The following is a 57,671-nucleotide window of genomic DNA, read 5'->3' as shown; positions in this document are numbered from 1 at the left end:
CTATTCAGGCTGGAAGATCTGGTAAGCGTGTAGTATTAATTGAATGTCAAAGTCAATTAGGGGGTACCACCACAACGGCAGGAGTGGCATATCCCGGGATTTTCTTTGCCTGGGGAGAACAGATTATCAGTGGGGTCGGTTGGGAAGTGGTTCAAGAAGCAGTTACCCTCAATGGAGATTCACTTCCCAATTTTTCTATTCCCCATGGAAGGGAACATTGGAGACATCAAGTACGATTAAATGCATCCTTGTATGCAATTCTATTGGAGCAAAAATGCTTGGAGGCGGGAGTTCAGATTCGATATTATGAAACCCCTACCAGTCTAAAATTTGAAAAAGGCCGTTGGTTAGTTGAAACTTATGGAAAAGGAATTCACTCAAGAATCCAATGCAAACAGGTGATAGATTGTAGCGGAAATGCATTGGCAGCCCAGATTGCTGGCTTTAAAGTTTTAAAAGAAAAAGAATCTCAGCCAGGAACATTGATGTTTACCATTGGGGGTTATGATTTTGAAAAGCTAGATCTGGAGAAAATCAAAGTTGCCTATGAAACAGCAATTGAAAAAGGCGAACTCAATAGAGCTGAATTCAGAGGCAACATTATTGGTCTATTAAAAACTAAAGGAGACAATATCCAGCATATTGCGGGGGCGGACTCCACCACTTCAGAAAGTCACAGCCTTGCCAATATTCATGGCAGGACTTCTCTTCTAAAGCATTTGAAATTTCTTCGCAGACAAGAAGGTTGTGAAAACACCAAGATAGTAGAAATGAGAACCGAGGCGGGGGTTCGTGAAACCTACAGAATAGAAGGTCTTTATCAAGTATCACATGAGGATTATGTCACGGGAAAAGTATTTGAGGATGGTCTTTCCTATTCCTATTATCCTATTGATCTACATATCATAGAACATGGGGTAACCCCTAAACACCTTTCAGAAGGAGTGGTGGCAACGGTTCCATTGAGGGCATTGATCCCAAATGGAAGCCAGAACTTCTTGGTAGCAGGTAGATGCCTTAGCAGTGATCGCCTAGCCAATTCTGCATTACGGGTTCAGGCGTCCTGTATGGGAATGGGCCAGGCGGCTGCTTCGGCAGCTGCTTTAGCTATCGATCAAAATACAACTCCGGCAGAAGTCAACCTAGATGAGCTGAAGAGATTAATCCAAAGCCAAGGGGGAATCGTTCCAAATTTCTCTTGATATGATAAAGACCTGGATTTCTAAGCTTTGTTTTTCTATCATGATGACCATGGCATTCCCTTTGGAAACCTGGATAAACAGCAATCCTATAGCCTATGAGACCAGCAGGACAATTTCATTAACTGTAGAAAAAAAGTTGTTCAAAATAAGTCCGGTCAAAGAAGAGTATATGCCTGCAGATACGATCGAGCAGCACTTGTCCAAGGATAACATACCTGTCTTTTATTCAAAAAATATTCGAACAAGTGTTTGTTTCGACAATCAATGCAGGCTTTTGGTAGCCACAGTATATTGGAATCCTACGGGGAGGTATTTGGGATACAGTCTTCCAAATGGAGAATTTCTCAGCAAAAAAGACCATGATCCATTTATTACGGCTGAATACAAGCGATTACATTCCTTGCTTTCAGACCCAAACTTACCCTTAGGCACTATTTCTTATAATGAATTGGTAGTGAATTCAAAACCAAGTTTAGCTGGTGTTGATGGCGTGAGTGGAGCAACCAATAAAGATCTATTAAAATATACTGTTGAAGGGGCTGCCTATACCACTTATAAGCTTTATACAATAATTTATGGAGAAGATCAGGAATTGGTAAGAAGCTGGAGTAGAAATCAATTTTCAGAGTCTTTTTTAAAGTTGGGTTTGAGTTCTATAGATCTCACAGATCGATTATGGTTTTTAAATGAATTAAAAGGAGAATTTTCAAAATACCCAGGCATCAAAGACGTAGTAATGGAATTAGTTTCCAGTGAAGATTTTTCTATTTCAGAGAAGGCCATTCAAGTTTTCTCCCCAAAAGACCTCAGGAGTATGGAAATTCAGGAACGTCTCCTTCTCAACTACCCAAGGATGGATTTAGGAAGAAAAAACAGAATTCTTGATTTGCTTTATGAAACCGAAAAACTTAGCCCAAAAGTCATTAAAAATTTCAGTGCTGGTTTACTGAGTATGGAAATGGTTCAACAAATAAGAATTTTAGAATTGTTTTCAAAACATCATATAAATGATCCTCTTGTAATTAAAAAAGTAACAGAATTATCAAAATCAACCAATGGATATCTAGCACAAAAAGCAATGGCTTATTTAAAGGATTTTGAAAACTGAATGTAGATGTTAGTCTTGAAAGTATAAAGAGGAAGATAGGATGTTGGGTGTTGAAAGGGACTGAAGACGGAAGACGGGAGAGAAGTCAGAAAGCTAAAGTCAGAAGTCTGAAAGAAAAGAGAGTTTAAAGTGGAGATTTTAAAGTTTAAAGAGGAAGGAAGTGGCATGTCCGATGTCAGATGTTGGATGTCCGGTGTCGGAGACGGAACCAATCCCCCTTGTAGACAATTTTTGATAGGATAAAAATCGTAATAAAAGGGGGCTAGGGGGATTTTTAACGAATCGAAGTAGGCAGTCGCAGTTTGCAGTTTTAAAAGTTTTAAGTGAAGAGTTTAAAGTTTAAAGAGTAAAGAAGTGGGATGTCCGATGGCGGATGTTGGATGTCCGGTGTAGGAGACGGGGCCAATCTCCCTTGTAGATGATTGTTGTATTTATTGAAAAGTTAAACACCCGATAAGGAAATCTGACCGGGTTTTCTTGAGTTGAATTAAATCCTAATTTTATTTTACCGGAGCCAACAGCTTCTCTTCCAGTCGGTCCTCATCAACTGTGAGTTGGGCGATGGAGACCAAGACTGTACCTGCTGTGATTGCATAACCTGCATAAGTTAGCAATACTGCGGGAACTACACCCGGTGCAGTGATGACGGCTTGACCTATTGCTGCGATGATTAATCCGATCTTCTTTACTTGATGGAAAAACTGGGGTGTTGGAGCTGAGGCTCTTTGTTTTATATCTGCTAGTATATTCATTTTTGTTTGAGTTTTTACTGATACTTTTGAAGGCCCCTCCACCTGCGGACAAGCAAATGTATCCCTGCCTTCCGGTAGGCAGGTAAAAGCCACTGCCAGAGGCTATGCTTCAAATCGGAATTCGCTTTAGGTAAAGGAAAATCCCTTCACCCGATTTGATTTTTGAAGTTTGTCCTCACCTAAAAATCGGCGGATCTCGATCGTACCTCTCGAGCTAGCCGATTTTCTTAACGGCTCAGACTTCACTCCAAAAACCGCATATCCTCAATGGCAAATGGTACAATTGAAGCTTTAGGAATTAATCCATAGCGACTGATCACTCGCTAGCACTACAACCCCACCCTCCTCCAATAAACGTTTCGATTGCATTCCGTTTTTATTTATCCACCGGCTGCTTCCACCGCCGATTTGTCCAAGTGAGTTCAAATCCAGAAACCTGTATATCAAAATGACACTTTTTTTTAGGGTAAGGGAGGATTTTTGATTTAGGCTTCTTTAGAAAAGTCAATACCCATCACCTTTCAATTTCAAAAGACAAAACTTAATAAGGCGAGATAACTAGTTTAAGTTTCAGGAAAAAAATGATTGATATTCCAAACTAGATGGATTTTATGAGTAATAAAACCATCAAACAATTATATATTAGATTCAACCACAGGTCTTATCGTAGTTATGAAATTAAAGTCCATATCGTTACACGAACTTTTAACAGATCTTAATATCGACCAAAATGTCATAGATGAGATCGTCAAACCTCCGTTTGCAAATCACCAGTTAACCTTCGCAGAATCGATTGTTGTTTATGAAGGCATCAAAACCGGAGAAGCTGACTGCCGAATTTCAGCCAAAGAAAAAGAACTTAAACAAATTGAGGACTATCATCAATATGTTTGTGCTGAACTTCTGGAAAGATTACTAATGCCTCAAATTGCTGCAAAGATCTTCACAAAAACCAAGCTCACTATACAAGGTGTCGGAATCTATAGGCTTGCCGATCTGGTCAGGGTAAGAGAAGGTAAGATCATAAAAGAAAATCATGCATTGAACTTGCATGATACAATTATAAATATAGATCTGACCTTTAAAGATTGTACTTTTGTCGGAGGTATAAATCTTCAGGGTGCGACCACCCGCAATCTCATATTTGAAAGACCCAGATTCCACACCGCTATTAACACTTTAAATAATGAACTGGAAAGCTTCATTGGAATTAACTTGTACGTGCGTGGAAGTTTGATTTTTACGATGAAAAATACGGAGAGTCATAATGCAGATAAATCCCACCCGATGATTGATCTGAGTCGTAAAGCGCGCCGAGACGAAGAAAAGACAAATAATTTTTGGGGGTTCAAGGAAGACAAAAATTTTTGGGAAATCAAGGATGACAAACAAAATGAATCTGAGAATTTGATTGATTTTCAATTTAAGGGAAGTGTGAATTTGCAGCATGCCAAAATCGACGACAAATTGGAGTTTTATAGCGTAAATATAAATGGCCATTTGAAGTGTGATTATGCGCAAATCAATCGTTTAATTTTTAATGCGGATGAGTTTTCAGATTATGAAAATGTTTCCCGGCCAGAAGAATGTATAATTAAGGGTAATATAAATATTAACGAAGCCTCTTTCCAGCAGGGAATTCACCTTCAAGTTCTTAAAGTGACCGGATCAATAAGTGGCTATCATTTACGATCTGGACAGTTCTTCATTTACTCGGCGACCATCAACGGCAAACTAGATTTGACATTTGCAGAAATTGAACATCTACTTTCGTTGCAGGAAAGTAAGATCGTAGGAGTAATCGATGCTATGTCAGACTCTCAGGAATACTCCATTCAGGCCTCTGGACTTATCGCAGGAAACATTTTCATGCGCTCTGGATTAAAGATTGCAAATGGCATTAGACTATACAGGTGTGTTGTTAAAGACAGCATTGATTTTTCTGGTTCATTGGTTATGGCAGCTTATCCCGACAACGAGGCTATAAATTTAATTGGAGGTAAAATTGGGAATGACATTCAATTCTCTTCCGGCACTGTAATAATTGGAACCCTATTTCTCGAAGATGCTAGCGTTGGCCGCAATATTTATTTTTCAGGATGTAAGCTGCTAAATAAATATCCTGAAAATTATAAAAAAGGCGACACGGTCAATAAATCGGTCAGCGCAAAAAATGCTTACATAGGAAAATCAATTTTTTTCTCCCCGATGTCAAAGAATCTTAATAAGACAGTTTTTAGACGTCTTCAAATAGAGGGCGAAAGAACAAAGGACATAATAGATAAAAAAGTACCGTTTCCTGATCAGTTTAGGTCAGTAGCAGTAGAGATGAAAAAACAACTTATTAGTAACAGTAAAAACAAATTAACTAGAACCGTCAAAAGTTACGGTCCCCGCCATTTAAGAAGCGAAGCGATAAATGAGTATATAAACAGCAAGTGCAACATTTTTTTTGACAGCATCGATAATCATGAATTTTTTTTAAGTGACGCTATGAGATGTTATGAAAATGCAATAAAATATTTAAAGATCACTACCGAGATAGAGAACGGAATTGAATTATCTGATATTGAACTTGCTGAATTGTTGCTGGAGACCACCATATCCGTAGGAAACATATCATTTACGGGAATTCATGTATCCGGTCAGATTGATCTTTCGAGCGCTTTGTTATATACCCTAGCCGGAGTTCAGGAAATCCCTGATCATAAAAACAGAATTCGATTGATTCGATTTATAAAAAAGCTGACGGAAAAGCGGGTCTATAAAAAAAGTACTGATTACCCCAATGCACTAACTATGAAATTCTCCAATATAAATGGAGAACTATTTTTGAACGAAGGAATAGAATCAAACCTTGAAAGGATGGGTCGTATAGCATCCTTCCCTTTTAGAGCATGTGGAGAGGTAAATCTGCATTCATCTAAAATTGGCCAATTTTTCATATCGCCGAGACGGGGATGTGCAGAAAATTCCAAATGGAAGGTTATAGGTGTAAAGTACAGTTACATCTATAGTAACGAACCAGCCGCACGTATCTCATTGCTTGAACGGTGTGATTGGTTCTACAATTACGGAGAAGAAAATAATAGGCAGCCATACGAGGAACTAGCCGCTGCTTACTTGCGAGCAGGTGATGATACAAAAGCGAGAAAGGTCTTGCTTAGGGTTATTCCGCGTAATGGATATGAACAATTGACCCTTTGGATATTACGAGGAGTATCCTGGCTTGGGATTCCTCACTATAAGTCATTATTATGGCTGGTGGGACTTTTTTTTGCTGGATGGATAGTATTTACACAGAGTGGTAATACAGGAGGCATCATCCCTATTTCAAAGACGGCATCGGTGGAGATCAATAAGTCCGAGCCTGCGGCTACGATTTTTTTCTCTGGTGGGGCTTATTCATTTCAACATATGATGCCATTTCTCAGTTTAGGTCAAAAAGAAGCATTTGCTACAACGATCTATAGTGGTCGAAATTTTTTTCCAGATTGGATCCCTTTATATGCCGATTCTGGTGTATTTACTTCTACATATCTTTTTTTTCACGTGACGCTTAGTTTATTATTTTTATCCATGTTCATCATTGGTATAACAAGGATAATTAAACGTTCTTAAATTATGAAGATCAGAAACAGCTTTTATAATTGGCAAAAAGTGGATCCAGAAAAAGAATTCACCACCGAGGATTTTTTATATTTTAATGAGGGCTCTTCCAAGATCCAATTCAGTCCAAGCGATCAGATGGAAATCAAAAAAGCTCTCAATTTTGATATCTACCAAGAGGAAGGGAAGGGATATACATTATATGAAATTAAAAATACTTCCCCCTACAGACCGTTTACATCTACGATTTTATATAATAAAGTAAATACTGGCATCAAGATATTACTTGGCGAAAACAAGCCTATTTATGAGTTGAATGCAGAGATCGATTTGCTCAAAAACGAAGAGTTCAATAAGTTTCAAGAAGAAAAGGACAAAAAGACAGATGACCCTGCATTTGATAAAATTAGAAAATATATTCGTTTTTTCTTTGATAATGTATCAGGTAGGCACGGATTTTTCTATTTCTGTGAGACGTTTGAAGAGATGAAAGAGGCTCTGTCTTTTCATTATAATAAGATTGAGAATAAAGAAGAACTTGAAAATCAAAAAGAAAAAATCCAAAGGTTGAAAAAAGAAAACAAATTGGCAAAATTTCGCATGGTAGTAGAAAAGCATCTCGTTCTGCCTTCAAAACAAGGTAAGTTCAAAATGGCCATTGTTAAAAATCAGGATCCAGAAAGATTTATTTGTACAGTCCGGGCTTTTATGATCTTCAGAGGATCACTTTTCGAAGCACTTGTTCATATTGAGAAAACAAAGGAAAGGGTCTTAAGTATATCCAATGAACAAATCGGGATCCGAGATACTCAGATTTTTGGAAATGGTGCAAAAAATGCGTTCAGTGAGGTTGGATATGAAGATAGTTTGCCCCCTTTTGAACTTTTTTGAAAACTTATTTCACAAACATAAAATCTAATAAAATGAAAGAATTTTTTCCTTTTTCAGTGCATTCGCAATACATTAACGAATTTAGCTTCATCAATCCTGAAGGCTATTTGTCATTAAACATAACTAAACCTCCGGTAGTTTCAGTTGATGTTAATATCGAAGCACACCCTCTTAAAGCTGAGAACTATTACACAGTTACTTTGACTGTAAAATTTAACGCGACCAATATTAACAATAACACAGAAGATGATATAGAAGAGGAGTTTGTTGCTTTTACAGGTTATATTTCCTACGTTGCTTTCGTCCATATTGACGTTCCGGTTGAAGATGCATTGATTGATGATGTGGCAGCTGAGATCAATCCTGAAAAAGTTAAGGAGAAAGACATGAAAATTCAATTTACTTTGATGGTTGAGGTGGCTCAGCTCCTGTTTCCTTTCGTGAGGAATTTGATAGCTAACGTTACCCGTGAAGGGGGATTTCCGCCTTTGCTGGTCAACCCGATAGATTTTGAAGGAATGTACAGGGCAAACGTACTCGACAGACTACCAGAAGAAGATTAGTGTCATGTCAAGATAAAATTGTCGGATAAAGGTGTTTGAGTTGTATACCTTCGACCAACTCCCCCGCTAGGTGTAGTTAAATTATCATCGGGACAAGGTGGGGTTTAAAATTCAACCCTAATATTCTTATGAATTTGTAATTGGCTTTTTCTACCTCACTCCACTCCTTATACCGCAATTCTGCAGGACAGGCTTTCGAGGAGAGGGATCTTGAGGTAGGCATGGAGAAGATCGTCACCTGTCTCTTCATAACGGCAGGTAGACCGCAGTATAATGGTCCGGGTTTAGTGAAAAACACCTTTCTATTCGACTTTGCTGAGGCAGAAACGGAGGTAATGAAATGGTAATAATAGAAAACAAAGGAAACCAACTAACAGAAAATCAATAATTTATCTATATAAATATGTCTTTAATTTTTAACAATTTTAAGAACTAACAACTTTGTACCAAACTCGTAAACTGATATATTAGTCATTCAAAAAAGCCTTCTGATTATGTGGTTAGTAATAAAATTTTTAGGAACTGTTTTTATCAGCTTTATCGCTATGATCAGGGCATTAGGAGCAGAAAATCCTTTTCCGCTTTTTGCTGTTGCTTGGGGGATATGGATAAAATAATTATCCGCAATGGTGGCAGTAGTTAAAGATTGAATTTTGAAAGTCGCGGATAATCGACCACTGACGACAGACCATTGTCCACAGCACTTCGAAAGATACTTCAAACCCTTTTTTACTTTGCTACTTGAAAGAAAGCGGATATACAAAACTAAAAAAAAGGAATGGACATAGTTTTAGTCCAGCTTCTGGAGAAGCAGGACAACGGGAAAGTTGAACGATAATCTTGGGTGAATATAGCTATTTGCTCTATTTTTTTTTATACTTCATTTTCATTCAAACCAATTAACAGACCCAATGAAACAGTACCAAAACCCACAAGACCGAGCCTATACCAAAGAATTACTGGAATCTGCACCTAAGGAGTCCGCTGCATTTATGAACTTAAAGCATACTTCGGAGCGAACAGATGGACTGATACCGATCAAGTACCGTGAACTCATGTCTATCGCAGTTGCATTGACCACACAGTGTGCCTACTGCATGGAATCACATATTCAAAATGCCAAAAAAGCCGGTGCCACCAAAGAGGAAATTGCAGAGACGGTATTCATTGCTTCAGCCATCCGTGCAGGGGGAGCTGTCGGTAATGGTCTTCTGGCAATGCGGCTATTTGATGAGGTTTAGTAATTTTAGCGTTTTTGGAATTCCAATATGCCAAAACACCCGATTAGGAAACCAGATCGGGTGTTTTTGTATTCAAATCATTTCAATTTTATTTCACTGAAGCAAACAGCTTCTCCTCCAATTGCTCCTCATCAACTGTGAGTTGGGCGATGGAGACCAGGACTGTACCTGCTGTGATTGCATAACCTGCATAGGTTAGCAATACTGCGGGAACGACGCCTGGTGCAGTGAGTACTGCGGTGCCAATGGCTGCGATGATCAATCCGATTTTCTTTACTTTTTGGAAGAAAATTGGTGTTGGGGCGGATGCCCGTGTTTTTATTTCATTTAGTATGTTCATGGTTGGAATGTTAAGTGTTAAAATGTGAAAGTTTAATTAGACAGTTGGCGGATGGCGGTTGTCCACTGCTAACCGACCGAGGCCGTTTTCACTTACGTCATTTCGACGACCGGAGGAAGGAGAAATCTCTTGCCATTTAAGGAGATTTCTCAGTCGTACCTCCTTCGAAATGACTAGACCAGAAAAACCGTCAAATGACTATTCAGGGGGACTGCGAGTCCTTTGCATCATATTCTTCAGAAAAGCCTGTTCAATCTCGAGTCTATAAAACAGATCTTTCAGTTTGGCCAATTCTCCCTTTAACTGTCGGGTATCATCGATCAACAGCTTCAGAAAGTAAGCGATCACGGAAAGCAGCAACATGGTCACTGCTCCGGCAAGGCTTAGGAGTAGCTCTGCTGTAGACATGATTCCAATTGATAAGGAATTCCTTCTGAAACAATCTGCAATTCCACCACTTCTCCCCGCTCCCATTCCCTCTCCAGCCTTTCTATCAGTTTGAGAAGTGCTAGTTTGGTAAATAGTGGGGTACCGTCAGCTCTATATGAAGTGACTGGATAAATGGAACAGGATTCTAGCTTTTCATCTCTTTCCTTAATCTCATCTTTCGGTCTATGGGTACCTGCCTTCCCGGCAGGCAGGCAAAGACCGAGGCTTCGGATTTTTCCCTTTTCCCCTATTCCTATCTCCCAACCCTTTTCCTCTGAGTGAATGGGTTCCAGTTCATAAACTCCTTCCTCCAGACAGTTGGTTTCTGTACCAAAGCAAGCCTTGGGAGGCTCCCGGGTAAAGCAGAGTTGCTGCTTGCCCAGAAACAATCTCCCAAGGGTAATCCCTGCCCGGTACTTTCTATGAAGTACCAGTCTCATCTTAGACTTGTTCTACCCCAATGATCTTGGCGGCATTGTGAGCTCCATTGTTAATGGAGTATTCACTTCCATTGACCATCTGAACAAACTCTACACTAAGCGCAAAGGCCCTATGGGTTCCAGAAAGTGGAGCCTTCGGAACAGAAAGGCTGATCGGCAGACTCGGATCAATCACCGGTAGCAGATCCGAACTGACAGTTTGGACTGATCGACCAGATGTTTCAAAGTCCAATCCAATGCCTGTAGCTGTAATCCGAAGGTGTGTGGCCCCCTTTGGAACTGCCACAAAATCCTGTGGAATAAAGGCTGGGATACTTGCATCCCAAGACGTCGGGGAGTCAGCATAAGTGATCTCTAGAAAAAGAGTGCTTCCCAAGGAACTGGCAGCATTCAGTTCTAGGTCTTTCAACAGATTCCAGTCTCCAGCTCTTACCATTCGTTCACCACGATTATTTACCAGGTCAGATTTAAGAACTTTCATCATCACCTGGGTAATACGGAGAGCCAGCCTGCTATCTCCGATTTTGGCTATGACTGGTCTGAGAGCATCACGGAATAACTTTGCCGAACTGGCATTGTCCGCAAATTCCTTCAGGTTCTCTCTGGTTCGGGCAAAGCGTGCATCATTCATGATCCTGCTTTTGCTCACTCCTCCTTTTTCTCTGGCGAGGTAGCCGTCTTTGGTTTTGTAAAAAGACAATCTTCCTACTTTTCCATTAAGTGTAATTACTCCTGCTTGTTTTGCCATATATAAATGGGTTTTAGGTTAAACATGCAGGAAAATTGAGCCTTATTAAACTGGCTATCAATTGAATATGCAGTATTTGCCGGAATCTGCTATCTCTTCAGGAATTTGCTGTTATTTAATCATTAGCGAGAAAAAAAAAATCCCAGATATCTGGGATAAATGAAAGTTTTGAAGCAGTTAGTGGGACCAAATGATAAATCAATATCAGAAATTGTAGTTAGGAAAATTGAACTTATTCCATCAGACCTAAACAAAATGAATCTGAAAACTCCGGGCTCTTTCCTTTAAATAATCTATAGAATGAAACATAAACATAGGCTCCCACTGGATCGATATTTGAATTCAAGGAAAATTGGATAAATCCTCTTTTCCGATAAATTCCATTATCTATCAATTGATATCTTTTACTGATGGGATTATAAATAAGCATCCAAAAAAAATCAGAATTTTTTGCTCTTCCATGTTCATCGGCATTCCAGATAACGGTATAAGAGTTTTCTTCATTCTTTATCAATTTCAAACCTGAGGAAAGATTCAGATCCCCGTCGCATACTTTGACCTTTTCCGGGTAGAGCTGAGGAATCCCTTCTTCATTTTCCACTGCATGCTTCAATGCCCAGGACATCGCTAAATGTATTCCTCTTTTACCGCCTGAAGTAAAGCGTTCGAAACCTTTGGACAAAACTGATTCTATGGGAAGGAGGAACTGCTGAACCTTCACAAAAGCTCTGTTTGAATAGATTTGTTTTTTGGAAGGTTGGTATTTACCGGATCTTGTGGCAAGCTGCTTTATAAATGTTTTGCCCTTTTGCTTGTAGATGACTAGGTTTCCGACCTTTCCGGTAACACCGCATAGTAGAGAATCTGTTACTTTTCCCATTGTTCTTACTCGTTAAGTTGTTAATATTTGATGGCTTATGGCAATTCCATAGCAACTTCTCTCTTGTTCCCAATCTACCCCCATGGTGGTCCCTTAGCTACTGGGAGAGTCAAGGGCAGAACAAGGGGGGGTTAAGGGAGAATCAAGGGCGGAAGTATGACTTTGACTAGCAGTATCATTCTATTATCCCAGACTATGGTGAGGATACCAACCCTAATGTGAAGAAATGGAGCACTAGAATAAATATTCTTTTAGCTTTTCTTCCGGTATACCGGAAAAAGCTGAAAATTCCTCCACTGTAACAAACTGCTTTGCACCTTTGTCAAATTCTTCTCGGATTTTACGTAGCACATCATGGCTATACCGTTCGCTTTTGCCAGTTATCCGCTGGATATCTTTTGCAAAAATTACACATCGTTTGATTTGCATAAAAATTTCATTTAAGTCTTATTAATTCCATTAACTGTAGTTCCATACCGAAGTGTATTTTCTTCGGACCAATAGAGGTAGCCCCCCAACAATAGCATCAATTGATCTGTCCATGTTGTCAAGGATTTATTATTATTTGTTAACTCCTGGATCATTTCAATTAAATTTTTAAATAACAGGCTTAAAGAATTCAATGCATGCCTGATGATTTCTGCATCAGAAACTCCTGTATGTAGCTGTCTTAGCACCAATTCATTGTGATTATTCTGAGTTTTGCGATGGAATTGAAATGCTTTCAAATCTGATGAAAGACAAATGATCCTAGCAACTCGCTGCTCTACCCACAGAATTGGGTATTCTTCTGCAGGATAATTGAGTTTAAGAAAATGACTAGCTAAATAGATTCCTGAAGAATACGAACGCTGCATAATAAATAAATTCATTCCTGGGATAATACCTTCCTTTACATTGCAATATTCCCATCTTCTTGCCTGCATATAATCATCTAAGTAAAACCATAATGTGTCCCTCCACTCTTGATCGCTAAAGGTTTCCATTTTCTCCAGTGCATTATCTAAAGCATACCATAAAGAGCTAAATGGACTTTCAAAATCCTGGTAAAAAAGATACTCTTCCCATCTGTGGAAAAACTCCATAGCATCTTCGTAAGTGCAGTCTTCAAGTAATTCATCCAAGGTATACAGGCAAAAGAAAAACTTAGTCACTTCCTCTAAATGGAATTTATCCAAATCCGGCAGAGCATAGCCTGCAAGCCAAAGAACTTTCTCAGATTTTAGGATATGCTCATCGTCCACTATCCCAAAATTCCAACCCCAATCAATAGCTGCTGTTTCAGCTTCCTGCGTATGGATGTTGAGTGATATTGGTATAACAGAGAGGTTCATTTATTTCTTGCTAAGATCTCTTCTCCACCGTGCCACTTTACTGACGCTACAATTAAAAAAACTGGCCAAATCATTTCTTGTCAGGTAGATACCAATACCTGGGAAAACCTTTAATAATTCTTCATATCCAGAACTCAAATCCAAAATTCTTAAACCTGTAACTATTGATCTTCTTTGGATAATAAAATCCATCACTTTATTGGTCAAAATCGCCATTTTGGAATCCTTATCCAGTATTCTTTCTTGGTCTATTTTGCTGATCTCCAAAACAATCGTCTCTGATATACTTTTTAAAAAATAATTTTTTCTTTCTCCAGAGTAGTAAGAATGAAACTCTCTAGCCATATCTTCTTCTCCGAATATATGCTCCAATTTTGCTTCTGTATCAGTTTCTTTGTAAAGACCGATAAAGCCTTTGCATATAAAGCGGGAATGAATATCCAATTCTCCTATTGAAGTAATAATTGCTCCACTTTTGAATTTTTTCTGATGGATGTAAGGAAAAATAGAATTTAACTCACCCTCTGTTACTGGCATCAGCTGGCCTAAAAAATCAACTAGCTGCTTTTTATACTGTAATTCCATAATTGTAGTATTAAATCAAACAATCCTAAAAAAACTAAAATCAGGTTTAGATAAACTAAAATAACAGTATTAAGATAATGTTAAGAAAATCGAATCTCCAAAAAATTTAAAATGAATTATTACTGTAGTTGAGAATTTTGTGCCAGATGACACGATTTTCATACAGGCTTGAATTTTACGTCAAATGACATGCTATCAGTCAGTTAAGTCAAGGTAAATTTCATACATCGATCTTCATAGCGGTAAATACAGCATAAGTTAAACCCTTAGAAATAGGTAAAAGGAATTCGAAAAGAGGCTAACTCAAGCTAGTCCTCGATCTTGAAAAGTTTACTGAATCAATCCTTTTCGGGATTTATCCATCAGCACTGTTACTTTAAGAGAGGGAGCGGATACCTTTTCAATTTGTAGCATTAAATAGTAAAAGCATATCATGGACAAAATAGCTCCAACACTTCTGATTCTCCTCTGGACCTATACAGGATTGGATAAACTGATCCAGTTTGAAGCAAGCAGGAAGGCTTTTCATAACCAGACTTTTACTGGTGAACTGGCAGAGGTGTTAGCTTATGTTATTCCGGTCTCTGAGTTGCTACTCGCCCTGCTCCTACTCTTTTCAATCACCAGATGGTGGGGATATCTAGGTAGCATATTGCTGCTAACTGTATTTACTACCTATGTTGGTTTGATCTGGGTGGGAGCTTTTCCCAGGATCCCCTGTAACTGTGCCGGGATTTTGGAAAGCATGGGTTGGGAAGCACATTTCTGGCTCAACTGCTCTCTGATTGTGATCTGCATCCTTGGTCTGAAAATCAAAAAAGCGGAACCAGGAGGCTCCGCTTGAGGCGTTAAGCAACTAACTAGGCAAAGAGCACCAATTCATTACACTAATATAACTAATTTTTACTTAAACAATACAAAACAACTAAATAAACATTAGTTTACTAAACATATATTAAAACAAATGAAAAAAACGGGGCAGGCAAAAGGCAACCCACCCCAAAAAATTGTCTTTAAAAGCAAGAAAACAGCTGCGTCCATCTTCCATGACTGGGAGTGAAGATGCCGGTCAACACTCGGCGCTGCGGGGAGTGGAACCGACTCCCATACCGGGGCAACCCGGACGGTTCACCCGCTGAACGGGAGTTCTTGGGCGGATTCCTCACGAAGGATGAAGCCCTCGGAAGGAACTCCTGATCAGTGGAACTGAGTACAACCATGTTGAATCGGGAGGCAACTCCCAAAACCGACAAGATTATGAAATCAATAAAAACCCTGCTCCCGGCACTGGGATTAGTGCTCGGAGCAACCATGGCCATGGCCATGAATTTTGCACAACCGGATGTTGAAAAATACCGACCAACAGGTGAACCGGATGAGTGGTACGATCTGACCGAGGTAATTCCTGGGCCAACCACATATCAATGTAATGGTTCAACTCAGGTCTGTACCTTCAGTGAACCAGATGTCAACAGCACAGCTGCCTCTATGGGTATCTTCCAAAAAAACGGAGCACTTCCCATTTTGTAATTCTAATCAGTATTCATCTATATCAGGCGCGGATTTTCCGCGCCTGTTTTGCTATCAATAGCCAGGGTTTTGCTCCAAACTATTTAGGTTGATTTCATCCAATGCAATTGGAAATGCATATTTGAAAGATCCAGGCTCCAATACGTAAGAAGTACCCTCGATCTCTCTGGTCAAAACCTTCTTAAATTCCTCTTCTTGATTCAATCTCCTAAGATCAATCCATCTGATATTTCTGAAAACCAGCTGCTTTCTTCTTTCCTGAAGGATAAAGGTCAATAAATCCATTCCGGAAATCCCTTCCACTGGTTCATACATCCCCACTTTATATCTCTTGGAAAGCAACTGATCCATGGTCTCCATAGCCAACTCCTCATTGCCAAGTCTGGCCTGGCATTCCGCTTTGGTCAGGTACAATTCATCCACCGCATAGCCTGCAAAGCGTTCGTAATTTCCGGTATAATCCCCCTTGAAAAGCATCACAGATTCAGGACTTTCATAAAAGAAAAGTGTTTTCCGTAAATCCGTACTATCATAGCTTTCATAAAGTTCCTGATTCACTCCTATTCCCATGGAGGTCCAGAACTGCCTCACACTGATCGAAACACCATAGATATTCTCCGGTCCAAATTCAGCAAATGGGTAAAATGCTTCCGGATCCAGACTGTTGTAATCAATCAATTCATCCCCGATCGCCAAAGCCATTTCTGCCTGTTCCAAACTTTTCTGAAATGCCCCCTGAATCAAATAAATCCGGGAAAGCAAAGCATGGGCTGCCCATTGGGAAGGTTTCTTTCTGCTTTCTACCCGCTCTGGCAAATAGGCCAGCGACTCCAGCAACAAATCAACAGTCTCCCGATAGGATTCTTCCAGAGTACTTCTCTGGGCACTAATCGTGATATCCGAAGAATTCCGCAAAGGTATTCCCAACATAGATTCCGACTTGGCCGGATCATAAGGAGCGGTATAGGCCTGCAACAAAAAATAATAGGCTTGTGCCTTCACAAATAAGGCATAGCCTTTCACTTGATCCAACTCCAAACCGCTCACTCCTGATTTTTCAAGAGATGCCAAGCCTTCCAGCACCAAATTCGCATTATAGACCTGCTTATATAAAGATGCCCATTCTCCGGAAACCTCCTCCAAAAACGGGTCATACTCCCAGGTACAGGTATTCCTTTCCAACTGGATCAACTGGGCAAATCCGGACTCGGTGATTTCGAAATCATCCGTTGCCAAATTCCCCAACGTATGGTCTTGGTTCATACCAAATGACCGGGCATACAGCAAGCCTTCCAGTTCACTCACCGAAGTAGGGATCACTTGGTTTTTGGATGGTTTCTCGTCCAAAAACCCCTCACATCCCAGTAGCATCAGCCCTGAAAGCAGGATCAATCCCAAGTTTCTAATTTGTCCTATGGTTCTGGAAAACATTGCGTTTCTATATAATCCTAAGGGTCTATAAATTCTTATGTCCCCATAAAATCCGATATTTCTATTTTTTATTATCTGTTTCATTTCTCTCACATTGTTTGATTTATTGATTCACCTGATTTTGATGCAGGATAGGGAAAGGATAAGTCCAATTCCCATCCTGTTGAATCCACATAAGTTGATTCCATTTCAAAGCTTCTTCCATTCCATCCACCTAAAAGGATTTCCGGATTCCAACTGAAATGGATCTCGCAGGTACAGAAGACTGATAATCAGGATCCACCACTGATTTGCTCTTCTTCCAGAGAATCCCCAGGTTATTCACATAGGAATAAAACTCTGTATTGTTGATCCATTTATCCCCTGTAGGAATCCTGTAGGACAATCGGATATCCTGAAGTCGGATATGATCCCCCCTATCCACCAAAGCACCTGATTTTAGGTAAAAATTGGATTGTTGCTGATCCCTGCTTTCCGGCATGGCCGGGATATCTGTCTGTAATTCATCCCCTGGCGACTGCCATCTTTTTGCATAGTCAGCATGGCCATACTCCCCTCCCAATAGGGAATAATAGTTAATCCCCGTTCTTCGGATGTAATAGCCAAGTCGGTAGCTAACATTGACGGATAAGTTGAAATCCTTGTATTGCAGGTCATTTCTGAAAGCACCAAACCAGGTAGGTCTTCCCGAACCATGATAAACCAGATCCTCAGGCATCGTCTGTCCCACAATGGCACTGTAATCCATGCTTCCCTGTCCTTCCAGTTTGCCCACCGGAGCCCCAGTCTGGGCATCCAGTCCAGCCCATTCATAACTGTAAACTCCCTGCAGCGGTCTGCCTTCATAAGGGAATCCATTGGAGGCTCCGATCCCATAATTCAGGTAATCGGATGTCAACCCTTTCCCCTCGTATTTAGAAACTTTCTCATTCAGGTGACTGACAAAAAAGATCGTATTCCAAGTAAAGTCTTTCTGGACAATCCCCACATTCACCGAAAGGTCAAAGCCTTTGGTCAGGGTATTGGCATAATTGCCTCTCAGAGAAGAGAAGCCCAACGAACTTGGGAGGGAATAATCCCCGATGATATCCTGGCCGGATTTGCTAAACCATTCAAATGTCCCGGAAACCCGATCCCCAAAGAGATTGAAATCCATGCCTATATTGGTAATCCCGATCCGTTCCCATCGTAACTGGGGATTCCCTGGTAGATCGATTATGGTATAAGGCAGGTAGGTAAAATAATTTCCTGATCCTGAAAAGAGGCGTCCACTTGGGAAGGCCGACACCCGTTTATCAGTATTGCCATTGTACCCATAAGAAACCCGAAGTCTCAGAAAATCAACCCAGCCCATCTTAAAATACTCCTCTTCACTGATGGTATAGCCCAAACCGGCAGACCAAAGCGGCACAAACTTCTGATTGGTATTCACCCCAAATAAATTGGAGGCATCCCGTCTGATGCTTGCAGTCAGGGAATACTTTTGATCCAAGGTATAACCGGCATTCATATAGCCTGAAAGGTACCTGTCTGTCTGTCCCTGAAAAAAATCATGGTAAGGAATATTGGCTGGAAATCGATCAGGAGCCTTTCTCCATTGGGTCAGGTAATCCACGGGCTCCACCAATCCTGTCTCATCATCATAGCCATAATGTCTTCCCCCCTGACTCTCGGAATTAAAATCCCGCACTTCAAAACCCGCAATGGCATTGACCGCATGACGCCCTTGAAAATTCCTGTCAAATCGCAACAAACCCCGATAGGTATGGCTAAAAGAAGTACTAAAGGAGGCATCCAGAATGTCCGCTCTCGGGATCGGAAAACTCATGACTCCCTGATCATCAAACTGGGTATAGGTATTGATCAGGTTTCTGGCATAAAAACTCTCCATAGGAAACAATTGCCTTGCTTCCCCTTTGTTCTTCCAATACTGATAGGATAGTTCCGCTGAAAGCCCCGGAATAATCTGATAGGCAACCCGTGCATTGAGACGCAGATCCTGTGAATTGTTCCTATCAGGAGCCAATCCAATTTCCTCTAGCGGTACATATTGCCAGTTTAAAAACCCATTTTCAGGGGCTGCCAGAATATAGCGGTTGCTCCAGGTAGAATATACCGGCAATGGATTTCCGGATTCGTCCGCCAATTTGGAATAAGGATCCAATCCAGCTGTAGATGGAGATCCGTTTTCATTGTTCTCGAAGCTAAGGTACATTCCGGCCAATACTGAAAGCTTATCGTTCAAAAACTTCCAGTTATTGTTGTTGGACATGGTCAACCGGTTCCGTTGGTTTCCCAATAGTGAGGCAAGATTCTGATCGTATCCCAATCCAAAGCTATGGTTGGAAACCTTCCCTCCTCCAGAGATATTCAGGGAATACTGCTGGTTGACAGCTGGCCTCTGGAGATGCCTGGCAATTTCATTCCTCAGGTCTGTGCTTCGGAACTGCTGCAACTGCTGCTGGGCATCGGCCTCTGAGATCTGCCCGTTGTCCAGTGCATACAAGTTTTCCACTACCGGAGATACCAAGGGGTTTCTGGTGGAATTGTACCTGCTTCGATAGAACCCCTGTTCAAAGAGCATTTCCTCTATATCCACAAAATCAGACACCTCCATTTTCGGATTGACAAATAGATCCGGTTTTTCACTCACAGTCACATTGGCATTGAAGGATACGTTCAACCCCTGACCATAGCCTGCTGATTTGGTGGTGATGACAATTACTCCGTTTCCTGCCCTGGCTCCCCAGATGGAGGCAGCAGCGGCATCCTTCAGCACGGTGATGGACTCCACATCATTGGGATTGATATTTTCGATCTTTCCATCGTAAGGAAAATTATCAATAATGATCAGCGGCTCGCTATCCGCGAAGATGGTGCTGGTACCCCGGATACTGATGCTGTTTTCGTCATTTTTGTCTTTGTTGAAAATCAATCCCGGTGTGATATTATCCAGTCTCTGGAGCACATCGGTCGTCACACTTCTGTTGACAAGCTCCTGATCGACTTGCACAAAGGAACCGGTCACCCGTTCCTTGGGAAGTTGCTGGTATCCTGTGGACACCACTTCCACCGCAGTCAATTCGGTCTCAGAGGGATCCATCTTCACCTCCAGGAATTCTCCCGCTTGCTCTTCTCCATTCCATATCATCTTCACCGGAAGATAGCTGAGGTGAGTGAAAGTCAGCTCCTGTTCCCCTGCCGGCAATACCAGTTCAAATCCCCCCTGATCCGTACTGATCTGGCTGATCCCTGCCGGGATCACCTGGATCAAAATGCCCGGGAGGCTTTCCCCTGATTCCCGATCTGTAATCTTTCCTTTGAGCGTGTATTTGTTCTGAGAATAAATACAAGTGGAATAAAGGAACAGCATCAGAGCCAATGCTATTTTATATGTATAGTGTTGAATATTCATTGCTTTTAATACAGTCATAGCCATTAATCTTTAGATGATACATTGTCATTTCCACCGACAGAAAGTGCAGACTCAATCTGATCACGGATGCTTGCTGCATCCTGACCCAGAAAAAGGATCTCCAGGTTCCTTCCCTTGGGATCCATCATCATCAGCTGTGGAAACATGTGGATGTTATAATGGGATTTCCATCCCTGAGCTTCCGCTCCCATGTAGAGATTGAGCAGTTTGTCAGAGGTATAATTCCCAGAGGAAAGGCCCCTCTTCCAAAGCTCAGCAGTTGGGGAAGCGTTGACAGCAACCAAGGTCACCTGCTCGGAATCCCGGAACTCTTTGGCCAACTCATCAAAAGTCTCTTGGTAAAAATTCTCGCTGGCCCCACAGCCCGTACTCCAGAAATAGAACAGGGTCAACTGATCAGCAAAATCAGCCTTGGAATAAACCTTGCCCTTGCGATCCTCGAACAGAAAATCCTGAATAGGTATGCCGGAAACATATTTAGACCTGTACTCCTCCAATTGGCCTTTCTGGTCAGCAGTCACCATAAAAGGAGCAATCCGCTCCATAAATGAAGATTTGGTTGGGATCTGTTGGAATTTATCCATCAAAAATTTCAGGAGAATATTTGCCATGAGATCCCCCGAATAGGACTCCTGCACCCCTTTGCTAAAAGAAGTATTGGTGATCAAAGCCTTCAGGTATGCCTGCTCATACTGATAGAAAAGCCATCCACTGGAAAAGTCCAACACAGGCGAAAAACTATCGATCTCATACAGATCTTCGAGAAACAACTCTTTCAGTTCCGAAACCAAGAGGCTGTCATGGGAATGCACGGCCCGTCCATACATTTCATTCCTGAATTTGCCCAGCAGGGCAGCCCGGTAATTCCCGATCAGATCCGCCAAGAGGATTTCATAGGCCTCAGGGGATATCCTGTCCCGATAGGACTCCAGCACCTTCCATTCGGGCAGTTTGGCAACTGGAACGTTCCATTGCTCCATCCACTCTTCCAATTCCTCCTTACCATACTCCACCAGTTCCAAGGAGCTACCGAAACTGTTCTTGGCAGTGAGGTACCGATCCCGGTAATTATCTCTGGACAAAAACTTCTCTGCATCATCTGTTATCATCTGGGAAGGCCGGGAGAACCTTCGTTGATCTCCTGCAAGGGCCATCTGGTACTGGCATTCAAAAAGAGCTGCATCAGGACCTGCAAAGCTGATCCGGTGTGCCACATCCTGAATCCGCACCTTGATGGAATCACCAGGAAACAGCAGGTAGTTTTCCAAAATCCCCTCCTCGCCCATCTTCAGACTGAAATAACCCGGCTCCTGATAATCATAGGACTCAAACAAAAACATCTGATCCGACACCGGATTGACCCCTTCCAGAAAACTTCCCTTTCGACCGACCAAAAAATGCTCCTTTTGCCTGAAATTGGGATGCAACCGGGAAACCTGAAAAGGCACCGTCTCAAAAGTCAGCGTATCCAATTCTCCCTTCTTTGCCAGCTCCATATAGATCAACACTGCATTATTGGCAGGAGAGCCAAGACTCCCCTGCCCTAGAGAAATAGAGTTATCAACTAATGCTTCGGCTCCGCTCAGCATGACAGTATTAGAATGACCAGCTACATGATTGTGGCTGACTACTGCTGGAGCATGCCCCCCATCTATATCCTGCGCTGTAACCGAGTAGAAAGTATCGGAACGGGTCTCCCCGCTCCGATGGAACCCTGCTAAGGCAGGAATTCCGGGGTTATCAACCAACTCAATCCCCGGTGGTGAACAAGCAACTTGACTACTTACTTCATTTATACTACTTAATAGTATTGAAAGGATTAAAAAGGTTTTAACGAACCATTTTTGGTTTAGAAAATTAGAGATACACAAGCCTTCGGCTTGCGGGATAAAGTCGCTTCGCTTCTGAGATATGTCAGCTTGTGGCTGACGAAATACAGCTCCTTTGTCCCTGAGATAATTCTTCAAGTGACGTGAGATAGATCGACTTCGTCGATGAAATAAACCGCCTATGGCGGTGAGATAGAGAGATCTAGTACTGTTAATACAGAAGAAATCTATCCACTTTTTGGATTTGCTCCTATTGGGAAAAGGACATAGCAATCCCAGGAAGCATATTTGTAGTTTTTTTAACATGCTTGAAATGTGTTTTATGCTGGGCCCGCCATGGCGGACAGGTGTCCGATGACCGATGTTGGAAAACCGTAGTGTGTCAGGCTGAGCGGAGTCGAAGCCTATTCACGTTACGTTCGATTACCAATATCCCGTGGATTCACCGTCATTGCGAGGCGAGGTACGAGCCGTGGCAGTCTCGAAGAAAGTCAGAAAGCTAAAGTCAGAAGTCTGAAAGCCTTCAAAATCTACTTATAGGTCATTTCCATGCCTTCGGCAGGCAGGCGAAAACGAGGAACGAGGAGGAGAAATCTCTCACCAAACAATGAGATTTCTCAGTCATTCTTCCTTCGAAATGACGTCTCCGAACAAGACATACTCCTCCCCTGCCTACGGCAGGCAGGCACCTTGGTCTATCCGACCAACCAGCATTAATGAATAAATAAGAAATGTATCAGCGCTACCGGCTAAAAAAGCTTGCTGATGTGAGTGTGTAGTAACTGTACTTCTGGGAGCTGCGCAATCTCCGGATATGTTCCTTCCTGGACTAGGAAGAAAGCAAGTACAGCCTTAAAAATGCCTTAATCCTCAAATCGGATTCTTAGGCTTTAGAGGATAGAGGCGATCTACCGCGGTGATGCCGAGTTCCTCTGGTAATAGGTTACAATAAATAGGTAGGGAGCAATTTGGCCCAAGGTAAAATGCAGTCCTTTCCTTAATACAGAAATTCCTTCCCGGGGAGCTTGGTAATCCAGAAAAAATCAAAGTCTGTTCCATGATACTTGGGTTATTACTATAGTCCAAGTTGAGACCAAACCAAAAAAAGAGGCGTGGACTCAAACAAGCTGTCTTAGAGGTACTGGTATACCTGAGGAACAAGCAAGTAAGTAGCCCACGCCAAAGGCGTGAGCATCCTCACTTATTTATCCCGTTCCTCAATTGAAATTACCAGTTTCCTAAGACGAGACTCACAAGTGCAAATGCGTTCAATATGAAAGTTTGCAGATTAAAGATTTCTCTAATCGCAACTAAGTTAATCAAAACTTATAAAAGGACAAATATGTCCTAATAAAAATTTAATTATTTAATGACTATTGTTATGTGGGAAGAAAGCCAAATTACAAAAACCAAGCCTTCATCGATAGAGTAAGCGCAAAAATATTAGAGATAGCCGATGATCAGGAAATTACCCAAGAGAAAATTGCTGAGCTTTTTCAGGCTGATGATAATCGCCAAATTGGAAGAGTATTAAGGGGTGAGACAAATTTTGGAATCAGTGAATTAGAAAGATTTGCCAAAATTTTAAAAGTTCATCCAAAAGCGTTCTTGGATTTCGATTGGGATTAAATAATTCTATTTAAATGAAAATTCTAAAAATTATTGTAAAAATTGTTGGAATATTATGGATGGTGATATTTTCACTTACAACGATTTTTATCTTTAGTACTCAACCCTTTGATTTTTCAACAACTTACGGAATTGGCTATTTTTCAGGGATGCTTATCTTTTTTATATTATTAATTGGAGTGGGATATTTACTTTTCCGTTGGGGAGGGAAGAAATCAGTAGCATAGGCTTATTTTCGTATATGGGCGACGAAGCATTCTTCAAAATCCTAGGAGGATTTATTTCTGTATTTGGAGTTCTATTTCTTATTCTAAAAATTTTGAATCTTTTAAAAGGTAAGGAGAAAAAGAACAGATCAAATCATCTTATATAAGAGATTTGACCTTAGCTATAAGTTTAATCTTTTGGAGGCTACTTTTAGTAGGGTATTTTTAACCTTATCCCCGCCTTCTTCCTGATATCGAATATATTTCCAGAACTACTTCGGTCACAAGATAATTATATCCAGACAGGCAACAGTTTGCATTCAGACAACTATCAAGGATCTATTTTTTTGAGCATACTGAAAATTGTCTCGGACTTCAGCCTTCACTTCTCCGCTCAGCCTGCTGGCAATAGATGGGTTTTACTTTTAGATATACTTTTTTCTTTCTTAAAAATGATTTTCCATTGCTTGATTTTATCTAATGGAACTTGTCTATTATCTTGTTGAGAAGTATATCATAGAGCAAAATTCAATTCACCTAGCAAGCATGGATTCAGGCATTTTTTGTATTTCATTAGACTTCGAACTTCTCTGGGGAATTTTTGATAAAGTAGGAACAAAATACCATCCCAATTATTTTAAATACACCAGGCAAATCGTCCCAGATATGCTGGATGTTTTTGCCAAGAATCAAGTAGAGACAACATGGGCTACAGTGGGGATGCTATTTGCAGAAAATGAAGAGGAATGGGAACAGTACTCTCCAATTCATAAACCCTCTTACCGTGAACCTAAGCTTTCAGCTTATGAATTTGTAAAAAAGACTGGACTAAAACCTGAAGTTCATTTTGCCCCAGAACTTATCCGGCAGATCATAGATACACCTGGTCAAGAACTGGGCTCGCATACTTTTGCTCATTATTATACTCTGATGCGTGGTCAAAGCCCTGATCAGTTTCGTCAGGACCTTCAGGCCACTCAGAAAATATCCCAAGAGAAATTTGGAATTACCTTAAAATCCCTTGTCTTCCCAAGAAACCATATCAACGAACTTTACCTCCCTATCTGTTTAGAAGAAGGCTATACACAAGCCAGAAGTAATCCGAAAAGTTGGTTTTGGCAGGAAACCCAACATGAGGATTTAAGTAAAAAATGGTTTAGATCTGCCGACTGTTTTATGCCAGTCGGTAAAACAACTTCCTTCACAAAAGATGAGATGAGGGTTTATCCTAATGAACCCTTATTGATTCCTGCATCTAGAATATTTAGGCCTATTTCAAAAAATAACAAGGTTTTCAATTCCGTCAGATTATCGAGAATAAAATCTGAAATGAGCTATGCAGCCGAAAACAAAGAGTTTTATCATCTCTGGTGGCATCCCCATAATTTTGCAAATGACCCTATTCAATCCATGATCGAATTGCAGGAATTAATGGTTCATTTCCAGTTTTTAAAATCTGAATATGGAATGGAGAGTAAGAATATGGAGGGAATTGGGAAGATGGTAAGGAATGTGGAGTTGAAAGTTTGAAGGTGGGAAGTGGAAAAAAAGTCAGAAAGCAGAAAGGACGGGAGAAAGAAGACCATAGACGGAAGTGAGAGGTATTTAGAAATTTATAATGAAGAATTAGACATTGGGAATTTAATAGACCCTGTAGGGGGCATAGCTTAATACCTGCCTGCCGATAGGCAGGGCCCAGGCTTTCAAGCCTGGGTTTAAAGGATCGTTATTTGATCAGCGCTGGCCCTATATCGTTATTCTGGGAAAGAACTTAACGCCAGCAAGATGTAAATGAACAGTAAATACACCAGCTACTGGACAGGCAGGTCAATTTGAAACTTCCAAGTAATCTAAATCCTAGCCCTGTAGGGGCGGCAGCTTAATAGCCCAGGGTTTCAACCCTGGGTAAAATGATATCGTATTTTCGCCAGCGCTGGCCCTAGATCGTTATTCTGGGACAGAACGTAACGCCAGCAAGATGTAAATGAACAGTAAATACACCAGCTTCTGGAGAGGCAGGTCAATTTGAATCTTCCAAGTAATCTAAATCCTAGCCCTGTAGGGGCGGCAGCTTAATAGCCCAAGGTTTCAACCCTGGGTAAAATGATATCGTATTTTCCCCAGCGCTGGCCCTGGATCGATATTCTGGGAAAGAACTTAACGCCAGCAAGATGTAGATGAACAGTAACTAGTCCAGCTTCTGGAGAAGCAGGACAACGAGATTTTTCATCCAAATCACAAAAAATCCCCCTGCCCCCTTGTCAAGGGGGAATTGGCGAAGGATGATTAATTATCTTTAGATCAAGTCATTATTGATCTTAGATTTAAACTGGATTTCTAATTTGGAAATTGACTATTGAGATTTTATTACGAGGTAAAAAAAATGGACTGAAACCAGCCTATTCTTTTACATCCCTAAAATAAATCCTCTCCTTCTCTTCAAATTTGAATTTGGAATGATGATTTTTGGGCTTCAAAAGATCATTTCTCAAAACAGCAGAGAATTGCATAAAAAAATCAAAGTACTACACCTTATTAAAAGTCTTGGGAGAGGCGGCGCGGAAAAACTGATTCCTGAAACAGCCTTGGTGCATGATCAGGAAAAATTCAATTTTCATTGCCTCTATTTTTACCATCAAGAAAACAATATCGTAGACGAACTTGAACTTGCTGGTATCAAGGTACATTTAATACCCTCTGGTAATCTTGGGTTATTTTTTCAAGTAAAGAGGGTACGTGATTTTATCCTTGAAAATGATTTTGATATTATCCATGCCCATTTGCCCTGGGCTGGAATTATGGCTAGATCTGTTGGGAACACTTTAAATATTCCTATAGTCTACACAGAACATAACACTTGGGAGAGATACAATAAACTTTCTTATTGGGGAAATAGAATAAGCTTTAAAAAACAGGATGTAGCGATTGCTGTTTCCAATGAAGTAGCCTTATCGATGCGATTAAACTCTATCTGGGATCCCTATCAAAGAGGGGGAAGAATGAGGCTGAAAGTAATTCAGAATGGGGTGAATACGGAGGCTTTTAGTAGACGGAAGACCCGCCACGGCGGTCAGGCAGAAGACCTGCCACAGCAGGCAGGCGGAAGACGGGAGCAACTTTGTATTCCGAAAGAAGCACCTGTAATAGGTATAGTGGCGGTTTTCAGAGATCAGAAGCGACTTTGGCTATGGGTAGAGGTTGCTTTGAGTATTTTGGAAACTTGTCCAGAAACACATTTATTATTGGTGGGAGATGGAGAGTGGAGAGGAAGAATAGAAGCTCAAATCAAAAAATCAGGAAAAGAGTCTCATTTTCATTTAGTGGGGGTTCAAAAAGATGTCATCCCCTACTTATCCATAATGGATATTTATTTGAGTACTTCGGAATTTGAAGGATTACCTATTGCTATGCTTGAAGCCATGTCTTGTGAGGTTCCAGTTGTCGCCACCAGAGCAGGAGGCATTGGAGAAGTGATACAACATGGAGTGCAGGGATATTTATCTGAGATAGAAGAATGGGAGAAGCTTTCAGATTATTCTATAGAACTAATCCAAAACCCAATGATTCATCAAAAAATGAGTCAAGCTGCAAGAGAAAGAGTTAAAGAGGGATTTAGTATGAATCGGATGGTGAGAGAGCTGGAGGGGGTGTATAAAGAGGTGTTGGAAAGGTTGTAATTGTTGTAATATTAGTAGCTAAACAATGGCGTAGCCAAACAACGCGAAGCTTACAATAGCGTAACGCAATAACGCGAAGCATACAACGCCGAAAGCATATTACAGCGTAGCGAACAACGCCGAAGGCATATCTCAGCGTAGCGTACAACAAAGAAAAATAAACTTTTAAACTATCATTATAGAAAGCACTTTTTAGCCATGAGTAATTCCTACTTAGATTTAGAAATCTATAAAATCTCTTTTGACTTATTTATCAAGGCTCATCAACTGAGTATGGAATTGCCAAAATATGAACTATACGAATTAGGAAGCCAACTAAGAAGAGCATGTGATTCTATCAATTCCAATATTGTGGAAGGATATGGACACCGGAAGTATAAAAATGAATTTATCAGATTCTTGATTTTCTCCCATTCTAGCAATTTAGAAACTATTAATCACCTTAAAAAGATTCAGATTCTATATCCGAAAATAACATCTACTGCGAGTTTGCTTGAGGAATATGTAATACTGGGAATCAAAATCTCCAATTTCATTACTTACGTTGAAAAGAACTGGAGGAGTTAGCTGAGCTGCTTTTCTGAAAGTTGGGAATGTTGTTGTGGTTGTAGTTGTTGTAGTTGTTGTAGTTGTTCTAATTTTAGTTGATAAGCAACGGCGAACCCATACAACAGCGCAGCATACAACGCCGAAGGCATCATCATTTCCCAACCAACTCTGCCTCTTCAATACGTCTTCTCTCCTCCTCTACGATTCTATTAAATATTTCTCCTCTTTTTTTGATGCGATTGGTTTTTTGCCAGTCCATAAATGCCACCACCACAAAGAGCATAAAATACATGATCTGGGATTTTTGTCGGATGATAATTCCCAGATTCGACATCACAAAAGTCATGGAGATAGAGATGGAAATAAAGACAACTGCAGACATCTTGACCATGGCAGGTGCTATCTTGATATAAGTAATAAAATCCTTTCTTACGATTTTACTAAACATATAGATATACAAAGCATTTTCAAAGGAAATCGCAATTCCCAACGCATTAGGGGAATCCACGAAAAGCGGCCTAAACCAAAATGTAAATAACTTCATGGGCAAAGAATAAGACCCCATATCTACAGCAGAGCCTGCAGACTGCAACCTTTGCATGTTCAAAGCAGATTCTTCTTCGAATGAATCAATTAAATTATTTGGGTCATATCCTAAATAAGTAATTAAATCCTCATATACATATATACTCATTCCGATCGCAAAAAATACGACCAAATACTTTTGATAAACAGGCACCTTTTCTTTACCCAAAACAAAACCCACTCCCATCCCAATTAGAATAGCAAAGAGTATATGGGGACGAATCATATAAGTTAGAAAGCTCCCAAAAGCAATATGAAAAGGTCGTTTAGCCGGCCAAGAAAGACCATAAACCAAAAATCCAATCCCTGCAAAAATTACCGCTCCCTTTCCTAACGAAGCAGTCCAAAAGTGCATATTCGGCAAGAACATAAAAATGGTTATAGCATCCCAACCTTCAAATTTGGGGTTAAAGCGTAGGTTTTCTTTAAAAAAAAGGTAGAAATAGACGAAGCCCCAAAAACCCAACCAAGTGGTTAGGAACATCATCATATCGTAATTAAACCCAAACCATCTAACAAATGGAAAGGCAAACCACTCAACAAAATCAGTCCCTTCTGCGAATGCATCGAACCAGTTTTTCCAATATCTATCAGTTCGATTAAAATAATTAACAGAATCCGAACGATTAAATTGTGCATAAGTCCAATAGACTAAACCAAAGAACATATGGTACCAGAACATCTGGTTTAGCAAACCTGCCTTGACCCATTTATGATCTCTCTGAAGATTACCTAGAATAGGTTGGCTTAGACCAAAAAGTAATAAAACCAGAATTACCGCACCTAACATTTCTTAAAGGTATTTTTTTAATCTAAAAGTTTAAAATACAAACTTTCAAATTTTCGTGAATTCGTATCAATATCATGATTCTTTTTAGCGAATTTTCTGGCATTCTCACCTAATGCTATTAGCTTACTTTTACAATAGACCAATTTATCTATATATTCTTCAAACAAATTAATTGAATGAGTATCAATTAAAAAGCCTGTCTCCTCATGAATAATGACCTCCTTCACTCCTCCTACATTTACACCTATTGCTGGAATTTTATGAAATGCTGCTTCTATAACTGCACCAGGAACACCTTCTATTTCCGAAGTCATCATCAATAAATCAGCTCCTGCCAGATAATTCTGAGGATTTTTAACATTTCCTGTAAACATAACCCTCTGATCTATTTTCAATTCTCTGGCTTTTATTTGAAGCCTTTCTTTTTCTGGACCTTCGCCAACAATTAAGAGTTTTACATCTATATTTCTAGCATTTAGCTTATGAATCAGCTCTAAAGAAAACTCTATATTTTTCTCCTTACTTAAACTTCCTACTTGGATTAAAAGAAAATCATTTGAATGAATTGAATACTTTTCTTCCAATACTGACCTTGCTTTTGTCTTATCCACAGATTCAGCAATAATTCCTCTTTTTATGACAATCAATTTATTAGAAGGCAATTTCAGTAACACTTGTAAGTCACTACTAGCCAGCTCTCCAACCGAAACAAAACAATCTACTCTTTTGGCCAATAACTTGTAAAATGATTTAATTAATAATCTATCCTTTACCCAATGACTCATGATAGAAATATTCCGGTAAACAAGCTTTGGTTTTTTATTTCCCAAGAGCCCTAAAACAGCATACTTAAATGTATCGGATCCATTGGCTTGAATTATATCAGGCTGTATACTATCAAAAAGCTTTCTTAGTTGAAAAAATAAATTAAAATCAAGTCCTCCTTTCTTTCTATTGATCAGGTCAATATTTACGCCATCTTTAACTGAAAGAACATCTAAATTATCATTTGAATATAGTCCTACAAACCAAATTTGATGACCATATGAAAGCAATTTTTCAGAAAGCAATTTTGCTGAAATCTCTGCTCCTCTAAACTTCCGGGAAGTAACAAGTTGAATGATTTTCATTTATCGCTGAAATGAATCTACCACTATCCAGTTTTTTGATAAATTAATAGTATGGGTTCCTATTAAACCTCGATTCCAATTTGCTGAAATTATTTTAAAAGTTTTTTCACTAAAGTTATCCTTATCCCACTTAATTATTTCCTGAATGCGAATCTGATGCCCATAGTGCTTAGCAGAATCTTGCGCTGGCCTATACCAAGTGCCATTTTCAAAAAAAAGATTTCCTGCCGGACGACTTGACCTGACATCTGAAATGATCGGATTTAATGGGTGAGAGATCCAATCTCCAGTTAATAAATCCTCCGAATAAAAAAGACTTAATTCATCAAAAGAAGAAGCCCCGGGATGGGGCTTTACATTAACAAATAACCAAAAAAGGCCATCTTTCTTAACAATTGTCGGATCATACATTTCGTAACCTTCAAACCATGTTTTGTAAAGTTTCCATTTCTTTGGAAACTCCTTTGCCTTATACAACCTTAGAGATTTTGAAGCGCTACTTTCTATCAGCATAAACCATTCTTCCCCCTCCTGAAATAAAAAGGGATAGGATAAATGAAAGGTTTCTTCTATTGCAGTTCTAAACTCACTTATTTTACCATCTGAAATTTGTGCAAAAGAAATAACACCTTTTCTTTTTGAATAATCAAATTGCTCTGCAAAAAGATACTTCTCATCTCCTTCCTCAACAAGAAATGGGTCGGCCAGATAAGATCCTTTGGGATTTGGGATTTTTTTCAAACTTTTCAAATCTGAGAAAATATTGTTGGCATTTGAGCCAAGCCATATCTGCCAGACTTCTTTATTCAGACTTTCATTTACTTTTCTCTTAAACGTTTTCGTAATGTGTGAAAGCCCAAGCCCAATCATCTCCAAATTCCCAGGTGGTTTGAGGGTGATATCATTCATGGAATCAGCCTCCCACATCTCCAATTCCAATTTCCATTGGTCTATGCCTACCTGATTGATTCTTTCAATATTCCTAGGAATAAAGTATAAGCTCTTCCAATAAACTTTATTTGCATTGCGGTGCACAGATAAGGGATCTGTTCTACTCCAAGATCTGTAAATCACCTTTCCATCATCCAACTTTTCTGAGAGAATCTGCAACACAGAACCAGTCGTTTCCCAGCCTTTTAGGACTTCCCAAAAACATGGAGGACCACCTTTATTAACTAGATTGTCTCCATGGTGGTAAGACCAGACTCCAAGAGTAGGAATTTTTAAAATTTCCCCTTTTAAAATTCGAAAGCCTAAGCGAATCAAGATATCTGGATTTCTAGCTTTTATTTTTTCTAAGTCACCTTTTTCAAACCAATCTGAATATATTTTTTGAACAGGTTTTATTGGAATTATTTCAGCTTTCAAACTGGGAATTTTCCTAATATCTTTTCGCACAAAAGCATTTTGATTTACTTTAAAAATGGTTCGATCCAATTTTGAAAAAACACGATATAAAAAGGATGATTTAGTACCGGAGCTTTTTGGGCTTTGATTGATTAGGATAAAGTCAATCTCAGCTAACTCTTTTTTTAATATTAAAGATAGCATTTCCCAAGCCCATGAAGGAATCTGAAACTGATCAATTAATACACCAATCTTTAATCTAGGTCGCTGCATATTTTTGATAAGCTTCTCTTAAAACTGATTCATATTGCTTTGCAATTAATTGAATATCAAATCTGCCACAAGCTTCCTCGCGTGCTTTTCTACCCAATTCAGCCATTTCCTGCTGATGTGTGACTGCATATTCCATTTTCCGAGTCAATGCATTCACATCCCGTACAGGAAAAGTAATCGCATTCACATCCGGAGTCAAGGCTTCCAAATTCATAGGAATATCTGAGGCGATTATTGGAATCCCAGCCATCATGGCCTCAACCAACGCCCCAGAAAAACCCTCATACCAAGATGGAAACACAAAGCAATCTGCTTTATATATAATCTCTGTTACATTGGAAATGACTCCAGGCAAACTAACAGAATGAGAAAGGTCCAATTCTTTGACTAATTTCTCTAAAACAGGACGATGAATCCCTTCCCCGTAAATCATTAATCGCGAATTTGGGTAAACTGAATGAACCTTAGCAAAAGCCTGAATTAATTCTTGAAATCCTTTTATCTGTAACAATCTCCCATAAGATATAAATTCAAAAGTATCAGAAACTCTTTTTTTCCATATCTGACTGGGAATATTTCTACCACGGTAAACCACTTTAGTTTTCTCCAAAGGAACACCTAGAGTTTTGATATGGGACTTAGCTATAAATGAAGAATTTGAAATATAAAGCTTGGGAATAGCGGCTGTGATTCTATCCAATCCCCAAAAAAACTTGAATTTCTGGCGCTGAATTCCTTTTTTTATTTCCAGTCGATAATTGTTATAACTATCGTTCACAAAAGTTCCAACTAACGGAACACCTGTCAATAGGGAGGCCATTCTAGTGATCAAATTACTGCGTAATAAAGAGGATACGAGGATATCAGGCTTTCCTTTTTGAATCAATTCCCTGAGTTTTTTAATCCCTTTCCAGAAATCATATTTCCCTTCCAAATCTAGAAAAACCAATGGGATCCCGGCTCTTTCATAAGCATCCTTTAGATCATGTCTAGGATAGAAGTAAACAACTTTAAATTCAATCTCTGGAGATACCAAAGGCAAAATTTGCAGCAAGCTCTTTTCAGTTCCTGCATTAATCAAAGTGTCTTGGATAAAAAATACTTTCAATTAAATCTTTTGGGGTCTAATGTCTTTCCTTTCACGTCAAGTAATCCATCCTTGATTCCTAAAAGCCTAAATTTTACTTTCTCAAAACGGTAAGGTCCAAAAATAAGCGCATGTAAAATAATTTTTGAGTGCCGATTGATATAACCTAGTAGCTTTTTTGTGGAATAATATTTCTTGAGAATCAATATATGATTTCGAGTATGATAATAACCTCGCCAAATAAGAGTCCTTGAACTACTTTGCGAACCTAAATGCATCCTTTTGACCAGCGGTTCAGAAGGAAAAAGCAAAAATACAGGAAAACCATTTTCCCTTGCTCGAAGAGAGAATTCATAATCTTCACACATCATAAAAAACTCTCCCGAAACGACACCCGCTTTTTTTACTACATTTTTAGATATCAAAGCATTATCAACTAACACAAAGTCAACTTCAGTGAAGTTAGTTACTCCTTTATTAGGCCTTTTAGGAATACCATTTGAATGAATATATCCTGAAAGTCCAAATACTCCATCCATTCCAATTATTTGAGATTGGTTAAGCAAATATTCTAAAAGGTCATTTTCAGGAAAACTATCATCATCCAAAAGCCAAAAATAATCCGGATCAAAATCTACGATGGCTTTATTCATTCCTTCAGCCAATCCTCCTCCAAAACCAATATTATTTTGAAGAAAAATATTGCTAACATTTTCCAATTTTAAGCTCTCTAGAAATTCAACAGTACCATCATTACTTCCATTGTCAACAATTATCACATTATTAGGAACTATATTCTGCCCTAAAACACAAGTAAGGTTTTGCTTTAAGATATTTAGCCTGTTATAGGTTACAATAATTGCAGTGACACTTGGCATTTATAGAATTTTGAATTTAACAAATAAACTTATTTTGAAATATTAAACATCAATTGTTTTACCTTTAATGCCTTTTAAATAATGATAAAAAGCAAGCATAATAAACTTAAAATTAGAAAAACCATATCGAAAACCATATCGAAAACCATATATTGATTTTGCAAGCCACTTAAGCACTAGCTTATTTTTCATAGAGTTTAACGTCAGATTATCGGATATATAAAGAAGATTTCTTAAACTATAGTATTCACGGCTTAAGTTCTCTTTTTTCTGATAATTTGGCCTTTCAAAATTTAATCTTTTATGATTAGTTCTTTCTTCTAAAAACAATTTGCAATCAACTAGTATAATATAGCCTTTTCTACAAACCTTCAAACAAAAATCCAATTCTTCGAAACCAAAAAATAGATCAGGATTTGGACAAATTCCATCACGAGCAACGGATCCATTGATTAACATACATTTACCACCCGCAACATAATCCACTTCTATGGTCTCTTTTTTTTCTAATAAGCGAGTCTGAATTCGCTTAACAACTCCCTTTTTCCTATCAAAAAACTGTCCCATAGCCCCAATAACACCTACAAATGGATTTACATCTATTCTATCCAAAAGCCTTTCAAAACAATCAACTCTAAAAGGAGGATCATTATCATCCCCCCAATAAATCCAGTCTAAACCTTCTTTACCACAAATCTCCAGTCCTTTCGCCGCAGCACCGGCAGGACCAGCATTATAACCCATTCTATAGTATCGAATTCTTGAATCTTGCAATGAAGCGATCGCATAATCGGTAGCTAAACTCTCGGAATTATCAATAACCCAAAGAACTTCTGGAGGGTACGTTTGAGCAAATATCTTTGAAATAGTATCCCTTAAGATCTCAGGACGATTATAGGTTATGATAAACCCTCCGAATTTAATCATAACTCAACTTCACGAGAATATAGTTTTTTAGCAATAAATGGAAATAGGGAAATCACCAACCTTCCAAGTGTATCAAATCGAGTAGGTTTTATAAAGAAAGCCTTTTTTAAATGAAATCTAGCTTTCGAAAAATGTCGAAATCTAATAAAGTTAACACCTAAAATTTGATGATATAAAAATTTAACTTTTTCAGATAAAGTATCATTATGCTTATTAAGCATATAGATTAAAGAATGTGTGGAATTTAATAGATTTTTACTACCTCCTAGGAAGTGGTCATTATAAATTAAAGTATAAGAGTCAATCACACAATTCGTAAATCCTGAAAGATTAAATCGGTGAAAAAACTCTGTATTTTCTCCAAATTTGATATTTTCATCATAGCCCCCTAAACCTATAAATATTTCTTTTTTGATAGCAAATGTTCCTGAAAGTGGCGCAGAATATGAATTTACAGGCGAGGAGTAAATATAATTTTCATTTTCCAAATTTCTACGTAAATAACCTGCAAGGATAAGGTCAGAACTATTTTGTGAAAAAATAGCATTCTTAAAGTCCTCTAAAGCATTTGGAAGTAATTGATCATCAGAATCTAGAAAAATCAAATAATTGCCTTTGGCTACTTTAGAGCCTGCATTTCTTGCTACACATACTCCAAGATTATTCTGTCTGATAACAACAATTCTCGATTTATTCAAAGAATCAATAAATTCAAAAGTATTATCAGTGCTTCCATCATCTACAATTATCAACTCCCAATCATGAAAAACTTGATTTACAACACTACCAATAGCCTGAGGGAGTACACTTAACCTGTTATAAGTGGGAATAATAACACTAAACAAAGGCATAAGTTCTACGAATGTCTTCTAAAATCTTCTTTTTATTTAATTGATTTATCAAGTACTGAATATAAAAATAAATTCTTCTTCTCCAATGACTCTTAATAATTTTACTCCTTTCCCTTAAAATCCTTAAATACAAAATATTAATTTCAAAATTATATAACTTAGAAATCCCAATATTATCAATTTGAACTGCCAACATTTTTAAATGGGTATCTGCCGACCGATTTGAAATACGATTATTTCCATGTTTTCTTATTATAGCAACTGGATTTTCCCATTGTGATGCAACAAAAATCCCAGAGCGCATTAACCTGTTCCAGAGTTCTGTATCCTGATGCAAAAAAAGCCGTTCATCAAACAATTTATTCTTTAAGAGAAAATCTTTTCTGATCGTAATTCCATTCGTGTCAAAAAGTACAATTCTATTTTCCAACACACTCTTATAAAATTCAATAGGAGACAAATCAGATCCCCATAAATTACTAGGATTTGATTGTACGCCATATCGTTTTTCATTTTTACCTAAATTTTCTTCCAGAATAGTACAAGAATAAGCTGCATCGATTGATCTATTAGATTCGAAAAGTTCTTTATCATTTTTAAATCTTAGTTCTAAATACCAATCATCGGCATCTAGAAATGCAACAAACGGATGTCGAGCGTTCAAAATCCCAAGATTTCTTGATGCAGAAGGACCTTTATTACATCTTCCAGGGTGAGTATATAGACTAATTTTTTCTGACTCTTTTTGTAATTTTTTACAAATTGAAAAACTAGAATCTGTTGATCCATCATCGATAATAATAACCTCACCTACCTCAAGACAAGAAATGGCAGATTTAACAGATTTTTCAATAAAACTTTCACAATTAAAAAGAGGGATTATGACAGATACTTTAAATTCCATACACTATTCTTCTAATTAATTTTAGTGAAGTAAATATTTTAAAATTAAACATAAAATTTGAAAAATAATTAATCAAAAGAGGAAATCCTAAATGAGAGTTCCTCAAATAAAGCAAGGAAACTCTGTTATATAATAATTTAGAAAAATATCTCTTATCAATTTTAATGTATTCTTGATTAAGAATTGAATTTTCAAATTTAATTATAAACCTATTAATATTGTTAAATTCCGACATTGTAAGATCATCATATTTATAACAAATAGACCTATAAATATTAATTTCGTTTTCTGAAAGTTTTATATCAGCAATACTTTCCAAAAATTCAACCCTCTTTTTAGTACTATTAATATGTTGGGTTTTATTATGAATATTAGAAACTTGGTCTGGATGTCGTCTATATTTTAACAATGGATAATCTATTGACAATACTTTGCCTTTTTTTATAGAATCCAACCATAGCGCATTGTCTTCAGCATGAATATAATTTGAATCATACAAGAGATTATTTTCTTTCAAAAAATCAAAACGTATTATTACCGTAGGATGCAACAAAGGACAATTAAAAAAAGCAATAGAATTAATTATTTTAAAATCAATTAATTCTATTGAAGATAAATTATAAGAAGGAAAATAGCTTGAAAAATCAATTACAGAAGACCCCATAATGGAAATATCCTGGTTCTTTTCCATTAAATAGAATAAAATCTTAAACCGGTCAGGATGACAAACATCATCGGCATCCATTCTTACAATATAATCCCCATTTGACTCTGAAAGTCCTTTATTAAGAGAGAAAATCAACCCCCTATTTTGATCATTTTTAAAGTACCTAATTCTATTATCCTTGTAAGCCAAAATAATTTCTTCCGAATTATCTATTGACCCATCATTTATTATAATCAGTTCAAAATCTGAATACGTTTGGTTTAGAATTGAAGAAATGGATTCATTTAAATAATCACCTCCATTAAAAACTGACATTAAAACCGAAACCATTTCTTCAGCCTATAATCTAAAACCATATATCAACTCACCATGATTCTCAATATTAAATCCTGATTCTGACAACACATTTCTTATCAATCTTTCACCATGCCTTGAATGAGGCTCAATTGAAATACATCGTACTTTTTTTAAGATTTCTTTGAAATTGGTGTCATTTTGAAAAATTTCCTCCTCAGCACCTTCAATGTCAATTTTTAGAAAATCAGGAATTCCCCATTCAGATAGGTTCAAGATCATTTGTAGGCTCAATCCCTCGACTGAATCCCCTGTTCCAGAGAAAGATGAAACACGAATTCCCCAAGCTCCTTTTGTTTCATCGAGAGATAATTTTTCAGATTGAAACCAAAGCGCATTTGGGTATAATTGGTACTCAACTCCATTCAAATTCTGCTTAATTACCTTACAATTCTCCTTAGAAGGTTCTATTACAATTATTTTTATTTCTGGAAAATTTAACTGCAAAAAACGCGAAGCAGCACCAATATTGCCTCCTGCATCTACCATGACCTTAGGAAATTGAGAAATAGATTGGAAATACTCTATGACAGGTTGTAATTCCCTGGAAAGGAAATGTTGTTTTACAACCGAGGAATCTGAACTAACAGGTCTAAAATAAAAATTAACCTCCCGAAAATAAGGAAAGCTTTTTAGAAGTAAATATTCTCCTTTTCTCTGTATGTCAGATTCTCCTTTTCTACTCCATTCAATTAATTGAAGGGTTGATTTAAAACTTTGCATATTATTACTAAAAAATTTATAAAGAAAATATCTTGCTAACCCACTAACTCCAATGAGTGAATAAATTTCTCTAATTCTTTTTATACCCATATATTTTTATATACAAAAATGATTTTAGTCTGATATAGAATTCTTTAAAATATCGAGTTTGGTGAGAAAATGTTAAATAAATAGAAGGAGCTAAAGAAATATGTCTAAAATTTAAAATCACACTTTTACCAAATCTAAATTGTTTTAATAGCATAAATTCATCTATCCAGCTATGGTTCCAAAGGTGAACACAATAGCTATTTCGCGTCAAAAATTTAGAATATTCCTTTTCTTTTTGATCCAGAGGTAAAGGATAAAAAAAATCTTGCGGATATATTTTTATGTTATCAATCTTTGTATTCAGAAGAATCTCATCAAATACTTCAGGAATAGTTTTTGGATTTACTTGACTAAACTCTAGATTTTGATAGTAGTCTAAAAGTTGTTGCAAAACCAAATGGTTAGGCACTGAACCAATTATGGCCGCATTTAAAGCTCCTGGTTTATACTCACCTGTGAAAAATGAATTGTTTAAAAGATTTTCAAAAGATTTTAATACCAATACATCTGTGTCCAAATATATCCCACCTTCCACATAGAGTGCCATTAATCTTACTACATCTGAAGCAAATGCGTATTTTCGTAATTTAAGGGCTTCTTTTGCGAAAGGGAATTTATCTAGATCAATTGAGGATTCATCCCATTGCTTTATTGAAAAATCAGGCATTTTTTCTTTCCAACTCCTCAGGCAACGTGACTCTAATTCACCTAGTTCTTTTCCTCCAAACCAGCAATAATGTATGATTTTAGGTATCAATAAAAAATTGGATTTATATTTTTGGAATAGGCAATCATATCTCCCCCTTGTCGGATTAAATAATAATTTTGATTTTTTAAAATCTCTTTAGTTTCAAGTATTTCCTGATAATTAATATTTGAAACTTCAAACTTAATTAACTTTGAGGAAAATGATTTAAAATCTATCATTTTAATAATTTCAGCATCAAATCCTTCAGTATCAATTTGTAGGTATTCAATTGCGAAAAAATTATACTCCTCAATTAAAGAATTAAAGCTCCTTCCTTCTACAAGTTCGGATTCAATATCTTCTTCAGACACACCATCGTATTTCAATAAATGTTCTTTCGAAAAGGAGCCTAAACCTCTTCCCCATTCAGGCATTTTTTTCAATCCCTTTTCATTCAATTGATAAAGGTTCAATGAGGAATTTGAACTACTTAATGCAATCTTTAATGGTATAAGATTTAGTAAATGAGCGGCATTTTTGACCAACTGAGAAAAATATTTCGATGAAGGCTCTAAAAGCAAGCCGGTTGTTAAAGAAGAATTAAGAGATCCAAATAAATCGTCAAAACTTAAACCATCATTAGCTCCAATAACTAATATTGCCGACTTCTTAGACAAAAGAGAGTTTCTTGTTTTAGTAAAATCTATTCTTAGTCTTTTTTTAAAAAAAGATAAATAATAAAGACTCCATTTTAAAGATGATGGAAGTTTGTTGATAAACCCAATTCCAACTCTTCTTACAAGTTTCAATTTAACTGGAAATTTATCTGAGGCACAAAAACAGAGTTCAAGCTTTCTTTTAAAGGCTTACCAGATCCCAAAAAGTCATTCTGATTACAATTTAATTTAGTTGCTTGAGTTAAAACCTCATAATAATTTCCTAAATACCCAAAGTAAAAATGAAAATAAACCTGATCTGATCTGTAAAATGGAAACTGAGGTATAGTTATTTGAATATTTCCAGTTTTTTTATTTAAAACTAATTTTTGCTTAAAATTTGAATTATTAAATGCTAACAACCCCTTCCCTTCATCATCGAATAACCCAAAGCCCACATCAATTGAAGTTCCCAAATGTTCGTCTAATACATTGTAGCTCAATGAAACCTTAAGTTCTTGTCCAGCACAAATTTCAATACTTTGATGTCCGTCTACATAAATAATTGCCTCAATTAACCCCAAATCCCGATCTCTCTTTTCTGGATGAGTTCTTAAATCTGTAAAACTCCCTCCAACCGTCTTAGTAAGTCCAAAATAATTTTGAATAGCTAATTTTACAGCCCCATTAAAAAGGATTTCACCTTGGTTCAACACTATACATCGACTGCATAGGGACTTCACTGCTTCCAAATTATGGCTGACAAACAATACTGTTCTTCCCTGCTGGGAGACACTTTCCATTTTCCCCAAACATTTGGCTTGGAACTCAAAATCTCCTACGGCAAGTACTTCATCAATTATCAAAATCTCAGGTTCCAAGTGGGCAGCCACAGAAAACCCCAAACGAACTTTCATTCCTGATGAATAAAATTTAACAGGAGTATCTATAAACTTTTCTATTCCAGAGAAATCTATTATTTCATCCAGTTTGGAATCAATTTCCATGCGGGTCATTCCAAGGATAGTCCCATTCATATAAATGTTTTCTCTCCCTGATAGTTCTGGATGAAACCCAGTCCCTACTTCCAAAAGTGAGGCTATTCTACCACGAATTTCTATTTTACCAGAACTAGGATCTGTAATTTGAGAAAGAATTTTAAGTAAAGTAGATTTTCCAGCTCCGTTTTTTCCAATAATCCCTAATACTTCACCCTCCTTGACCTCAAAATTTATATCCTTAAGCGCCCAAAAAACAGATTCATCCTCGGTCCCAAAACGGCTCATGTCTCTAAGGCGCTTCAAATTTTCCCAAGGAGATCTAATCAGATGTCCAATTTGACCTGCTAGAGTTTCTGACTGTTTTTCCTTTAGGCCTAATCGGTAACGTTTGGAAAGATTATGTACTTTAATTATACTCATTAAATTGTTTGACTAAACACAAAAATTTTGATTTTGTTAAAAAGATAATATTTAAATTTCTTTATTAATGAAAACTTTATCTTCTTACCACTTTCACCATTAAATCCATTATAGAGAGGATAAGCTGGCCAAAGTGAAATTCTGCCTCCATCATACTGATATAGATGAATAGATCTAGCATAAGCTTTTTCAAAAAAAACATTCTCAGATTCATTTAAGAACTTATCCATGGTAGGAAAGAGATAATTTTTAATAAATGATTTATTTAAAATCATTATTCTTGTATCAACCCAAGAAAATTCTCTAGAATAGTTACAATAGTGAATTGAAAGGTTCAAATCTAGTTTAGAATAAAATTCAAAAAAATTAGATATAGTAAGTCTCCCTGAAATTTTAATGATATTTTGATATTTATTTAGAATATTAGAATTTTCTAAGCCATACTTTAAGATTTCCAGTTCACCATGGCCTTTCCCCTTAAAACTTTGTTTACTTTCAAAAAGCAAATACTCCGATTCAGAATTATTAAAAATAATTTTCTCTATTCGATCACTTCGATAATTTGAATTGTCGATAAATACAATTGGCAAATTAAATTTACAATAAAAAGAAACCGCTGAGAAATAGTCATCTTCTCTATTATGAACTCCTTTTCTCCCCACAAAATTAAAATCTTGTGGGGAAATTGTAGAAGTTAAAAGTAAAACAGTACTATTTCCCATTTAGAAATCTAGCTCGAATTATTCCTAAAAAGTATCTGAAAACAATAAAAATATTTGGCATAGTCCAATATTTCATCAAAAGTGATAAAAACAACTTTTTTTTTCTTCTCGAAAACAACAAATCTTTTTGTGAATTTGAAATACCTCCTCCAATAAATTCACAAAAAACCAATTCAAAGTATTTTACATTTAAATCTTTATTAAAAAATACCTCAAGATTAAATAAATAATCTGCCCAAATCTTGTAATCTACATTATAAAAACCAATACTTTTAAAAAGAGTAGCTTTATAAATTATTGCTTGGTGACAAATGTTTTTATATAACATTTTTTTTAAATCGAATTCTCCATCATACAATTGATCACTTTTAGTTAGAATTACATTGCCGTAAACGAAGTCAAACTGTTCAATCTCACCTTCGAAAACTAAAATTATTTGATCAATCTTTATTCTATCACCAGCTCCAATAAAAATAATCCAATTACCTCTAGCAAGCTTGATTCCCTTATTCATGGCATCATAAATTCCGCTATCGGATTCAGATTGAAATACAATTAAGTTTTGTGGATATTTATCAACATATTGTCTAGGCTTGTCAATAGACAAATTATCAATAATTATGACTTCAAAAGAGACAGTACTCCCCTTTGAAAAAATACTAGCAAGAGTATCATCCAGTTGAATACCAGAATTAAAATTTGGAATAATAATAGAAAGTTCTATTCCTTCAGACATTTTCCTTTATGAAGATTGCATCTGCTTGGAGAACACATCCATCAACAGGTGATACTAATTGCTCATAGTTCCCATGATATGAAAATGCTAAACTTAGCATGTGTTCATATATGGTTTTGAAAAATACTTGATTTTCGTATAACTCGTAAAACGAAACTTCAACAATTACAACTGAGGCTTTGATTAGAGTATCTTTTCCACCTAAAATCACCATCTCTTCAAATCCCTGTACGTCAATTTTAATCAACATTGGACTTGAAGAAACTATGGACTTCATAATTTCATCAAGCCTTTCAATCTTTATTTGAATTTTTTTTTCATTGGAGGTCCTTGGAAAATTCTCTTTATGCAACTTTTTCATAGGCAATGCACTTGATGAGTCTGTAAATTCATTTTGAAAAAAATCTATTTCACCAGAATGCTTGCCTAATCCTAAGTTGAAGGCTTGGAATTTAGTGTCTAATTCAAACCTTTTACATAATTGATCATAAACTTCAGGTATAGGTTCAAATGAGTAAATCCAAGCATCTGGGAATAACACTCTAAATCTTGCTGCAAACTGCCCTTTATTAGCACCAATATCAATTATGGTTTCTATACCATATTTTAGAATCCAATTATGCCTAGATAAAAAGTCATGTTCAACTTTCAATCCATTTAGAGTAATCGGCGCTTTAGTTAATCGATATCCAAATTTCTTTAGCAGCCTAATCAAAATTTCCTTCATAAGGATTTTAGCTTTTTCTTAATCTTTCCAAGGAAGCTTGACTTTTTCTTTGAAGAGAATCTTACATGAAATGAATTCTTCCAGTCATCATCCAAGACTGGCATATATTCGACTGGAATGACCATAATCACATCATCCTGAATTGTGAATCGATGATTTGGAAACAATTGAGAAATTTTATTAAATATCTGGTCAATTCGAGGCCAATGACTAGAATCATGAGGAGGAGGAAGAGGGCCTAAAAAACATCTCGCATCATCGATAAAAATGATCGGGTTTTGAATTGATTTTATAGCTTCTAATTCATCTAGTAAAGGACATTCTTCATCTTTCCCTCCAGCACCCATACACCAATGTCCATCCAACCAAAAAAAGCAAGATCCTGATAATTTACTTTGAACTAATTCTGGCAATATATTTTTACTATTACCAATTAAAAATTCAATATTATTAGGACAACCTGGTATAGAAGAAGTTTCATTGGATATTCTTTCGTCAATTTCAATTGTATAAACTTTCTTAAAGTATTTTGCAGCCCAAAAAGATGTTACTCCTTTATATGTACCTGTTTCAATAAAATTATCGATTTCTTTAAAATCAATTAATTTCACAACCAACTCCTTTGGAATCGAAAAATTAACTATACCCACTTTATATATAAATAATATTTAATGATAAAAATTTAAATTTGATTAACAGCAATAAATCACATATCATTATTTTTAAAAAAAACCCTTATTAGTTCTTTATTAAAATCTTCTACCCCATCCTTAGTAAGATGAATTTCATCATAAAAACAATCACAAAGTTCAATTGAGTTAAAATCAAAAAACTCTACATCATATTTATTCGCGATTTCTAAAATATAATTATAATTTGTCTCCTTATTTTGAATAGAGGAAAAATACACTTCGGACACCGGAGATTGAAATAAATAAACTTTAATATTTCTTTTCACTAATGAATCAAGAACACTTTCAAAAATTTCTTTTTGGAAATCTAGCATTTCAAGTGAAATCTCTTCTAATTTTGGAATTTTTTCAGCTTTTCTTCTAGTCTCAACAAATCCTCCCTTGATGTATACATCTTCCTTATCTAACATTATCTCCCCATCGGTGGATTCCAATTCATTAAATAATAATCTGTCAAGAAAAGCATTTATAGGTAAGATATCCTTAAAATAAGGAAGCATATAAGCCATTTCTTGATAATCTTTTCGAACTGAAATTAAATCTAAAAAAGATTCAGATCCTGCTTGAGTAAACGTAAATGGGCTTATTTCCCAAAGTACACTTTTTGGATTTAACTTATAAAGATACTTGTCAATCAAAAATCGCGTCTGCATCGGTGTTTGGCCGCTAGTACCTAAGTTAAATACCGCTAATCCCAAACTATCAAATGCTCTGGGATCAACGCCTCTGTAGGCCATCGAAGAACCCAAAATTAATAGATCTATATTTTGGGTGGTATCAGCATCTTGAAACCTTAAAAAGGTATTACCTCCTTTTCTAATACTTAATTTATTGAAATTAATACTGAATTGATCTACAAACGGAACTCTTGAAATAAATATTAACATTGGATAAAAAAGAACTACAACAAAAAATAAGAAAATAAACTTATTAAAAAATCTCTTCATTAAAACTGAAAGTATATGAATTCAATAGGTTCCCCAAAAACACCGAAAAACAATATTGAATAGATTGTACTAATATAAGCTGGATATCTATACCATTTCCCTTGAATTCGTTCTAGCCAATTAAACTGGAATCTTCCCACCCATTCTAGAAGAATAAATAAGATAAGCGCAAGCCGGATGTTATAGCCAAACCAACCATAACTGGTAGGAAATAATGAATTTCTAAAAATATGAGTAAAATAATCCACGGCATCCCCTACCGTTTCAGCCCTAAAAAACACCCAAGCTACAGAAACCAACAAGAAGGTTGATGCTATTTGAATTACCTCTCTGAATGAAGGTATTAGATGTTCGCCATCATGTAAGTGTGCTCTATTCTTCCCTATCAAGAATATAGGTATAAACATTGCCGCATGGATTCCTCCCCAGGCGATAAAAGTCCAGTTGGCTCCATGCCAGAATCCAGAGACTAGGAATACGATAAAGATATTCCGAATGGCTTTTGCTTTGGGAACACGACTACCGCCTAGCGGGATATAGACATAATCCCGAAACCAAGTAGAAAGAGAAATATGCCACCTGCGCCAGAACTCGGCAATATCACGCGAGAAATATGGAGTTCGGAAGTTGGTCATTAAATCAAACCCAAAGAGTTTGGCCACTCCTATTGCGATATCAGAATATCCTGAGAAGTCACCGTAGATTTGGAATGCAAAGAGAATCGCTCCCATGATAAGCTCTAGGCCTGAAGCTGTTTGATAGTTCTCGAAGATGGGGTTGACTACGAGTGCACAATTATCTGCGATCACCATCTTTTTGAAAAAGCCCCAGAGAATAAGTTTCATCCCATCGGATCCTTGCTGATATTCGAATTCCCGCTTTTTAAAGAACTGAGGAAGCAGGTTGGATGCTCTTTCTATAGGACCAGCAACTAGTTGAGGGAAGAACGCCACAAAGGTAAAGAAGGCGATTAGGTCTTTAGTGGGTTTGAGATTGCCTCTATAGACGTCTATGGAATAGCTCAGTGTTTGAAAGGTATAGAATGATATGCCAACAGGAAGGATTAGATTAAGGGTACTGATGTGTGGCTGGAAGCCAAAGAGGCTGATAAAATCCGCTGCTGATTCAATGAAGAAGTTGAAGTATTTGAAGAAGGCAAGAAGGCCTAGGTTGAAGGTGAGGCTTATTGTTAAGTAGAGTTTGCGACCTTGAAATAGACTTAAGATGGCATTAGAATTAGGGATTTCTCCCTCCTGTCGAAATGACCTGGTACGTTGGTCATTTCGACTGGAGCTTGCGGAAGGAGAAATCTCTTTTTCTTCTTTACTACCATCATTGAGATCTCTCCCTTCGGTCGAGATGACTCGGTTTTTGGTCGATATGACGGGTCCTAACTTAAGGCCACAATAATAATCCACCGCAGAACTCGCAATAATCAACCCAAGAAATCTCCAGTCCCACCAGCCGTAGAACACGTAACTAGCGAGTAATAGGAATGCATTCTGAAGCTTCAAATTCTTCTGAAATACAAACCAGTATAGTAGAAATACTATAGGTAGGAAGATGAGGAAGGTGAAGGAGTTGAACAGCAAAATGGAAAGTCAGAGGGCTAAAGCTTGCCTACCGGAGGCAGGTGGGAAAGTTTACTGTTTTGGTTCTAAGTACAAGGTATATGGTATTTGGTATGTTGTAATTGTGGTACCAAGTACAAAGTACCAAGTACAAAGTATTTGGTAAGAAGTAATTAAGGTACGAAGTACAAAGTATATGGCCGAAGATCAGATCTCTCCTCCTTTCAGTCGTCGAGATGACTTGAAAATTCGTGAAGCTCATAAAACAAAGGCAGTCTCAATAAGCAATTAGAAAAGCGATCAGAATTGGGAAGATCTCGCTCGTATTGATCTGGGAAATGCTTTTTGGCATATTCTGATTTGTGTAAACTTTGGTAATGGAATATGGCCAGAATCCCTTGTTTTTTTAATTCCTCCGAATAAGCCGTCCGGGCAGCAAGTGATGGAAACAGTAGGTAAAAGAGGTGGGCGTTTGCAATGAATTTAGAATGTGAAATTTTTGAATTTAAAATTAGTTGACCCTCGATGCTTTGTGGAGTTAAACTAGCTTTATTGTCAGGCTGAGCACCTGAGAGAGGAGATTTTAGAGGTTCGAAACCGTCTGTCCTCGACTCCGCTCGGATTGACAAGCCATTTTCAATTTTAAATTTTAAATTCTCAAATACTTTCAGATAATCAGCACACAAAACATTAGGCTTAGCAATATCGCCGTTGAATAGACTAGCATAGTCCTCCCAAATGGCTTTTCTTCTTCTTTGAATTGCATCTATATTCTCTAACTGTGCCCATAGGTAGGCGGCATTGAGTTCGGATGGCAAGAAAGAGCTCCCTATATCCACCCATCCGTATTTATCGACTTCCCCACGGAAGAAGGCAGCTCTATCCGTTCCTTTTTCCCAGATAATCTCTGCTCTTTTAATGAATTGGGGATCATTGATTGTTAGCATCCCTCCTTCTCCGCTTTGGATATTCTTGGTCTCATGGAAGCTAAAGCATCCCAGATGTCCTATTCCTCCCAGAGGCTTATCTTCATAAAAGCTATCTATGGCTTGGGCTGCATCCTCTACCACAAATAGTCCATGCTTGTCTGCTATCTCCATTATGACATCCATTTCACAGGCTTTTCCGGCATAATGAACGACTACAATAGCTTTGGTTTTTGGGTTTATCAGTTCCTCGATTTTACTCTCATCCATATTCGGATGATCCGCCTTACTATCCACAAAGATGATTTTTGCTCCACGGAGCACAAAGGCATTGGCGGTAGAGACAAAAGTGAATGCGGGCATAATCACTTCATCCCCGGGTTGGATATCCAAGAGTATTGCCGCCATCTCCAGTGCATCAGTGCAGGAAGTGGTGAGCAGGCATTTTTGAAATCCATAACGCTCCTCAAAGAATTGCTGACAAAGATGGGTATAATGACCATTTCCAGAGAGTTTACCCCTATTGATCGCATCTTGGATGTATGTCAGTTCCTTACCGGTTTGGTAGGGTTTGTTGAAGGGAGTTGGGAGGGTTATGATGTAAGATTTATGATGTATGATTTATGATGTACGAAGTACTGTATTAATTCAGAAGTCTAGATTATGAAAGCTGAAACTGTAAGATTGACTATCCCAAATAAGGTTGAACTTTTGGGTACAAAGTACCAAGTACGAAGTACAAAGTCTGAAATAGGAAAGATGGAGTACTGCTTACTGTTTACTGATCACTGCTTACTGAGACCTACCTTCGGCAGGCAGGCTGGATGCTGTTTACTGATCACTGCTTACTGAGACTGTGTACTGATCACTGCCTACTGTTTACTGATCACTGCCTACTGAGACTGCCAACTGGTCACTATGAGGTGTACCTAGTATCAAGTATCTAGTATTTGGTATGTAGAATTTAGAGAAACTGATCACTGCCTACTGAGACTGCCAACTGGTCACTATGAGGTGTACAAAGTATCAAGTATCTAGTATTTGGTATGTAGTATTTAGAGAAACTGATCACTATGAGATGTACAAAGTACCAAGTAATTAGTATGTAGTATTTGGTATTTTGTACGGGAACCGAACTGCTTACTGAGACTGCTTACTGAGACCTACCTTCGGCAGGCAGGCTGCCAACTAAGACTGTCTACTGTGACTGCCTACTGCGACTGCTTACTAATCACAGCTTCGCCCTTTCAGTCACATTTGACTTAATTTAACACAGCCCTCCCTTCGGGAGGTAAATCTACCTTCGGGAGACAAGCCTGCCTTCGGCAGGTAAGACTACCTTCGGTAGTTGAATTCGCCCTTTCAGTCCCAGGCCCAAAGATGGAGTTTTAGGATTTCTGTTGGTATTTTAACGAGATTGCCTCGGGGGGTAGGCGCAATCACGGTAAAGACTGAGTAATAAATTTACTCGGTTGGATGTAAAGTGCAAATTTTATTTCAAAAGTTATTTCGGGATGCAAGCTTTGAGACTTAGTCCATCTTCCTATTTATCAATTCCATCTATATTTATTATCATTTCATTTTTTTTTATAACTTTATAAATAGCTCATTTTAAATGAGATACATTTTTATTCTACTAAATTTTTAAACTTAATTTTTAAATATGGAAAATGACAAAGATTTCCATTTAGGGATCTGTCTTCCAGCAGCATTATCAGGAGGAGCCTATACAGCTGGAGTCATGGATTACTTAATTGATGCAATGGACGAGTGGGAAAAACGAAAATTATCGGGCTATTCCTCCGAAGTTCCTCAACACAATGTAAGGATCTCGCTTATAGGTGGCAGTTCCGAGATAGGATTGACAGCATTGATAGATAGTCTGGCAATTCAAAGGGAGTTTAATGCAGTAAATGAAATTCCTAATCATGCCAGTTTATTGGACTGTATTCCCTCTAATCCATTTTATCATACCTGGGTGGATTTTATGGAGGACATAAAAGCATATCCATCTTTTTCGATCTTACAAGAAATATTAAAAGCAAAAAATCTTCCTGGTATCAACTTTAAGAAAGATTTTGGTTCTGATTTCTTAGAAACTGAGGTTCATAAAAAAGTAGAAAAAGTTTTAACTACTACATCAAGCAAAGCCTATTTAGCCTTATCCAATTATTCTCAATTTACCTATCCCAGTTATTTCAATAAAATAATCTCCACCAATCTATTACAGGAAGACTTTTCTGGAAAGACTCCTATTCTGGACCAAATAGACAATACTAATTTCACTTATTCAAAAGCAGAAATTAGAAACAGAGGATGGAATCAAATTGCTCCTCTTTTTTTAGAAACCATTCTTCGGTACAAGTTGGCTTTTAGGGTAAGCCAAGAGATAAGAAATCCCGAACGAATGAAAGACATCAATTCCTCAACTAGACATTTGATGGATTTGCTTTGGTTAATTCATATTTCCGGAAGAAGTATCGCAAAATCAGAATTTGAACAAAATGCAAATGGAAATGTGGACAAGCTCCACTCAAAAGTTTTTGAAAAAGTCCGTAAAGAGCTAACCAATAAAATTGGTATGGCCAAAAATCAGTCCCATGAAAATGAGCTTAACCAAAGGACAAAAGTTATAATGATAAACCCTTATTTCGGCGACTCTGGTCCTTTTAATACTAGTAATAGTAGTGAAATGGGGAATTCTGAAAATGGCAATTTTATTATTTCCCCGATTCGCTATACTTATAATTCCCAAGGGGAAAGAAAAGTAGAAGGAAATCAAGCCATTGCATGTGGATCATTAGATGGTTTGGGTGCCTTTGTATGTAAACAATTTCGTGTTCATGATTTCTTTTTAGGCAGGGCAAATTGTGAGAAGTTTTTAAGAGACCATTTTACTTTTTCTCCAGAAGGAAGGAACTCCTCTAGTCTTTCAGGCTATGAGTATTTGACTGATCAGAAAAGAAAAGAATTCAGATCAAAAATCAGTGGAAGACTGCAGGTGATCCCTATTTTTTCCAATCCTAAAAAAGCACCCTACATGCCTGAATTCAATGAAGGTTTGTATTGGCCAAAAATCAACATCCGAGAATTGGAGAGTTATAGAAACAAGATCCATTTAAGTGTTGCCAATTTGAAGGATAGTTTTTTTGAGTTTGACTCTACTAACAAGCTCATTATTTGGGCAAGAAGGAAGGTTGTAATCAATAGGGTGATTACTGAGAAAATCATGGAATCCAGTAGGTTATCCTTAGAAAGACATAATCAACTGATCTACTGATATGAACCGCATAGGGCTACTATTATGGATTGGGGGAATGGTCATATTAGGCCTTATGTCTGCTTATTTATTTAGCCAGGCTAACTTAAATCGGGAGGAATTGGATAATCAGGCTTCAAGGAATATCCTAATGATCAGGGATGCTCTTTTAAAATCCACTGAGGATTTAAGAGCAGAAATAAGGAGCTTTTCATGGTATATATTCGCTTCCCATGGAGACAATAAGACTCAAAAACAAGCGGCTGCACTTCAGCAAAATGATAGGGATAATGACAAATTCAAGTTCTCCATTGCCCAAAATTCTACTCCAGAAGTTTTTTTTACTGATTCAGTGGTGATTTCAAAAATCCCATTGCAATCGCTTTGGCTGGAGGGCAAAGATGCTTCCTGGTTTAATGCGATGTTAAACGATACGAAAGAAGTCCATTTTAAAAAGATTTTTAATATTCCAAATCAAAAGGACAGTGATATGACTTTCCTCTCCACCAAAGTTTCTTACCAAAACTGGCTCAGAGAAATGGGGGAGAAAAATATATTTTTTGATGAATTGGTATTCATACGGGAAAATGGAGAGGTACTCTATCCCAAAAAATTAGAGGGATTAAGTTTTGCTGAAGATATAAATAAGGATTTAACTGATTCAATAAGAGGCTATTCGGGTAAATTTCAATTGCAATTATTTTCTAATCAGTATTCCGCATATATCGTACCCCTGGTTCAAGGCAATACCAAGATTTGGGTTCTGGGATTGATCCAACAGGGTAATTTGGAAAAGGCGGCTTATAAGATTGACTTTACAATTCTTGTTATTTCTGTTTTGGCCCTGATTATTTTATTAGCCTTGTTACCAATTATTTCATTTTTGAGTATGGGCAAGGGTGATGTGCTTAGCCAAAAAAAGGTCATTACGATTGGGGCATCCCTGCTGATGTTTATGCTGGTCGCAGGATGGACTTGCTCCTATTTTATTCATTTTGGCCATGAATTGGAGAAAGATGAAATCCTAGCCGGTGCAGCAAAACACCATCTCTCTGAAAAGATTTGCTATATGTTACAGCAATTAGAAAAAGAGAAAATTGATTCTAGTAATGTGAACGAAATTTTTCAGGCAGATAGCAAAGGACAATTAGTCAAGTATCAAACACTTAATTACCATACCATTAAAGACTCTCTGGACTTTTCATTTTACTCCGTTTCCCATAGAAATTATTATCAATACCATCAAAATGATAAAAAGGAAGATCCACTTTTTATGGAGCGGATTTTTTCTCAAACTGATGGTGTGCCTGAACAAATTATCAGTAAACAGGGAAAAGAAAATGTCCAGGCAATATCATTCAAAATGCAATACCCACCCCTCGAGGATGAAAGAAGATTTTTATTAGTTAAGAAAAGCGGAGAAGTGGTTTACGCCAGTTCGAAATTCCAGATCCAGTTCACCCAACTTCAATCAGTGGTAGAAGCTGAAAAATGGGAGACTTTCGAAACTATTTTCAATTATGATGAAAGTTATTTAGAGGATAATTGGATTCAGCCGATACGAATTAATGGTCATGAATACAAAGCACTGATCAGCCCTATGAATTTAGGCAGCAACCATGAACCATTGTGGTATATCTACCTAGTTGATCTCAATAATTACCATATTCAATCCGGTCTGGCCGCAATGGAAAGCTTTTTATTCACTTCCCTTTACTTGGTTGTTATTTTATTAATGTTTTCTCTGACCAACTTCCTAATCAAACAAAAATACAATTGGAAGAAATTTTTATTCTGGTGGATCTTATATCGAGAACATAAGGCAGTTAATTTCAAATATGCCTCCATTGCTTTATTTATCTTTATTTCTTTGTGGTTTATAGGATCCTTGGTAATAGATTCTTTACATGGCAGTCTGATTTTGATTTTTTCCTGTGGTATATTTTCAATCCTTCTGGTTTATGGAATTTTATATTTTGGAGAAAAAAACTCAGAATATCAAAATAAAAAACCCTATTATTTCTTTTTCTTGATTTGGTTTATAGGACTTGGCTTTTTACCCGGTTTATCCATCAGTGATGCAGTTTTTGAAATGGAGGAAAAAATCTGGGATGAAAGCCTGATCAACAATGTAAAACAGAGCGTAGAATTAGATTCTTTAAACAAGAATTGTAAAAACTGCGATTTTAATTGGTACCAAGAAAAGAGGTCAAGCTTATTTTCTACTACCATTTTAACTCATGATAAACATGTATCGAGATTTATTAATCCACATCCCGCTATCTATCATAAGGCTGCATCCTCTATTGGATTTGACTTAGGTGATGAAACTGAACATAGTTTTAATTGGGTGACCATAGTTGTCCTAGTCTTATTACTTCTATTTTTATTGCTTTTCTGGCATACATTGAACTTTTTACTCAAAAAATTATTTTGGTTGGACTTTAATGTCAGGGAAGAAAATGCATTGGGAAGTATCATTCAATCTGAACTCAATCATTGCATTAACTTAAGATTATTCCTAACCGGGTGTGACAGTAATGTGAGCAGGTATTGGATTTATTCTCAGTTCCGATTGAAGGAAGATGAATTATTGATTATTGACTGTTCCGATACAGGTTTAGAAATTCCTAATCCAATAAAATTCATTGGGAAAAAGGCGCTCTTGATAGAAGATGTTCATACACTGGATTCTGTGGATGAATTCATGAAGAGTATTCCTGACATCCATGAACTTTCCTCATCGATTCATTTAATTCTCAGTTCGGGTATCAGTTGGAGAAATTTAGTTTCCCGATTATCATCCGATGAGGCAAAAGTGCGGTTTTCAGAATTGATGAACGGTTATTATTTTGAGTTTGTCCCATTGAAGCCACAAACAAATTCGATTGCTATCCATACTCAAAACACATTTAATGAGGAAGAATTGGAACTTTATTTTTATAAAAGGGGATTGATTTCCAAGAATAGCGAAGATCCTAATGCCCGGCTATTGCTTCAGAGATATGGAAAAGCATATTTTTATAATATTTGGGCGGAATTGAGCTTAGAAGAAAAAAATGTCTGCTATAGTTATGCCATGGAGGGGTTTTTAAATTATCAACACTATGATGAAGTGGTAGAACTTTTTCAAAAAGGTGTGATTTCTAAAAGTGAATTGGCCGGAAATCTACAATTGTTCAGTAAAACATTCCGGTTCTTCGTACTGGCAACTATTTCCACCAGAATGAAAAAAGAAATCAAAGAATACAGAAAGAAAAACAGCAATGCAGGAAATGTTCAATGGGCTGTATTCTCATTTTTAATTGTTGCAATTGGATTGGTAGCTTATTTTGAGCGCTCATTTTTTACTGAATTACAGGCCTTGGTCACAGGAATTTTGGGATTAGTCACTTTTGTGGCAGGAGAAGTCAGACGGTTTTTCGTTCAGAAAAGTTGATCAGGGAAGGAAATACTGTGGAAATAGGCTCCCCATGAAAGTCAAAAGTGTAAAGCCTGCCTACCGGAGGTAGGTGGGAAGTACGAAGTACGAAGTCTGAAATTAGAAGGGAAAAGTTTAAAGTTGGAGGTTGGAGGTTGGAGGCGGGAAGTACAAAGTACCAAGTATTAAGTACAAAGTATGGGGTATTTGGGAAGTGAGAAGTTTAAAGTTGGAAGTTGGAGGTTGGAGGTTGGAAGTTTAAATTGAATAGTGAAAAGTTTAAAGTTTAAAAAGTCTCTACTGGCGAAATACAATAGAAATAGGCTCCCTGCGGCAGCGAGATAGTTATAATAAGTTTAAAGCCTGCCTGCCGGAGATAGGTTGGAAGTGAGAAGTTTAAAGGCTGCTTACCAGAGGTAGGTTGGAGGTTTATGATTTAGTAGTTCATTAAGTTCGCAGTTCATAAAGAAGTAATAATTACGTGAATAGTATAAGCTAAGAAATAGAATTCTTTTCAGAGGAAATTGAATATCGCAAAATTTAATTTCTATTTTTCTTCATAAAAATATTATAATTCTTTAATTTATGATTTTACAAACTTTTAAAAGTGTATATTTTAATTTTTACCAAAATATAGTTAATTACCAATACAATAGACCCAACCCATGATTAACCAAAATTATATCCCTGATCCAAAAGAAGAGGGGAAGAAAAATTTGTATAATCAAGAGATACAGATCAGCAGCGATAGTGATTTATGGAAATCATTTAAATCTGGTAATAATTCTGCATTCATTACAATCTATCAGCGATTTTTTGATGTTTTATTTAGTTATGGGATTAGAATCAAGGATGATGAAGAACTTGTAAAGGACTCCATTCAAGAGGTGTTTTTGGACTTGAAAAAAAACTGTCAAACTTTAGGGAACACAGATTCTATCAAGTTTTATCTTTTTAAATGTCTTAAACGAAGGATCTTTAAAGAACTTAAGGCTTGGGAAAACACAAAACAAGTACTAGATACCGAACATAGTTTTGAGATTGTTTTTTCCCATGAACAAACGCTGATCAAACGTCAAATTGACCAGGAGAAAAGTCAGTTAATCAATGAGGCGATTTCAAAATTATCCCCCAGAAAAAGAGAAATCATTTATTATATATTTTATGAAGGGATGAGCTACCAACAGGCTTCAGAGTTAATGGAATTACATGATTCAAAATCTGCCCGTGACCTTATGTACAAAGCCCTTCGAAGTCTCAGGGAAAGCATTGGGTATCTACCCATATTTTTTATTGTACAACTCCCATAATACCCCATTTTATATTACAAAATGAAGTTTTTAGGCCTTCTTGAAAAGATTTTTTAAAAAAAGTCAAAAAATTATGACGTTGTTTTCCTAATTGTTGCCTTTACCTAGTAAAACAATAACCCAAAAACCTTAATGGCAACTTTTTTGGATCTTTTAGAGGACCTGGAATTTATCAGGTGGGTAAAATACCCAGACCCTGATTTAGAAACTTATTGGAAAAGCTGGATGGAGGCCAATCCAAAGCGAATCGAGGATGTAAAACTTGCACGAGAAGTTATTCATGGTTTAAAATTCCCTTCAAAAAATGTATCCAAGGCCAGCAAGGAAGAAGTTTTGCTTAAAATTCTTAGCGAAACCAATCCTGATTATCAGGAAAGAGAGAGTTTAGATTCGGACAAGAGAACAAGAATTTTTAGAGTTAGCTGGCAAATCACCCGAGTAGCAGCCATTTTAGTTATCTGTTTCATTCTTTCATTTCTTTATTATTACTCAAAAAGAGAAAATACAGTAACTACTCGTCCGACAACAAATTGGATCACCAAATCTACCAATGAGGGAGAAAAATTGAATTTCCGATTACCGGATCAGACGGTGGTCTGGCTTAATTCCGGGAGTAGTTTAAAGTATCCTGAAAAATTTGATTCTACTGTTCGCTTTGTAGAATTAATAGGAGAAGGATTTTTTGAAGTGGCAGAAAACCCAGATCAACCTTTTCAAGTGAAAGCTTCCAACTTGACTACCACGGCATTGGGCACTTCATTTAATATCAATGCAACAGTGAGTGAAGGATCAAGGATATCTCTTGTCACAGGAAAAGTTTCAGTGCTCGAAGCAAGCTCATTAAAAACTTATTTTCTGAAGCCTGGACAGGCATTATCCTATGAAAGTTCGGCTGATTCAGTGTCAATCGCTGACTTTGATCAAGAGCTGGATTTAGGTTGGAGATTTGGAAAGTTAATATTCCTGCAGGCAAACTTTGCCCAGGTTATCCAACAGCTTGAATTATGGTATGGAGTTGAATTTAATGTCAAAGGCACTCCTCCTCATCAATGGAAATTTAACGGAAAGTTTGAAAACCAAACCTTAAATAATGTACTGACTAGTATTTCTAACATTGAAAATTTCACTTATCAACTTGAAAATAAAAAAGTAACCATTCACTTCAACAACTAAAAATCATGTACTACTCATTTTTCAATGACACATAAAAAGTAAGCCAACTGAATCAATCAGCTGGCTCATTTTGATGGTCTAAAGGGAATACACACTATTGGGGAATAGAATACGATCCTTCAGACCCAGTTTAATGAATTATCAATAAACCGCTTAAAATTATGCAATTAAACTTACAAAAGACAATTTATATGTTGTCCAAATACTTCTTATATGGATTTATAGTACAGTTTTTGGCAATAAATTTTGGCCTTGCCACCACTGTGGCAGGTCAATACAAACCCATTGACAAAGTATGGGTAAAAATGGAAAAAGAGTCTTTAAGCCTCCACCAGTTTTTTAAGCTTATAGAAAAACAAACATCATATAGTTTCCTTTATGACCAAAAGGATATCAACGGTAGCGAC

Annotated in this window: 51 protein-coding genes (2 of these 51 running past the window's edge); 19 read left to right on the top strand and 32 right to left on the bottom strand. The window is 37.3% G+C overall.

What is annotated here, in order from left to right:
• Positions 1-1,202, top strand: the 3' portion of a protein-coding gene (locus FHS59_RS17200; protein WP_184496606.1) for an FAD-dependent oxidoreductase. Its footprint begins 166 nt before the window's first position; 1,202 of the gene's 1,368 nt are visible here — the last part of the coding sequence; the start codon falls outside the window, past its left edge; the stop codon is at positions 1,200-1,202.
• Between the two features lies 1 nt (position 1,203).
• On the top strand, positions 1,204-2,310 hold the full coding sequence (locus FHS59_RS17195) for a hypothetical protein (RefSeq protein ID WP_184496605.1): 1,107 nt from the start codon (positions 1,204-1,206) through the stop codon (positions 2,308-2,310).
• A gap of 500 nt (positions 2,311-2,810) precedes the next feature.
• Here the strand turns inward: FHS59_RS17195 and FHS59_RS17190 are convergent, their stop codons facing one another.
• Positions 2,811-3,062, bottom strand: coding sequence for a hypothetical protein (locus tag FHS59_RS17190; RefSeq protein ID WP_184496604.1), 252 nt, complete (start codon positions 3,060-3,062; stop codon positions 2,811-2,813).
• A gap of 672 nt (positions 3,063-3,734) precedes the next feature.
• Between FHS59_RS17190 and FHS59_RS17185 the strand changes: the two genes are divergently transcribed.
• From FHS59_RS17185 to FHS59_RS17170, 5 genes are all read left to right on the top strand, one after another.
• Positions 3,735-6,683: a hypothetical protein gene (locus FHS59_RS17185; RefSeq protein WP_184496603.1), complete on the top strand. Its 2,949-nt coding sequence runs from the start codon at positions 3,735-3,737 to the stop codon at positions 6,681-6,683.
• Between the two features lie 3 nt (positions 6,684-6,686).
• A complete protein-coding gene (locus FHS59_RS17180) occupies positions 6,687-7,562 on the top strand; it encodes a hypothetical protein (RefSeq protein ID WP_184496602.1) in 876 nt (291 codons plus the stop codon).
• A gap of 32 nt (positions 7,563-7,594) precedes the next feature.
• On the top strand, positions 7,595-8,125 hold the full coding sequence (locus tag FHS59_RS17175; RefSeq protein WP_184496601.1) for a protein-export chaperone SecB: 531 nt from the start codon (positions 7,595-7,597) through the stop codon (positions 8,123-8,125).
• Positions 8,126-8,619: 494 nt separating this feature from the next.
• Positions 8,620-8,742, top strand: a complete 123-nt coding sequence (locus FHS59_RS23485) for a hypothetical protein (protein ID WP_262890874.1) — start codon at positions 8,620-8,622, stop codon at positions 8,740-8,742.
• A 294-nt stretch (positions 8,743-9,036) separates the two neighbouring features.
• Complete coding sequence (locus FHS59_RS17170) at positions 9,037-9,366, top strand: carboxymuconolactone decarboxylase family protein (RefSeq protein WP_184496600.1); 330 nt, start codon at positions 9,037-9,039, stop codon at positions 9,364-9,366.
• Positions 9,367-9,454: 88 nt separating this feature from the next.
• Here the strand turns inward: FHS59_RS17170 and FHS59_RS17165 are convergent, their stop codons facing one another.
• The 8 genes from FHS59_RS17165 to FHS59_RS17130 all read right to left on the bottom strand — a co-directional run bounded on the left by FHS59_RS17165 (position 9,455) and on the right by FHS59_RS17130 (position 14,122).
• A complete protein-coding gene (locus FHS59_RS17165; protein WP_184496599.1) occupies positions 9,455-9,706 on the bottom strand; it encodes a hypothetical protein in 252 nt (83 codons plus the stop codon).
• A gap of 198 nt (positions 9,707-9,904) precedes the next feature.
• Positions 9,905-10,114 carry a hypothetical protein gene (locus FHS59_RS17160; protein WP_184496598.1) on the bottom strand — a complete coding sequence of 70 codons (210 nt, stop codon included), beginning with the start codon at positions 10,112-10,114 and terminating at the stop codon, positions 9,905-9,907.
• Positions 10,090-10,575 carry a DUF5675 family protein gene (locus FHS59_RS17155; RefSeq protein WP_184496597.1) on the bottom strand — a complete coding sequence of 162 codons (486 nt, stop codon included), beginning with the start codon at positions 10,573-10,575 and terminating at the stop codon, positions 10,090-10,092. The genes FHS59_RS17160 and FHS59_RS17155 overlap by 25 nt, the downstream gene beginning before the upstream one ends.
• A 1-nt stretch (position 10,576) precedes the next feature.
• The gene (locus FHS59_RS17150; RefSeq protein ID WP_184496596.1) at positions 10,577-11,323 is read right to left on the bottom strand and encodes a hypothetical protein; all 747 of its coding nucleotides are present in this window, start codon (positions 11,321-11,323) and stop codon (positions 10,577-10,579) included.
• A gap of 232 nt (positions 11,324-11,555) precedes the next feature.
• Positions 11,556-12,203, bottom strand: a complete 648-nt coding sequence (locus tag FHS59_RS17145) for a DUF6266 family protein (protein ID WP_184496595.1) — start codon at positions 12,201-12,203, stop codon at positions 11,556-11,558.
• Positions 12,204-12,437: 234 nt separating this feature from the next.
• Complete coding sequence (locus tag FHS59_RS17140) at positions 12,438-12,632, bottom strand: hypothetical protein (protein ID WP_184496594.1); 195 nt, start codon at positions 12,630-12,632, stop codon at positions 12,438-12,440.
• An 11-nt stretch (positions 12,633-12,643) separates the two neighbouring features.
• The gene (locus FHS59_RS17135) at positions 12,644-13,537 is read right to left on the bottom strand and encodes a terpene synthase family protein (protein WP_184496593.1); all 894 of its coding nucleotides are present in this window, start codon (positions 13,535-13,537) and stop codon (positions 12,644-12,646) included.
• Entirely contained in the window at positions 13,538-14,122 is a 585-nt protein-coding gene (locus tag FHS59_RS17130; RefSeq protein WP_184496592.1) for a Crp/Fnr family transcriptional regulator, read from the bottom strand.
• A 433-nt stretch (positions 14,123-14,555) separates the two neighbouring features.
• On the opposite strand from FHS59_RS17130, the gene FHS59_RS17125 reads away from it, so the two are divergent.
• Together FHS59_RS17125 and FHS59_RS17120 are read left to right on the top strand one after the other, a co-directional pair.
• The gene (locus FHS59_RS17125) at positions 14,556-14,966 is read left to right on the top strand and encodes a MauE/DoxX family redox-associated membrane protein (protein WP_184496591.1); all 411 of its coding nucleotides are present in this window, start codon (positions 14,556-14,558) and stop codon (positions 14,964-14,966) included.
• A 413-nt stretch (positions 14,967-15,379) separates the two neighbouring features.
• On the top strand, positions 15,380-15,652 hold the full coding sequence (locus FHS59_RS17120) for a DUF6520 family protein (protein ID WP_184496590.1): 273 nt from the start codon (positions 15,380-15,382) through the stop codon (positions 15,650-15,652).
• A 54-nt stretch (positions 15,653-15,706) separates the two neighbouring features.
• Here FHS59_RS17120 and FHS59_RS17115 read toward each other — a convergent pair whose 3' ends face one another.
• The 3 genes from FHS59_RS17115 to FHS59_RS17105 form a co-directional block, all read right to left on the bottom strand.
• Positions 15,707-17,167 carry a RagB/SusD family nutrient uptake outer membrane protein gene (locus FHS59_RS17115; protein ID WP_184496589.1) on the bottom strand — a complete coding sequence of 487 codons (1,461 nt, stop codon included), beginning with the start codon at positions 17,165-17,167 and terminating at the stop codon, positions 15,707-15,709.
• A 130-nt stretch (positions 17,168-17,297) separates the two neighbouring features.
• A complete protein-coding gene (locus tag FHS59_RS17110; RefSeq protein WP_184496588.1) occupies positions 17,298-20,516 on the bottom strand; it encodes a SusC/RagA family TonB-linked outer membrane protein in 3,219 nt (1,072 codons plus the stop codon).
• Between the two features lie 5 nt (positions 20,517-20,521).
• Positions 20,522-22,486, bottom strand: coding sequence for a TlpA family protein disulfide reductase (locus FHS59_RS17105; RefSeq protein WP_184496587.1), 1,965 nt, complete (start codon positions 22,484-22,486; stop codon positions 20,522-20,524).
• Between the two features lie 1,245 nt (positions 22,487-23,731).
• On the opposite strand from FHS59_RS17105, the gene FHS59_RS17100 reads away from it, so the two are divergent.
• The 5 genes from FHS59_RS17100 to FHS59_RS23180 all read left to right on the top strand — a co-directional run bounded on the left by FHS59_RS17100 (position 23,732) and on the right by FHS59_RS23180 (position 28,427).
• Positions 23,732-23,977, top strand: coding sequence for a helix-turn-helix transcriptional regulator (locus FHS59_RS17100; protein ID WP_184496586.1), 246 nt, complete (start codon positions 23,732-23,734; stop codon positions 23,975-23,977).
• Between the two features lie 14 nt (positions 23,978-23,991).
• Positions 23,992-24,204 carry a hypothetical protein gene (locus FHS59_RS17095; RefSeq protein ID WP_184496585.1) on the top strand — a complete coding sequence of 71 codons (213 nt, stop codon included), beginning with the start codon at positions 23,992-23,994 and terminating at the stop codon, positions 24,202-24,204.
• 525 nt (positions 24,205-24,729) lie between these two features.
• The gene (locus FHS59_RS17090; RefSeq protein WP_184496584.1) at positions 24,730-25,713 is read left to right on the top strand and encodes a polysaccharide deacetylase family protein; all 984 of its coding nucleotides are present in this window, start codon (positions 24,730-24,732) and stop codon (positions 25,711-25,713) included.
• A 926-nt stretch (positions 25,714-26,639) separates the two neighbouring features.
• On the top strand, positions 26,640-27,860 hold the full coding sequence (locus FHS59_RS17085; protein WP_246388501.1) for a glycosyltransferase: 1,221 nt from the start codon (positions 26,640-26,642) through the stop codon (positions 27,858-27,860).
• 198 nt (positions 27,861-28,058) lie between these two features.
• Positions 28,059-28,427 carry a four helix bundle protein gene (locus FHS59_RS23180; protein WP_221444529.1) on the top strand — a complete coding sequence of 123 codons (369 nt, stop codon included), beginning with the start codon at positions 28,059-28,061 and terminating at the stop codon, positions 28,425-28,427.
• 133 nt (positions 28,428-28,560) lie between these two features.
• Here FHS59_RS23180 and FHS59_RS17080 read toward each other — a convergent pair whose 3' ends face one another.
• From FHS59_RS17080 to rffA, 20 genes are all read right to left on the bottom strand, one after another.
• Positions 28,561-29,784: a hypothetical protein gene (locus FHS59_RS17080; RefSeq protein ID WP_184496583.1), complete on the bottom strand. Its 1,224-nt coding sequence runs from the start codon at positions 29,782-29,784 to the stop codon at positions 28,561-28,563.
• Between the two features lie 17 nt (positions 29,785-29,801).
• On the bottom strand, positions 29,802-30,914 hold the full coding sequence (locus FHS59_RS17075; RefSeq protein ID WP_184496582.1) for a glycosyltransferase family 4 protein: 1,113 nt from the start codon (positions 30,912-30,914) through the stop codon (positions 29,802-29,804).
• Positions 30,915-32,534, bottom strand: a complete 1,620-nt coding sequence (locus tag FHS59_RS17070) for a glucosamine inositolphosphorylceramide transferase family protein (RefSeq protein ID WP_184496581.1) — start codon at positions 32,532-32,534, stop codon at positions 30,915-30,917. It abuts the gene before it with no gap.
• Entirely contained in the window at positions 32,521-33,642 is a 1,122-nt protein-coding gene (locus FHS59_RS17065; RefSeq protein ID WP_184496580.1) for a glycosyltransferase family 4 protein, read from the bottom strand. Before FHS59_RS17065 ends, FHS59_RS17070 begins: the two co-directional genes overlap by 14 nt.
• Positions 33,639-34,499 (bottom strand): glycosyltransferase family 2 protein, encoded by an 861-nt coding sequence (locus FHS59_RS17060; RefSeq protein WP_184496579.1) that lies wholly within the window; start codon positions 34,497-34,499, stop codon positions 33,639-33,641. Before FHS59_RS17060 ends, FHS59_RS17065 begins: the two co-directional genes overlap by 4 nt.
• A 42-nt stretch (positions 34,500-34,541) precedes the next feature.
• The gene (locus FHS59_RS17055) at positions 34,542-35,426 is read right to left on the bottom strand and encodes a glycosyltransferase (protein ID WP_221444528.1); all 885 of its coding nucleotides are present in this window, start codon (positions 35,424-35,426) and stop codon (positions 34,542-34,544) included.
• The gene (locus FHS59_RS17050) at positions 35,423-36,271 is read right to left on the bottom strand and encodes a glycosyltransferase family 2 protein (RefSeq protein WP_184496578.1); all 849 of its coding nucleotides are present in this window, start codon (positions 36,269-36,271) and stop codon (positions 35,423-35,425) included. The genes FHS59_RS17055 and FHS59_RS17050 overlap by 4 nt, the downstream gene beginning before the upstream one ends.
• A complete protein-coding gene (locus tag FHS59_RS17045; RefSeq protein WP_184496577.1) occupies positions 36,264-37,181 on the bottom strand; it encodes a glycosyltransferase family 2 protein in 918 nt (305 codons plus the stop codon). The genes FHS59_RS17050 and FHS59_RS17045 overlap by 8 nt, the downstream gene beginning before the upstream one ends.
• Positions 37,171-38,178, bottom strand: a complete 1,008-nt coding sequence (locus FHS59_RS17040; RefSeq protein ID WP_184496576.1) for a glycosyltransferase family 2 protein — start codon at positions 38,176-38,178, stop codon at positions 37,171-37,173. The genes FHS59_RS17045 and FHS59_RS17040 overlap by 11 nt, the downstream gene beginning before the upstream one ends.
• A 9-nt stretch (positions 38,179-38,187) precedes the next feature.
• On the bottom strand, positions 38,188-38,925 hold the full coding sequence (locus FHS59_RS17035) for an FkbM family methyltransferase (protein ID WP_184496575.1): 738 nt from the start codon (positions 38,923-38,925) through the stop codon (positions 38,188-38,190).
• A 70-nt stretch (positions 38,926-38,995) separates the two neighbouring features.
• On the bottom strand, positions 38,996-39,772 hold the full coding sequence (locus FHS59_RS17030) for a glycosyltransferase (RefSeq protein ID WP_184496574.1): 777 nt from the start codon (positions 39,770-39,772) through the stop codon (positions 38,996-38,998).
• On the bottom strand, positions 39,769-40,512 hold the full coding sequence (locus tag FHS59_RS17025) for an FkbM family methyltransferase (RefSeq protein WP_184496573.1): 744 nt from the start codon (positions 40,510-40,512) through the stop codon (positions 39,769-39,771). Before FHS59_RS17025 ends, FHS59_RS17030 begins: the two co-directional genes overlap by 4 nt.
• Positions 40,509-41,780 carry an ABC transporter ATP-binding protein gene (locus tag FHS59_RS17020; RefSeq protein WP_184496572.1) on the bottom strand — a complete coding sequence of 424 codons (1,272 nt, stop codon included), beginning with the start codon at positions 41,778-41,780 and terminating at the stop codon, positions 40,509-40,511. Before FHS59_RS17020 ends, FHS59_RS17025 begins: the two co-directional genes overlap by 4 nt.
• On the bottom strand, positions 41,780-42,502 hold the full coding sequence (locus FHS59_RS17015; protein WP_184496571.1) for a hypothetical protein: 723 nt from the start codon (positions 42,500-42,502) through the stop codon (positions 41,780-41,782). Before FHS59_RS17015 ends, FHS59_RS17020 begins: the two co-directional genes overlap by 1 nt.
• Positions 42,492-43,238, bottom strand: a complete 747-nt coding sequence (locus FHS59_RS17010; protein WP_184496570.1) for a glycosyltransferase — start codon at positions 43,236-43,238, stop codon at positions 42,492-42,494. Before FHS59_RS17010 ends, FHS59_RS17015 begins: the two co-directional genes overlap by 11 nt.
• Complete coding sequence (locus tag FHS59_RS17005) at positions 43,231-43,965, bottom strand: FkbM family methyltransferase (RefSeq protein WP_184496569.1); 735 nt, start codon at positions 43,963-43,965, stop codon at positions 43,231-43,233. Before FHS59_RS17005 ends, FHS59_RS17010 begins: the two co-directional genes overlap by 8 nt.
• On the bottom strand, positions 43,962-44,576 hold the full coding sequence (locus FHS59_RS17000) for a class I SAM-dependent methyltransferase (protein ID WP_184496568.1): 615 nt from the start codon (positions 44,574-44,576) through the stop codon (positions 43,962-43,964). The genes FHS59_RS17005 and FHS59_RS17000 overlap by 4 nt, the downstream gene beginning before the upstream one ends.
• Before the next feature lie 95 nt (positions 44,577-44,671).
• Positions 44,672-45,604 carry a hypothetical protein gene (locus tag FHS59_RS16995; RefSeq protein WP_184496567.1) on the bottom strand — a complete coding sequence of 311 codons (933 nt, stop codon included), beginning with the start codon at positions 45,602-45,604 and terminating at the stop codon, positions 44,672-44,674.
• Complete coding sequence (locus FHS59_RS16990) at positions 45,604-47,196, bottom strand: MBOAT family O-acyltransferase (protein ID WP_246388499.1); 1,593 nt, start codon at positions 47,194-47,196, stop codon at positions 45,604-45,606. Before FHS59_RS16990 ends, FHS59_RS16995 begins: the two co-directional genes overlap by 1 nt.
• 203 nt (positions 47,197-47,399) lie before the next feature.
• The gene (rffA, locus tag FHS59_RS23175; RefSeq protein ID WP_246388538.1) at positions 47,400-48,650 is read right to left on the bottom strand and encodes a dTDP-4-amino-4,6-dideoxygalactose transaminase; all 1,251 of its coding nucleotides are present in this window, start codon (positions 48,648-48,650) and stop codon (positions 47,400-47,402) included.
• 1,114 nt (positions 48,651-49,764) lie between these two features.
• Between rffA and FHS59_RS16975 the strand changes: the two genes are divergently transcribed.
• The 5 genes from FHS59_RS16975 to FHS59_RS16955 form a co-directional block, all read left to right on the top strand.
• Positions 49,765-51,381 carry a hypothetical protein gene (locus FHS59_RS16975; protein ID WP_184496566.1) on the top strand — a complete coding sequence of 539 codons (1,617 nt, stop codon included), beginning with the start codon at positions 49,765-49,767 and terminating at the stop codon, positions 51,379-51,381.
• 1 nt (position 51,382) lies between these two features.
• Entirely contained in the window at positions 51,383-54,799 is a 3,417-nt protein-coding gene (locus FHS59_RS16970) for a hypothetical protein (protein ID WP_184496565.1), read from the top strand.
• A gap of 647 nt (positions 54,800-55,446) precedes the next feature.
• Positions 55,447-56,091: an RNA polymerase sigma factor gene (locus tag FHS59_RS16965; protein ID WP_184496564.1), complete on the top strand. Its 645-nt coding sequence runs from the start codon at positions 55,447-55,449 to the stop codon at positions 56,089-56,091.
• A 132-nt stretch (positions 56,092-56,223) separates the two neighbouring features.
• A complete protein-coding gene (locus FHS59_RS16960) occupies positions 56,224-57,264 on the top strand; it encodes a FecR family protein (RefSeq protein WP_184496563.1) in 1,041 nt (346 codons plus the stop codon).
• 161 nt (positions 57,265-57,425) lie between these two features.
• On the top strand, positions 57,426-57,671 hold the 5' end (the start) of the coding sequence (locus FHS59_RS16955; protein WP_184496562.1) for a SusC/RagA family TonB-linked outer membrane protein. 3,078 nt of this gene lie beyond the right edge of the window; 246 of the gene's 3,324 nt are visible here — the first part of the coding sequence; the start codon lies at positions 57,426-57,428; the stop codon falls past the right edge of the window.

The organism is Algoriphagus iocasae (assembly GCF_014206875.1).
GTDB lineage: Bacteria > Bacteroidota > Bacteroidia > Cytophagales > Cyclobacteriaceae > Algoriphagus > Algoriphagus iocasae.
Note: the sequence above shows the minus strand (reverse complement) of the source record. Positions and strands in the feature narration are given on the sequence as shown.

What these genes read in the sequence shown, in the direction of transcription:
- FHS59_RS17095 (WP_184496585.1), top strand. Translation starts at nt 23,992, where the DNA reads ATGAAAATTCTAAAAATTATTGTAAAAATTGTTGGAATATTATGGATG.
- FHS59_RS16970 (WP_184496565.1), top strand. Translation starts at nt 51,383, where the DNA reads ATGAACCGCATAGGGCTACTATTATGGATTGGGGGAATGGTCATATTA.
- FHS59_RS17190 (WP_184496604.1), bottom strand. Translation starts at nt 3,062, where the DNA reads ATGAATATACTAGCAGATATAAAACAAAGAGCCTCAGCTCCAACACCC.
- FHS59_RS17140 (WP_184496594.1), bottom strand. Translation starts at nt 12,632, where the DNA reads ATGCAAATCAAACGATGTGTAATTTTTGCAAAAGATATCCAGCGGATA.
- FHS59_RS17075 (WP_184496582.1), bottom strand. Translation starts at nt 30,914, where the DNA reads ATGAAAATCATTCAACTTGTTACTTCCCGGAAGTTTAGAGGAGCAGAG.
- FHS59_RS17165 (WP_184496599.1), bottom strand. Translation starts at nt 9,706, where the DNA reads ATGAACATACTAAATGAAATAAAAACACGGGCATCCGCCCCAACACCA.
- FHS59_RS17150 (WP_184496596.1), bottom strand. Translation starts at nt 11,323, where the DNA reads ATGGCAAAACAAGCAGGAGTAATTACACTTAATGGAAAAGTAGGAAGA.
- FHS59_RS17080 (WP_184496583.1), bottom strand. Translation starts at nt 29,784, where the DNA reads ATGTTAGGTGCGGTAATTCTGGTTTTATTACTTTTTGGTCTAAGCCAA.
- FHS59_RS17135 (WP_184496593.1), bottom strand. Translation starts at nt 13,537, where the DNA reads ATGAACCTCTCTGTTATACCAATATCACTCAACATCCATACGCAGGAA.
- FHS59_RS17120 (WP_184496590.1), top strand. Translation starts at nt 15,380, where the DNA reads ATGAAATCAATAAAAACCCTGCTCCCGGCACTGGGATTAGTGCTCGGA.
- FHS59_RS17160 (WP_184496598.1), bottom strand. Translation starts at nt 10,114, where the DNA reads ATGTCTACAGCAGAGCTACTCCTAAGCCTTGCCGGAGCAGTGACCATG.
- FHS59_RS16975 (WP_184496566.1), top strand. Translation starts at nt 49,765, where the DNA reads ATGGAAAATGACAAAGATTTCCATTTAGGGATCTGTCTTCCAGCAGCA.
- FHS59_RS17020 (WP_184496572.1), bottom strand. Translation starts at nt 41,780, where the DNA reads ATGAGTATAATTAAAGTACATAATCTTTCCAAACGTTACCGATTAGGC.
- FHS59_RS17070 (WP_184496581.1), bottom strand. Translation starts at nt 32,534, where the DNA reads ATGCAGCGACCTAGATTAAAGATTGGTGTATTAATTGATCAGTTTCAG.
- FHS59_RS17170 (WP_184496600.1), top strand. Translation starts at nt 9,037, where the DNA reads ATGAAACAGTACCAAAACCCACAAGACCGAGCCTATACCAAAGAATTA.
- FHS59_RS17045 (WP_184496577.1), bottom strand. Translation starts at nt 37,181, where the DNA reads ATGGAATTTAAAGTATCTGTCATAATCCCTCTTTTTAATTGTGAAAGT.
- FHS59_RS17040 (WP_184496576.1), bottom strand. Translation starts at nt 38,178, where the DNA reads ATGGTTTCGGTTTTAATGTCAGTTTTTAATGGAGGTGATTATTTAAAT.
- FHS59_RS17035 (WP_184496575.1), bottom strand. Translation starts at nt 38,925, where the DNA reads ATGCAAAGTTTTAAATCAACCCTTCAATTAATTGAATGGAGTAGAAAA.
- FHS59_RS17195 (WP_184496605.1), top strand. Translation starts at nt 1,204, where the DNA reads ATGATAAAGACCTGGATTTCTAAGCTTTGTTTTTCTATCATGATGACC.
- FHS59_RS17130 (WP_184496592.1), bottom strand. Translation starts at nt 14,122, where the DNA reads ATGGAATTACAGTATAAAAAGCAGCTAGTTGATTTTTTAGGCCAGCTG.
- FHS59_RS23180 (WP_221444529.1), top strand. Translation starts at nt 28,059, where the DNA reads ATGAGTAATTCCTACTTAGATTTAGAAATCTATAAAATCTCTTTTGAC.
- FHS59_RS17125 (WP_184496591.1), top strand. Translation starts at nt 14,556, where the DNA reads ATGGACAAAATAGCTCCAACACTTCTGATTCTCCTCTGGACCTATACA.
- FHS59_RS17015 (WP_184496571.1), bottom strand. Translation starts at nt 42,502, where the DNA reads ATGGGAAATAGTACTGTTTTACTTTTAACTTCTACAATTTCCCCACAA.
- FHS59_RS17175 (WP_184496601.1), top strand. Translation starts at nt 7,595, where the DNA reads ATGAAAGAATTTTTTCCTTTTTCAGTGCATTCGCAATACATTAACGAA.
- FHS59_RS17180 (WP_184496602.1), top strand. Translation starts at nt 6,687, where the DNA reads ATGAAGATCAGAAACAGCTTTTATAATTGGCAAAAAGTGGATCCAGAA.
- FHS59_RS17110 (WP_184496588.1), bottom strand. Translation starts at nt 20,516, where the DNA reads ATGACTGTATTAAAAGCAATGAATATTCAACACTATACATATAAAATA.
- FHS59_RS17010 (WP_184496570.1), bottom strand. Translation starts at nt 43,238, where the DNA reads ATGTCTGAAGGAATAGAACTTTCTATTATTATTCCAAATTTTAATTCT.
- FHS59_RS17185 (WP_184496603.1), top strand. Translation starts at nt 3,735, where the DNA reads ATGAAATTAAAGTCCATATCGTTACACGAACTTTTAACAGATCTTAAT.
- FHS59_RS17145 (WP_184496595.1), bottom strand. Translation starts at nt 12,203, where the DNA reads ATGGGAAAAGTAACAGATTCTCTACTATGCGGTGTTACCGGAAAGGTC.
- FHS59_RS16960 (WP_184496563.1), top strand. Translation starts at nt 56,224, where the DNA reads ATGGCAACTTTTTTGGATCTTTTAGAGGACCTGGAATTTATCAGGTGG.
- FHS59_RS16995 (WP_184496567.1), bottom strand. Translation starts at nt 45,604, where the DNA reads ATGAAGAGATTTTTTAATAAGTTTATTTTCTTATTTTTTGTTGTAGTT.
- FHS59_RS17055 (WP_221444528.1), bottom strand. Translation starts at nt 35,426, where the DNA reads ATGATTAAATTCGGAGGGTTTATCATAACCTATAATCGTCCTGAGATC.
- FHS59_RS17085 (WP_246388501.1), top strand. Translation starts at nt 26,640, where the DNA reads ATGATGATTTTTGGGCTTCAAAAGATCATTTCTCAAAACAGCAGAGAA.
- FHS59_RS17060 (WP_184496579.1), bottom strand. Translation starts at nt 34,499, where the DNA reads ATGCCAAGTGTCACTGCAATTATTGTAACCTATAACAGGCTAAATATC.
- FHS59_RS17155 (WP_184496597.1), bottom strand. Translation starts at nt 10,575, where the DNA reads ATGAGACTGGTACTTCATAGAAAGTACCGGGCAGGGATTACCCTTGGG.
- FHS59_RS23485 (WP_262890874.1), top strand. Translation starts at nt 8,620, where the DNA reads ATGTGGTTAGTAATAAAATTTTTAGGAACTGTTTTTATCAGCTTTATC.
- FHS59_RS17115 (WP_184496589.1), bottom strand. Translation starts at nt 17,167, where the DNA reads ATGAAACAGATAATAAAAAATAGAAATATCGGATTTTATGGGGACATA.
- FHS59_RS17005 (WP_184496569.1), bottom strand. Translation starts at nt 43,965, where the DNA reads ATGAAGGAAATTTTGATTAGGCTGCTAAAGAAATTTGGATATCGATTA.
- FHS59_RS17090 (WP_184496584.1), top strand. Translation starts at nt 24,730, where the DNA reads ATGGATTCAGGCATTTTTTGTATTTCATTAGACTTCGAACTTCTCTGG.
- FHS59_RS16965 (WP_184496564.1), top strand. Translation starts at nt 55,447, where the DNA reads ATGATTAACCAAAATTATATCCCTGATCCAAAAGAAGAGGGGAAGAAA.